Here is a 57,671-nt window from a genome sequence, read left to right as displayed (position 1 = left end):
AAAAATTTAAACAAAAATAAAATGACACCATTTCTCGGACAAATCATAATGGTAGCCTTCAATTTTGCCCCGCGAGGATGGGCATTATGCAATGGTTCAATCCTATCAATTTCATCGAATACTGCTTTATTTGCATTGCTTGGCACCACCTATGGGGGAGATGGTCGCACAACCTTTGCGCTGCCCGATCTTAGGGGACGTTTGCTAATCCATCCGGGTCAGGGACCGGGTTTGCCCAATTATAGTCAGGGTGAAAGAGCGGGGACACCTACAACCTTTTTATCCGTAAATAACCTTCCTCCCCATAACCATCCTATTCTTGCTTCATCAGCAGCAGGTACCCAATCAAATCCTAGCAATGCCTTTCCTGCCATAGCCAATTTGATACCTGAGCGGGGTGCAGATCCCATTGGCGTCAACACCTATGCTTCAGGTGCAAATGCGGCAATGGCGCCAAGCACGGTCGGGAATACAGGCGGGGGACAACCCTTTAATAATATGCCTCCCTATTTGGCAGTAAATTATATTATTGCACTCCAAGGTATTTTCCCTTCGAGGCCGTAAGGCGTGAAATTGTATTAATTTTTATTTCTTCATTTTAACCTGACTACCATGAAACTTTCGTACCAAAGACAAATATTTTTATTCATCTCCATATGGTTTGCTTGGTCCCAGCAAGGTTTCGGACAACAAACCACTGTAAACTTTGACAGCTACATCGAAAACCAAGGGCTTTCTAATCCGCATGTGGAGGGAGAATTGAGGTTTGAGGCAATCAAAGGTGCTTCGGCTACTTGCACAGTCTGCGTAGGAATAGATATAAATGAAGGGAAAAACGGTGGTCCGGGATTAGATGACAGTAACCAGGAAATAGGAGGCATAATTGGTTGGAAAATATCCCGGGCAGACGATGCCTCTTTTCAGTTTTTGAGTATTTGGCTTCAGGATCGGGATATTTCAAATGCTTTGGGAACATCTGATTCGGGAACAATCAAAGCATTTAAGGGGGGTGCACAGGTAGGAGGTACAAAAACTATCAATTTTGATAGTGGGACTTCAGGTCTTAAATCTTTTGCCACTGACCCTGATTTTTTTGATGTGGACTATGTTTTAATAGAAGGGGTAGATCTTTTTTTGATTTTAGATGAAGTCACCTACAATGATCCATTTGTTGATGGTGACAATACTGCTCCGGCAGTTTTGGCGATTAACCTGATCGGTGCTCCCCTTAGTACAGCCACATCCGTTACTTACAATGTTGAATTTTCGAAAATCGCACAAAATGTAAGCTTAGACGATTTTGAGTTGACCAAGACAGGCTCTGCAAATGGAACAATAGCTTCGGTTACAGGATCAAATGCCACTTATTCGGTTCTTGTTACGGGATTATCTGGAGAAGGTACCATCAGGTTAGATATCAAGGCAGGTACCGACATCGCCAATGAAAACAATGTAAGCGGCACAGCTGCCTTCACTGCTGGGCAACTACATAACATTAGCCCATGTCTGGTCGAGGACTTTGAAGATGAGACGGATGGCAGTAAGACCTTTTCCTATGGGGGTAATGATTTTTCTATTACGGGAAATTTGGAGGTCCATACACAAACACCTTCAATTGGAATCAATGGCTCTCGGTATGTATTGCTCAATACGGGATCCGGACCATATATTATCAATTCTCTAACCAAAGATATCGGTTTAAAGAAATTTGCGGTTTTCCTTTCATCAGACGATGCCGGTAATTTCCCTACGAATGATGGTAGTATAACTGTTGTTGGCAAGAAGGATGGTTCCCAGGTTTATTCCATCACAAAAACATCCGGATTCCCGACAGACTTTAGTGCAAATAGCGGATATTACATTTTTGATTTAAGCACAGAAGGAGGAGCAGATAATTCCAAAATCCTCATCGATCAATTGGAGATTTCTTTGGGATCAGCCTTCCAATATATAAACATTGATAATTTCGAATTCTGTATAGATTTAGATGTCATAAACCCGGTCATCGAAAACTGTCCGACAGACATCATTGTATCCAACGATGCGGGTCAATGCGGTGCCGCAGTCAGTTGGACTCCTCCGACAGCGACAGACAACAGCGGTGCAGTAAACTTTGTTAGCAACTTTGAATCGGGTGCGGTATTCCCTGTGGGCACAACAGAAGTAACCTACACCGCTACCGATGAAGCAGGCAATCAGGCTACCTGTAGCTTTACAGTAAAAGTAAATGACACTACCCCGCCTGTGCCACCTATTTCACCTGAAGATTTGAATCTTCAGTGTGCCGGTGATGTCCCTGCTCCTTATGAGTTGACAGCCATAGACAATTGTAGCGGTGAGATTAAGGTAATGCCAACAGTTACCGAGCAATCAACAGGACCAACAAGTGTTGCCATTAAATACGAATGGGCATTTATTGATGCTTCAGGAAACTCAGTATTTGTGGTTCAAATAATAAATGTAAAAGATGATACCGCTCCGGTACCACCAATTGCACCTGAAGATTTGAATCTGAAATGTGGAAGTAATATCCCCGGATCTATTGAGTTAACTGCGATAGACAATTGTGATGGAGAGATAACAGTAAGCCCATCAATACAAGTGAAACCTGGTGCTTCACCAAATGATTTTGAATTAATCTATACCTGGACTTTTACCGATGCTTCAGGAAATTCAAGCAGCATAAGCCAGACAATCATAGTAAAAGATGATATTGCTCCTGTCCCACCTGTAGCCCCTGCGGACTTGAATCTGCAATGTGGAAGTGAAGTTCCGCCAGTGGTGGATCTCACTGCAATTGATAACTGTTCAGGACCGATTACAGTAAGCCCTACAGTAACAATAACCCCGGGAGCTTCCCCAAGTGATTTTGTAGAGGTTAGGACATGGACTTTTGTTGATGAGGATGGAAATTCAAGCAGTGTGAGTCAAAGGATCGTTGTGAGAGACAATATTCCGCCGTCCTTTGAGTTCTGTTCCGGCGACATCAACGAGACAGTTGCTTTTGGTGAAACGGGGAAAATAATCAATTTCCTACCGGCTGTAGCTTCCGATAACTGTTCAGTGCCTGCCATAGTATTGACATCTGGTTTGGCCAGTGGTTCGGTATTCCCATTGGGTACTACAACTGTTACCTATGTAGCAACAGATGAGGCAGGCAATTCAGCGGAATGCAGTTTTGACGTAACCGTCACCGCTGATCCTGACATTGAGGATCCTGTGATCAGCAACTGTCCTCCGGATTACTTTGTGTCAAACGATGAAGGTGAGTGCGGTGCTATATTCAGATTGACTGAACCGACGGCTACGGACAACAGCGGTTTTGTAGACTTCGTCAGCAACTTTGAGCCGGGTGATTTCTTCCCTGTGGGAACTACCCGAGTTACTTATACCGCCACAGACGCAGCAGGCAATCAGGCCACATGTAGTTTTGATGTGACAGTGGTCGACAACGAATTGCCGGAGTTTGGGTCAGTTTCTGATATCAACGTAACCGTTCCATCAGGTCAGACAGTCACGAGTGTTTCTGTTTCCGAGCCTCCGGTATCTGATAACTGTTCTGCCACCGTCACGGGAGAAAGGAATGACGGCATGCAGTTGACAGATCCATATCCTTTGGGCGAGACCATCATCACATGGTCAGCGAAGGATGAAGCAGGAAATGAAGCAGTGGAGATCCAACAAAAAGTAATTGTTGTGGAGGATAAGCAAAAGGTGACCCGATTTGTATTGGTGAACTCACAGACCGACGAAGATCTCTTTGAGATCACGGAAGGCATGGAGATAGATTCAGACCTCGTAAAGGGGATGCAGCTCAACATCCGTGCGGAAACCAATCCATCAGTGGTGGGCAGTGTATTCATGAGGATAACAGGACCTGTGGGTTCCACAAAGACTGAAAACTTGGCACCATATGCGCTCTTCGGTGACAGCAACGGGAATTACAGCGGCAGGTCACTTCCCAACGGGAATTATACCATGTCAGCCGTTCCATATACCCTTAGCGGAAGGAGTGGCGAAGAAGGCGATGCACTGACAGTCAATTTCAGTATAGTCCGTCCGTCAGTTCCAGTCAGCGGGATCAGTGTAGACCCTGCCACAGCAGAAATAGCGACAGGTTCGACAGTCCAGCTGACAGCCACCATACAGCCTTCCAATGCAAGCAACAAGGCAGTAACCTGGGGATCTTCCGATTCCGGCATTGCATCCGTCGATTCAGACGGATTGGTGACAGGAAATACTCCAGGTCAGGCGTTCATCACCGCGACTTCTTTAGATGGTGGACTGACGGCCTCCGCAACCATCACGGTCGTGGCTGTTCCCAACCTCAGCATTGTATCTTTCACATTGATCAATTCCGACACAGATGTTGATATGTTTGAGCTGAGCAATGGCATGGTGATCAACCAGAGCCAGATCAACGGCCTGAAGCTTAACGTGCGTGCAAATACCAATCCATCGATAGTGGGCAGTGTGTATATCAAACTTTCAGGACCTGTGAGCCGAACTACTACTGAGAATGTGGCACCCTATGCGCTCTTTGGCGACAAAAATGGCAACTATTCAGGTAAGTCATTATTACCGGGAAGCTATACCCTGACAGCAATGGCATATTCCGAGAGTGGAAGAAAAGGAACAGCAGGACCTGAGAAGACGATTACCTTTACCATAGTCAGCAATGCCTTCAGGACTGAAACCGAAACCGACAAACCTGAAAACGGTGTCATGGAAGATGAAAAACCTGCAATTGAAATCCAGGGTGCCTATACGCTGAAAGCCTTCCCTAATCCGGTACAGGACGGAAGGGTGAGTATCATGGACAGCAGGTTCAGGGAAGGAAAAGTGAAGTACATCCTATTCAGCATCACCGGCTCGAAACTGTCCGAAGGGGAAGCCGAGATAGGGGAAGGTAAAGCAATCCGATTGGACTTCTCAGGCAACGTCACACAGGCAGGGATGTATATCCTGATCCTAGATTATGACAAATACCCGTCTCTGCAACGTGTACAGCTGATATTTGAGTGAAATTGAGCTACGGTAAAAGCCGGTGAAGTTAAAAATAGATTGAACAAAAAACCCGGGTAAATCTGACCATTGAAATAAGGTTGGGTTTGCCCGGGTTTATATTTTTTTGGTAAAATGCTTTGGAGTAAACAAGGCAATTACGACAGCGCCTAACAGATAATCAAAAAAATCCAAGAGGCAGGAACAAGGGAAAATTTGAATTTAGAATGATAAATTAATAATGAGAGTCAAGTGGCAAGAAGCAAGAAACGCGACAAAAGAAATTTGGAATTTCTAAGTGAAGCGAAGTGTCTCACCAATCAAAGAGATTCCTTACCGTCACAAGCTCCGGTTCAGAATAACGGATTCCTCAGCCCGACAACCTGACAACCTACCTACCGTAGGCAGGCGCGCAGCAGACAACAACTAAAACAAATACAACCATTACAACAATTAAAACTCTTTAAAAAGAGACCCTTCGTTCCTCAGGGTTACGAAACCTGACAACAATAACAACTAGACAAAGCGAAGCAAACAACAACTACAACCACTAGAACAATTACAACCAGTTAACCAAATAACCAATTAACCAGATAACCCCTTAACCTGAAAACCTCATTCTTTCTCAAAAACCAAAAAGTGCTGTATTTTCATAAACTGACCGTTTTGGACTAGAGTGAAACCATTTGCTGATAGTTCTTTGGTGACTTGTTCAACGGTCATTTTGTGAAGTCTTTTAATGGCGACTTTGGGATCTTCTCCACGGTATTCTATCAGGAGGAGTTTGCCCTCCGGTTTGAGGGATTTTTTGATGTTCTGCAGTACCTCATGTGGATACTCCAACTCATGGTACACGTCTACCATAATGGCAAGGTCAATGGAATTTTCTGGAAGCATGGGTGATTTCTCTGTTCCTTTGATCGTCACCACATTGTCGAAGCCGAGTTCTTTGCTGCGATCCTCCAAGTATTTGATCGCAGGATCCTGGATTTCGACGGCATACACTTTGCCTTCTGGTACTTTCTTGGCAATCCGGAATGTGTAATATCCCGATCCTGCTCCGATATCTGCTACCACGCTCTTTTTATCTATGGGAAGGTTTTTGATCGCCAATTCGGTGTTTTCTTCCTGCGGACGGGTAGATCGTTCCAACCAACTCATTCCCATAAAGTTCATCACCTGGGAGATCTCCCTTCCCATGTATACTTTACCTGTCCCGTCCCGGTCAGGAGTTTTATAGGTGTAGATTTCATCAGTCTTGGTTTGGCTTTGGCCAAAAAGGAAAGACATTGAAAACAGAAAAATGAAGGAAAGGAATAGCTTTTTCATAATAGACTTGAACAGGTAAACTTTGGAAGCCAAAACAATATACCAAAAAAACTACCTTCTGAAACAATTGTTTTGACCGCTATTGGACGAATACTGTTCACATTTAATGTGGAGGGAAATCAAAAACAGCCTCCAAAGCCAAATTTACCCACTATTGGTGTTTGGCATGTTTTTAGGACATTACCTTTAAGCCAACTATTAAAACACTTATTGTTTTTTGATGAAAGCTAAACCAACTATTCATTCTTGGCCTTTTAAAAAGCCATCATCCGAACCAAGGTTTCCTGCCTCATAAACCACGACGTTCTTTCCATAGAGGTATTTTAGTTTATTGATACAAAGCAAGGTTAGGATCCTGTCCTAGCCTTGCTTTTTTTTTTGACCGTAGGCGAACATTAATGTCCGTGATTTGATGGATTTTTACCTTCAATCTGTGATTTTTCAATGTTTTGGCTGTTTTTGCATTGGCATGGAAGTGGGAAGGATGTTAGGAGGTTAAGAGGGATGGAAGTAGGGAAATATGGAGTACGATTTACGAAGTACGATTTACGAGGCAAATCAATGATTGAATGTTATGGCAACCATTCAGCGTTTTTTCTAGATGATAAGACAAAGTCTTGCTTCTCAGCTCTCGCTTCTTGTTTCTCGCTTCTTGGTTCTCGGTTCTCGGTTCTTGTATCTTACGTCTCAAATCTCACATCTCACGTCTAAATAATATGTGGAAAAACTACTTTAAAGTCTCCTTCAGAAACCTGTCCAAGCGGAAGCTTTACACCGGTATCAATATCCTTGGTCTGACCATTGCCATCGTCAGTTTTTTGGCGATCTCGCTATACATATACCATGAATTGAGCTATGACAGGATGTACACCGATGCGGACAGGATTTACCAATTCAATCAGGAGTTTGTTTCCGGTGGTGAAAGACAACTTGTCTCTTCCACTCCTTCGATGCTAGTTCCCACCTTGATGGCCGAAGTTCCGGAAGTAGAAATCGGTACTTTGGTTTTTGACCTCAGTATTTTCTCTTCCGTCGTCGTAGATGCAGGTAAGGGAAATCAGGAGGAATCGCGTTTTGCATTTGCAGATGAGAACTTCTTCAAAGTATTTGATTTTGAGGTTTTGGAAGGAAATCCCGACTTGGTCCTTTCCGAACCCAATCAGATTGTTTTGACAGAAAGCACTGCCAAAAGGTATTTTGGAAAAGTGAATGCTGCTACCGGAAAACCACTCAAAATAGATGGAGGAGAATACATTGTCTCAGGAGTGATGCAGGATTTTCCTTCCAACAGCCACCTTGATTTTGATTTCATAGCATCTTTCAAAACCCACCGTCACGGGACCAAACCCGAATGGTCTCCTTCCAATTATTATTCTTATGCCAAGCTGATTCCGAATGCGGATATGGCTGCTTTTTCTTCCAAGCTGGATCAGATGGTCGAAAAATACATGGGAGAGGACATGAACAATTACGGGTTTAGGACTTCCTTTCAGGTACAACCTGTCACCTCCATCCACTTGGGAGAAAATCAACTCCAAAGTATCAAACCCACTTCCGACATCAAGTACCTCTACATTTTTGGAATTGTGGCAGTGCTTTTGATATTTATCGGAATCATCAATTATGTCAACCTTGCCACTGCCGAAGCCACAGAGCGGAACAAGGAAGTGGGTTTGCGTAAAGTCATGGGAGCAGGCAGGATGCAGCTTTTTGGACAGTTTATCTCCGAATCATTTATCCTGACTTTTTCCGCCCTTGTATTCAGTCTATTGGCCCTTTATTTTATGGTGGATGCATTCGGAGATATATCCGGAGTACCCTTGCAGTTGGGATTGCTGCTGACACCTTCTGGCCTTGCCGTGATTTTGGGCTTGTTGCTGTTGATCGCTTTTCTTTCGGGAGTATATCCTGCCTTAATTCTGTCAGGCATGGAACCTTTGAAAGCTTTGGGCAAAAACGTCAAAATAGGAGGGGGAGCTTGGCTTCGCAAAGGTCTGGTCGTATTTCAGTTTTTTGTTTCTATAGGTTTGTTGGTAGCGACTCTGATCGTACAACGTCAGCTGGAATATATGCAATCCGTCAACCTCGGCTATGACAGGGAAGAAGTAGTCGCCCTAAGCTATCATTACAACATGAGAAAATCCGTAGGAAGTCTTAAGAATGAGCTCCTGCGGACGGGTGCTGCCCAATCGGTCACTTTGGCTGCAGACATGCCGATTTATATCAAAGCCGGCTACAAGATTTTCCCGGGATTGGATACGGACAAAGAAATGATGATCACCGGCTATTCGGTAGATCCGGATCTGGTCAAGACTTTGGGGTTGAAAATAGTCGCTGGAGAGGATTTTGCTGCTGAAGAAATCACGAGAACGGTTGCCTATAAGCAAGAAATCGAACATGCAGTCATGCTCAATGAAGCTGCTGTGAAAGAATTGGGTTGGACCAATGAAGAAGCTGTAGGCAAAAAGCTGAACTTCGGTTCGCCGACTTATGTCAAAGCTGTTGTGGGAGACTTTTACTTCAATTCACTGCATCATCAGGTTGGTCCGTTGGCTATCATGGTTGACCCTGAGCAGGCCAATGTCATTCTGGCAAAACTGCCGAAAGGAAATCCGGCAGAGCACTTAGCCAAAATGGAAGGAATTTGGAAAAGCCTTGCCCCTGACAGGCCTTTCAATTACAAATTTGTCGACCAGGAATATGCCCGCATGTACCAAACAGAAGAGAAAATAGGTTCTGTATTCAGCCTTTTTGCAGGGATCGCGATCTTCATCGCCTGCATGGGTTTGTTTGGGTTGGTTTCTTATGTGGCCTTAAGAAGAACCCGGGAAATCAGCATCCGCAAAGTCCTCGGAGCCACACAGGTCGATGTCCTGAAAGTGCTTTCCGCTGATTTCTTTGTGTTATTGGGAATATCGGCTGTGTTGGCGACAGCATTCGGAATCTGGTTTTCGAAGCAATGGCTCGAAGGATTTGCCTACAAAACCACTGTCTCCCCGATGGTGTATGTGGTTGCGATCCTGATAGTGGCTGCGATTTCTCTTTTGACTATCGGGTACCGCACTGTCAAAGTCAACAGACAAAATCCGGCAACGACGCTTAAGGACGAGTAGGGAATTTTGAATGATAAATTCTGAATGAAGAATGGTTTGGTTCTGCTGAATGGTACAAAATACACAAGGCAGAATACACATCGTCCTGTCATTTCGAACGTAGAGAGAAATCAAAAAAAAATAAATCTCGCAAAGACGCTAAAGCGCAAAAAAGGAAGAGAATAAAATTTAAAAATTCTGAATTTTATTATGAAGTATGAATGGGCTGAAGGGGAATTCAATCCTCCTCTTCATCCCTTTGCTTATAATCTCCTTCAAATTCATCCGCTATCCAATCATCTTGACACAACCAATATTCTGATGTCAGGACTTTGAAGTTTTTTCCGTCTGTAGTCTGCATGTCCCACAGAATTGATTCGGCTTCAGGAAAAGGAGCATTTCCTGTCATTTTATCTCCAAAGAGTCTTTTGATCAAGTTGCTGTCTGAAAGGCCTGCATCCAATAACTTGAGCATGCCTTCTTTGGTCATTTCCATCTTCGTAGTTTTGTCAAGCGGGGTCAGGGTACATTCATACTGACTGGCTTTGGTGTTGGGGAATCTGCCGTTGAAGGCCTTGTGGAGGAGTTGGTTGACATGGAAAAGGGTGGCATGCAGACTGATTTCGGGATATTCCTCAGCGATCTTGTCTAAGAGCATGTCGTTGGATATCTGTTCGATTTGACCTTTGGACAAGTCCCCGCTTAATTTGTAGGTCAGGACTATGGCTGCAGCTTCATTGGGTTCATAATCAGTAATGGCCATCATTAACAATTCCCTGAGAGAATCTTCTTCTGCACTTTCGGCATCAGGGAAACCGAAAAGATCTAAAAGTTGGATATAATCTGCTGCGGAATAATAATCCTTGACCTGATCCAATGTTTTGAAGGATGTAATTTTAATCTGAAATTTCATGATTTTTGACTTTGGTATAAGTTAGGTGGTATTGTTGGAGATGTAAGGGAATATCTCATAAATCGTTTTTTTAACCGCAATGGCCACAAAGGTTTCGTAAAGGGCGCAGTTGAAAGATATTTACCACTGAGCTCACAGTGAGCACAGAGAGGGATTGATTACTTTACCAATGAGATCACAGAGGGAACGGTGAAAATATTTATCTAACCGCAATGGGCACTAAGGTTTCCCAAAGGGCGCAAAGGCTGATATCCTTTGTTTTCATTGTTTCTTTAGTGTTTTAATATTCCCTCCCTTATATCCCTGGTTGAGGGAGAAGACACCTTATCGTCCGTCAGCGAACAAAAATGTTCGATCCTTCAAACCGAATTTCTTCAAAAAACGCCCTTATTCGAACAATAATGGGCTTTTTTTATGGCATAGGATTGGGATAAGTGGAAATGTTCAAAGTTTGGAGCAAATTCCATTCATTACAACCAATTCAGTCTTGTGTCTCACATCTTATGTCCAAATAATGATTCAGCTTAACCAAATTGACAAATTCATCGAATCGCGGTTTCAGCGGGTATTTATATTGAAAGGAATTGACCTCACCATCGAGCAAGGAGAATTTCTCACCCTGATGGGACCTTCCGGAGTCGGAAAATCGACTTTGCTCAATATTATAGGATTGTTGGATGAGGATTATGAAGGCAAATACTCCTTTGATGGAAGGTCGATCAATGACATGAAATCCAAGGAAAGGTCTTCACTACATAAATCTGAGTTTGGGTATATTTTTCAGGCATATCACCTCATAGACGAACTCACGGTGTATGAAAACATCGAAACCCCTTTGCTTTACCGGAATGTTTCTGGAAGTGAAAGGAAAAGCATCATTGCCAACCTTTTGGACAGGTTCAATATGGTGGCCAAAAAAGACCTTTTCCCGGAACAGCTTTCAGGCGGACAGCAGCAGTTGGTCGGAATAGCAAGGGCGATAGCAGGAAGACCAAGGGTATTGTTGGCAGATGAACCGACAGGAAACCTCCATTCTGCACAGGCAAAGGAAATCATGGAAGTATTTAAAGAACTCAACAAAGAAGGAACTACGATCATCCAAGCTACCCACGCCCGTGAAAATGCGGATTATGGGACAAGGTTGATTGAGATGTTGGATGGAAAAATTGACAAAGACATTGCCATATAATTATGAATAAGATACTTATCACCGCTTTGATTTTGATGGCTTTCATTTCAAAATTGAACGCCCAGGATACCTTGAGACTTAATTTCCGTGAGGCTGTGGAAATTGGTCTACAACAAAACCTCAATTACAGACAGCTCGAAAACCAGCAGGAGGTTTTGAAAAGGGAAAAGCAGGCGGCACAATTGGCCCATTTGCCCAACCTGAACATCAATAACAGTGGATTTAGGCAAAGTGGCCAACAATACCAACAGGTGGAAGACCAATTGATTGTGACCAATATTTCCAATAACATCATCACTTCTAATTTGAATACCGCCATGCCGGTTTACAATGGCGGGCGAAGGATTAATAACACACAGGCTACGAGGTTTTTTGAGGAAGCCGGGGAAAACAGCCTGCAAAGAGCGGCACAGGAAGTCATGTTCAATATCGGCCGGCAATACTTGCAAGTGTTGCTAGATAAGGAACTTTATAGGATTGCTTTGGAAAACCTTGAAAACCAAAAGAAACAGTTGGAGCAGATTGAAGGATTTGTGGAGGCAGGATTGAGGACACTTTCTGACCAATACAACCAGCAATCCGAGGTGGCAAGGTTGGAAACGGTGGCATTGAATGCCAAGGTCCAATGGGAAACAGATGCCTGGACTTTGGCTGAAACCTTGCAGTTGGAACCCAATGTCATTCCTGAACTCGAGGCTGTCAGTCTAAATCCCGGAAAAAGTGAGTATTTGTCCATGTCCGTGGATGAATTGTATAAAATAGCTTTGGAAAACCGCAAGGACTTCAAGCAGCAGCAATTGTTGGAATCAGGCAACAAAAAACTACTTGCCGTTTCCAGATCATTCATGTATCCCCAAATCAATGCTTTCTTCAATTACAGTACTTTTTTTACTTCTCTTGATGAAAGAACCATTTCTGAACAGCTCTGGCAGGTGTACCCACAGCAGACCATAGGTGTATCCCTGAACATTCCCATCTTCAATAATTTCAACAACAAGCTCACCGTAACCCGAGGAAAGGTGCAGTACCACAACCAACAGTTGGAGAAAACAGCCTTGGAAAGAAGAATATCCCAAGAGATCAAACTGGCTTATGAAAATTACAAAGCGAGTATCAAAAGGGAGGAAGCTACAAAATTGCAACTTGCTGCTGCTGTGGAAGCACAGACTGCAATTTCCGAGAGGTTTAGGCTTGGTGTCAGCAACTTTGTAGACCTTGCTACTGCTAATCAACAGCTAGTGACTGGGCAATCTGACTATGCCCAAGCTTTGTACACGTTATACTTTCAGGAAGTGATATTAAACTACCAATTGGGAGTTTTGGCATTGGATTAGCATCTTTTTTGAAATTGGGACAAAATGGACATATATACCGTCTAACAATTAGAACTCAACTTCAAAAATTTAATGCAACGCAATTTCTTAATACTCATTTTGGGATTATTTCTCACTTTCAGTTGTGATGAAAAATTCAATTGTGAAGACTTTACCTTGGGAACCCCTTTCGTTGTAAAAGCAGGAGAAATAAATCAGGATTGTCCCGGTCAGCTTTCCATCACTTTGGTGCGGGTGGAAAATGATTCAAGGTGTCCTTCCAACGCCAACTGTGTATGGGCTGGGAATGCAGAAGTGGTGTTTATTTTTAGAAATGGTGATGAGGAAACGGAGTTCACTTTGGACACAAATGCATCTATGCAAGGAAGTGAAAATGAAAAAGAGGTATTGGGATATTCCATAAAACTCAACAGATTGACTCCCTATCCTGAGATTTCCATGCAAATCAAAGAAAAAGATTACCGCGCTGACATCACCATAACCAAAGTTATTTGAGCGTAAATAGTGTGGTGATTTTGTAAAAAACGGATGAAGGGTAGATTGGAAACTGGAAATGCAATTGATTTGATCTGGTTTTGATTCTATTGCCTTTATTCTTGTTTGATTTGGTCCTTACTTTTTTTTTTTAAAAATCTCCCGATATCAATGCAACTTTTTCTAACCCGATTTCATCTAATCTGAAAATGCTCTTATAGGAATGCAGATGACAGATCAAAATCAAAAGGTTTTACTTATTGATGCGATGGCATAAATGGAGTTTGAGAATTTTCTTTCTGCCGATTCAAAGGAGTCAGGATAATTCTGTCAGTTTAGCCTTTTTTAGATCTGTACAATCCAAAATCTGTTTTGCAAAAGACATTTACCCAAACTAAGCCAAGCTAAACCACTATAAATATGAAAAAGAATCTTTTTTTGATGTTTTTTCTTTTCGGTTACGTCGGACTTCTTTTTGGTCAGACATTACAACCTGCCCAGATGAAATCGGACGTCGAAATTTTTAAAAAAGCTTTGGAAGCCAAACATCCGGAGATGTACCGCTACACCTCAGCAGAAGAATTTGAGTCCTTGTTTGAGCAGGTCAAATCCGACTTGGACCGGGATATGTCGGTCAGGGAATTTTACCTGAAAATGACTCCAATTATCGCTGCGCTTCACTGCGGGCATACCAAATGGATTGTGGCTGGTCAGGATATGTATTATCCATTCTTTGATGATGACCTTTTTCCCTTACAATTACATTTTGAAAATGACAAGGCCTTCGTAATTAGCCATTTTGATGGAAATGAGGTTCCGGTTACGGCAGAAGTCATCAGTATCAATGGGGAAAAAATGGGGGAAATCATCAAAAGTCTTCTGCCTAAGTTGAGCTTTGGTGATGGATTTTCGCAAGCCGGAAAGTATTACCAACTCAATCATGCCTTTCCCGGGATCTTTTCAACCCATTTTGGAACAAAACCAACTTATGATGTTGAGGTATTGCGGGATGGCAAAACCCTGAATTTGACTTTTGAAGGAGTCTCGCACCATCAGATTAAAGCCTACCAATCATCTAAATTTAAAGAACATGGAGTTCCTTTCAGGTTGGAAATCTTGGAGGCAAATACAGCTTGGTTGGATATTGATAGGTTTTATGCTTATCCAATTGAACCGGATTTCAAAAAGTTCTTGAAAGCGAGTTTTGAACAGATCAAGGAAAACAACATCAGCGATCTGGTCATAGACCTCAGAGGCAATGAAGGGGGGAATGAAAGTTGGGGAATAGAACTGTACAAATACCTCGCAGAATCACCCTTCAGCTATTATGATCGCATTTCGGTGAAGAAGAAAGAGAAATTGGATTTTGAGACAAATACCTCCTTTTTGTTCAAAATGGCTTCTCTGTTTAATAAAAACGGTGAGTATGGTCGTGAATTCACTCTCCAAAAGGGATTGAAAAAACAAAAACCTAATAAAAATGCCTTCCAGGGAAATGTGTATCTTTTATTGGACGGGCAGAGTTTTTCTGTGACCACCGAATTTGCATCGAGGTTCAAATCCGAAAAAAGAGGTGCAATTATTGGCACAGAAACAGCAGGGGGCTATGCGATGAATACAAGCGGATTTTTCAGCATTGTGACCTTACCTCATTCCAAGATCAATTTGGGTATTCCTTTGCTTGGCTTCCATATGGCCGGTTTGGCAGAAAACAATCCGAAGGATAGGGGAATCCTCCCTGATTATACCATCGAAACCCATGCGGAAAATTTCAAAAACGGGGTAGATCTTGTTCGGGATTTTTCTCTGGAATTGATCAGAAAGTCAAAAGCCACAAGCGAAACTGTCAAACCTTAGGCTTCAGAACCAAATTAATCCTTGGACAGGTTTATCTTCGACATTCAAAATCGATGTATTTGTTGAATATCAAATGATTCTACGAATACCTCAATTTTTTTTAACCTGATTAATCCGGTAAAGTCAGAAATTAATCGTGAATTTATGGAAAAATACTCCTGACCCCCTGCAACTTTTTTCGAAGAAATTGAATCTAGTCTTTAGAAAACATCCAGCTAATTTTTCAATACTGATGAAAAAAATTTTAATACTCGGAGCAACCGGCCGCACTGGCAAAGAATTACTACAGCAAGCATTAGACCGGGGATACCATGCCAATGTCTTGGTGAGGGATGGTAAGAAAATCACCCTTGAACATGAAAGACTCCGGGTTTTTGAAGGAGATACCAGGATACCAAAGGACCTGGACTTTGCCATTGAAAACTGTCAGGCAGTAATCAGTTGTCTGAATATTTCAAGGAACTCGGATTTTCCATGGGCTTCATTAAGGACACCTGAAGATTTCCTTTCGATGACGATGAAAAGCCTTATCAATGTATGTCAGGACCATAAACTCAGCAGGCTGATTTTTACTTCAGCATGGGGAGTAGGTGACAGCAGGCCATTTATTCCTTCTTGGTTTGCCTGGCTGATAGACAACAGCAAGCTGTCTGTAGCTTACCTTGAACACGAACGGCAGGAAGCCTTGGTCAAAAATTCAGGTTTGGACTGGACCATAGTCAGACCGGTCGGACTGACCAACAGTCAGATTCCCAAGCCCGTCAAAGTGATTTTTGGCAATGAACAAAAACCCTCATTGACCATTTCCCGAAAGGATACTGCCGGTTTTTTGATTGATATTTTGGAGCATTCGGATTACTTCCAAAAAGTCCCTACCATATATTCATAGGTGATGAAAAAGATTAATTTCCTATTTATTGGATTTGCATTGGCCCTGTTGGCTACAAAGTTTTATGGCTTGGAAATGGAAGACGGTGAGCGCTTCATCCGGGTGGTCGGATGGATGGATTTCCTTTGGCTTGCCATCGGTTGGGTGTTGGCAAATTTCCAAAAGGAAGCGGGATTGCCTGATATTTTTGGAAAAGCCGGAGATATGAAAAAATGGTTTATCCCTTTTTTGGTAGGAATCTGTTTTGCATTGTTGGACGTCTTGGTGATCGAATTCATTTTAAGAAACGAACCACATCAAACACTGCCTCCCTATACCCAACCTTTTCCTTATTCTGTTTTTCTGTACTTCGCAGGAGGTTTGTATATGGAATTGTTCTATAAACTCATTCCTCTGACCGTTTTCCTTTTGATTTTTGAGAAATATCTCCGAGGAAATCTGAAAAAGTACATGACTTTCCTGATGATTTTTTTGCTTTCGATCTGGGAACCGATTTCACAATTGCCATCTGATCCTTTATGGTTTGTGGTGTATGCCTTTGTTTCAGGATTTGCGTTCAATTTCCTCCAAATTTATTTTTTCAGGAAAATGGGATGGTTATATTCTTTACTATGTCGTATGGGATTGTACCTGATTTGGCATGTAATGCTCGGGATTTGGATTGAGTTTTTTGTGATTCAATAGATTGGTAATTGAATTCCAATAAATCGAGCTATCTCATCAAAATCCTAAAAGACAATTATTCTAAATGCCAAAAATTTATTTCAAGCTATCTAACAAACAAAAAGCTTCTTTTGATCCTATTGGGCAACTTTAAGCCTTCCTTTTTCTGCGAAATAAATAACGTCCACCATATTATGGGCCTGAAAGTTTACAGTGACATTATTTTCTTTTGGTGATGAATAAAAAAGACTCCAAATAGGGGATGGTAAATGTGGTCCCACAAAAAATCCCATCATACCTCCCCATATGGTTCCCACGATAATAGCAGAATTAATGGTAAAAAGCGAAATACCATCTTCAAAATCTCCATTGATGAGAAAGTATAATCCAACTGAAACAGCAGAGAGAACAAAACCAATAATTAACCCAATTTTAAGGCTTTTGATTGCTTCTTTCATGAATTCATCTCCTGATGGATGGTGATTTGAAGTGGGGGTTGGTATGATATATCCCATATCAGGAGGATTGACTTCGATTTCATCAAGTTCATAACCCCGATCCAGAATCAAAGAAATGGTTTCTTTTGAATCTTTATGGTTTTTGAACACGCCATATACCGATCCTGAGGGGATGGGATTTTGGGGGGGATTTTCAGTTTGAGTTTCCATATTTATATGCATTTAGGCTTACTTACTTTTCAGGGATAGTAAATTTTGCAATAAAATGATGGAATATTTTATACCAATCTACCTTTGAATTATGAAATTCACAGATATTTTCTTAATTGTTTAGGTGATTAATTTGAGTGTTGAAAATCTAAATCACTCATTAAATCAGCTTATAATCAAGCCAAATGGTTTAATCAAAATAATTCTTATATAAATATTTAAAGTTCAATTTTGGACTTAAATAGTATAAATACACATACCTTTTTGGTCTGGTCATGCTCTCAAAGACATTCATAGCAAGCAACACCATTTAAACCCAATTTCAATCCGATTATATGGGGATGATGAGCCGCCGAAAGGAAGTATTTAGCAATTAAATGGAAGGTGAAGAAAAATCTATTCTTGAATTTGTTACAGAGATTTTAAAAACCGATGAAACAGAGCCTGAACTTGTAGCAAAGGAATATTTAAAGTAAATGAAAGTTGGTTCGTTTGAAATTGGGGATACTGAAATTGAACTTTCACCTTTAGGTAAGTTAACTGCCAATGTGGAAAATGGTCAAATCAATCGTACTGGAAAATTTTAAATGCTTCCACCGTATTGAAACTGTAAACCCCCGTTTTGGATGCTGAATCTTTTTCTTTCAAAATCAAAAAAATGGCTGACGATAAATTTCGATTGTGTATGGATTGGTAATTAATTATTCAAGGGAATAAGCGGGAAAATATCAGGTAGGTCCGGAAATAATTCCCGTCAAATAACTTCTAATTGAATCTTGAAATTGATTGGATGAAATGGTAAATTTAAAATTACCAACAGGATGGTATTGTTGCTCCATTTCATAACTTTTTTCAAATTTTAAACTATTATCTATTGGGTTATTCTGTATTAATTAAATATCCGATTAACGCGTGTGTGCCAAAATCAAATAGAATTTAACCGTCTGCCTTCAAGAAATTATGACAATCGCAAATTCGGTAAAAAGGAATTATGCCTTGACAGTTATCGGTCTGTTTTGCAGTCTATATTCCTGCCAAAAACCAAATATCAAGGCTGATTCTGAGCCTGATTTATTTCAACAGGCAATGAGTCTTTGTTTTATTCCTGCAGGCCTAAAATGGGATTTTTCGGAAGGAAAAGCACCTCTTTTGGAGGGAATGGATGTGTTGGATTTTCCTGTTTCAACCGACAATCCTGAGGCAAGAAAGTATTTTAATCAGGGGCTTCTATTGGCTTATGGATTTAACCATGCCGAAGCGGAGCGGTCATTTCAGTATGCAGCAACTTTAGATCCTGATTTTGCTATGGCATATTGGGGACAGGCATATGTTATAGGTCCCAATTACAATGCGGGTATGGAACCTGAACATTATCAATTGGCATTCGAAGCAATTCAGAAAGCCAAAAGCCTTTTGACCAAAGTTTCAGCTAAGGAAGCGGCATTTATCATGGCAATGGACAAAAGGTATGTCGCAGAATCCTTGGAAGACAGGACCAAATTGGATGAAGCCTATGCACAGGCAATGGCTAATGTGTGGGGAAAATACCCGGATGATGCAGAAGCAGGCACACTCTATGCTGAGGCCTTGATGGACCTTCAGCCTTGGGACCTTTGGACCAAAGAGGGAGATCCAAAAGGTAATACTACCGTGATTTTGGAAGTATTGGAAGAAGTTATAAAAAAGCATCCCGATCATCCTGGTGCACACCATTTGTATATCCATGCTGTAGAAGGATCAAATAATCCTGATAAAGGATTGAATTCAGCTAGAAAGTTTGATAAGGGATTGATACCTATGGCAGGTCATTTGGTTCATATGCCTTCCCATATTTATATCCGTACAGGCCATTATCACGAAGGTACACTTTCCAATCTCCGTGCAGCCAAGGTAGATAGCCTTTACATTGAGACCTGTAAGGCACAAGGGACTTATCCCTTGGCTTATTTCCCCCACAATTATCATTTCATGGCAGGCACAGCAATATTGGAAGGCAGCAGTAAATGGGCTGTTTTTGCAGCAGACCGGCTTTTTGACCATTTGGATCAAAGTCTGATGGAAGAGGAAGGATTGGAAGTAATCCAACACTTTTCGACCATTCCCTATTTTGTAAGGGTCAAGTTCGGAATGTGGGATAATATTTTGAACCTTTCCTTATGGGAAAAAGGGACTGATTACCAGGAAGGAATCAGACATTATGCTTTAGGTATGGCCTATTTGGGAAAAGGAAAGTTGGAACATGCAGAAAAAGAGCTTCAGGCTATACAGCAAATCATTGCTAAAGAAAGTCTTGAAGACTTGACCATATGGGGTATAAATTCCTTTGAGTCAATCGTCAATATCGCTGGGTTGGTCTTGGAAGGAGAAATATTGGCAAGCAAAAAAAAATACGAAGAAGCCATCAAAATCCTTACACAGGCAACTGATCTGGAGGACCAATTGCTTTATAACGAACCACCTGATTGGTTTTTATCAACCCGACACCATTTAGGGGCTGTCCTTTTGGAGGCTGAGAAATACAAAGAAGCTGAATCTGTTTTCAGAAAAGATCTGGAAGAATTTCCCAATAACGGTTGGGCTAAATACGGACTGATGTTGGCATTGGAGAAATCAGGAAATGAGATTGAAGCAAAAAAGGCAAAAGAAGAATTTGACCTCTCTTGGAAAAATGCTGATGTCACCTTGAGTTCTTCAAGGATTAAATGATAAACAGGCTCTTTTTGAGAACAATTTCCTAGGAATTGGAGGCTATCAAAGGCTTCACTTTAGTTCCGATGATCTCAATGGCTTTCAGCAATTGGGCATGGCTCAGGTTGGCATTGTCCATTTGGAAAGAAACCCTGGCTAGACCGCCCAAAGACTCACTGTGTCTTAGGATTTTTTCTGCTACTTCCTCCGGATCTCCTACGAGGTAGGCACCTCTTGGGCCACGCTGTGCCTCAAACCTTGAAAAAGTTACCGGAGGCCAACCCCGTTCTTTTCCTATTCTAGTAAAGGTCTCAGCATAGCCTGGGTAATATTCAGCGACAGCTTTTTCTGTGGTATCTGAGACATAACCCAACGAATGGAGACCGACTTTAAGTTTTTCCGGTCCATGTCCCGCTCTTCGTCCAGCTTCTCTATACAAGTCAACCAGTGGACTGAACCGGTGCGTTTCCCCACCAATCACAGCGACCATCAAAGGCAAGCCCAAAGTTCCGGCCCTGACAAATGATTCCGGTGTACCTCCAACACCCAACCAAATAGGAAATGGATCCTGCAATGGTCTTGGATAAATAGCTTGCTGATGCAAAGCAGGTCTGAATTTTCCTGACCAAGTCACAAATTCATTGTCTCTGATTTTGAGAAGGAGGTCAAGTTTTTCTGAAAAGAGCGCATCATAATCTTTAAGATTCAGTCCAAAAAGAGGGAATGCTTCGGTGAATGACCCTCTTCCGACGACCATTTCTGCCCTTCCTTTAGAAATAAGATCGAGGGTAGCAAAGTTTTGAAATACCCGAACCGGATCTGCAGCACTGAGTACCGTGACGGCACTGGTAAGTTTGATGTTTTTTGTTTGGGCAGCAGCGGCAGCGAGGATAATGGTAGGGGCGGAGTCCAAAAATTCCTTTCTATGGTGTTCACCGATACCAAATACATCTAATCCGACTTGGTCCGCAAGTTGAATTCTCTCAAGCAGTTGGGACAAAGCCTGTGCGCTGTTTTTTGACTGATCGATTCCATCGCCGATTGCAGCTGCTGCAAAACTATCAATGCCTATTTCCATAAAATTGGTTTCCTTTTGGTTGATGACCACGGATTACCACTCCATGATCAATGCTGTCAGGTAAACTACATATAGACCCAAAAGAATTCCACCTTCCCATCTTTCGAGCTTTCTTCCCTTTCCTGTAAAAAGAAAAAGGAAAAGTAATAAGCCCGCAAGGATATTCATGTAAATGTCGATGAAGTTTGGTTCTGAGATCGATACAGGGTTGACTATGGAAGAAATCCCCAATACAAAAAAGATGTTGAAAATATTTGATCCGACTACATTTCCTATGGCGATGTCCACTTTTTTCTTTTTTACGGCAGCTATCGATGTGGCGAGTTCAGGTAGAGAAGTTCCAATGGAGACGATTGTCAATCCAATCAATCTTTGAGACAATCCAAATTCAACCGCAAGGGACACTGCATTGTCTACAATCAGTTTTCCACCCAAAACAAGGCCTGCCAATCCAATGATTATCCATAGCACAGCACTTCCTGTGGTGAATTTGCTTATTTCCAAAGAGTCAGAAATGCCACCCGGCTGCTTGGAAACCATGATGTTATAGACCAAGAAAATGCTGAAAAACAAAAGGAGGATGATCCCATCTCCAAATGAGATCAGGTTGTTAGCTCCATCATTAAATAAGAAATCATTAGCAACAATCAAAACAACCAAGGCAGCTAAAAAGCTTAGTGGAATCTCAATCCAAGTAGTGTTGGATTTTACAGTCAACGGATAGACAATGGCCGAGATTCCCAATATCCCAAGGACGTTAAAAATATTACTTCCGAGTACGTTGCCCATGACCATTTCGGAAGAACCGCTTGCTGCTGCAAAAACGTTGACAACCAATTCCGGTGCGGAGGTACCAAAAGCCACCACAGTCAACCCGATGACTATATTGGGAATCCCAAAATTTGCGGCAAGGCCTGAAGCGGCATCCACTAATTTGTCAGCTCCATAAATCAGGATTACAAATCCGATCAATAACAATACAATAGATAAGATCATAGGGATGAATTTTCAGAAAGATATGCTGTATTTGCTGTAAGTTTATTTTCGGGAAAGATTTATTTTTTATTACAAAAATTAAACAGGTTATTTGTTGCGTCAAAAGCAAAATTCTTCCACTTGCTGTAATTCATGGGATTTATGAAAATCCGGATTAAGGAATTCATTGCACAATTTTTGATTATCCTAATCGGTCTTACCGGTATCGGGAGTACGTATTTTTTTGAATCCGGGATAGAAAATAGAAGACAGGAAACCCAAATCATTTCTTACCATAATTTGATCCCCGAATTTGATCAGGGGCTTGAATTTTCCTCCGCTAATATCAATGTTCCATGTTTCAAAGTATTGGAAACTGTTTTTGACCTTTTCAATGGGACATTCGGCGATTTTTTAAGCATTTCAGGAACCAATGGTTTGAAAGTCAATTGGTTTGAAAGTTTTAACCGATTTTTTAACTACCGTATACTACTTTATCCTTTCCATTATTTCTGGTAATTTTTTTCCATTATAAAATTCAACCTCTGCAGAATTGAATTCTACTCTCAGTGATAGCCTGATGGGTGTTTGACACCATTCGGACTTGTCATTATTCTTCTATTTCAAAAAAACCAAAAAAACACAACAACATGTTTGACATTGAACCTATATCCTTGGTCATATCCATGGTTATTATGCTGTTATTTTCAACTCCTTTTGTGATTTTCAAAAGGAAACAATCCCAAAAAATCAAAGCCCAAAAGCTGTTTTTGGACCAATTGCAAAACAAAGCCGGTCTTAAGTTTGACCAATCCGATGACTGGAGGGACCGGTATTTCATCGGACTTGATTCAGAGAGAAAAGTTTTGGTTTATGTAATATTTGATGCAGAAAATACTGTTCATCAAATTGACCTTTCCAAAGCCTCAGACGTGAAGGTCTTAAAAATGGAAAGAGAAGTTAAAGTTGAGGGCAAAACCACTAAAGTGATTGACAGCCTTAGCCTAAAGATTGATTTGATAGGTGAGAAAGAGGCGGCTAAAATATTGGAGTTTTATGACTCAGACTTATTCTCAGATAATTTGGGAGAATTGCCATTGATCCAAAAGTGGCAAGAAAAACTTAAAGCCATTTTGAAAAACAACCATATTTCGAGCAAGAAAAGTATCCTGAAATAGCACCCATATTTCTTATAAAATGCCAACTGCCTGAATCAAGGTTGTTGGCATTTTTTATTAATTTGATTTTGTCAGAATTTATCCTTGGTACCCTTTGTCAATAAGAAGATGGTGATCAGAATGAAAAGTGTTCCCAGCCAATCCATGGCCCCAAAAGAAACATTCAGCCATACCACGGCAACAGCTGCCGCTGAAAGAGGTTCTACCGAGCAAAGCAAACTTGCAGTCTGCGCACCGATAATGGTCACAGAGGTCAGAAAAAAATAAAAAGCAATCACACTTCCAAATAACACGATGTATGCAAAAGCGGACCAAGTTCCCAAATCCCAAGTCCCATGAAAATCCCAAGGCTTGCTGATAAAAGAGAACGCGATCCCACCAATCAGCATTCCCCATCCTGTTACTGTGGCAGCAGAATATTTTCTCAGCAAGCGGACAGGTTGGATGGTGTAAAAAGCAAGTGAGAATGCTGAAAGGATTCCCCAAAATAGTGCTTTCTCCGAAATGACAAGCTGTTTGAAACTCCCATGTGTGACAAGCAGAAATGTACCTGTAAGGGCAAATACCAAGGAAGCGTATTCCACCAAAATGGGCCAACGCCGATGATGAATGGCATAAAAAGCCACCACAATCAATGGTCCGATATATTGTAAGACTGTTGCTGTGGCAGCGTTGGATAAGTTGATGCTATAGAAATAGGTGTATTGGACAGCGACCATACCAAAGATGCTGAAGAACAATAATTGAAGTGCATCTTTTGGGGTTTTCCAGATTTTGAAAGCATCTGAATTTTTTCTGCTAACTGTATATGCCATCAAAATTATCCCAGCCAATAATAACCTCCAACAGACCAACCAAGCCGGATTGATTCCTTTTTGTTCAAACAGAAACTGCGCACAGGTGCCCGAGACACCCCAAAAAACAGCAGCGGCCAAAGCCATTGAAAAACCTTTGATTGATTTTTTGGAAGTAATACCTGCAGGCAGAGTGGCTGAGATCATAGGGTTGGATGAATTTCAAATTTACTGAATGAAAAAGTGATTTGGTAAGTAAAAGGAAAAGAAAATATTATAAAAAACCGAAAGGATATAAAAACAAAAAAACCGCTTAGATTTCTAAGCGGTCTGTGGGCCCACTTGGAATCGAACCAAGCACCTACTGATTATGAGTCAGTTGCTCTAACCGAATGAGCTATAGGCCCGGTATCTGCATGCGTTTTTTGAAAACTACCTTGCAAATGGGAGTGCAATGTTACATATTTGGTTTTAATTTTACAACCTGAGTGCAAATGAAAAAACTTGAGAATATCGATTTTTTGATCTTCGATTTAGGCAATGTAATCATTGATATTGATTATAGTTTCAGTATCAATGAGTTGAAAAAAATCCTTCCTGAAGCCAAACATTCATTGACAGACAAATTTTTCCCCTCCACTTTTCACAAAGATTATGAGAAAGGTTTGATCAGTTCATCCCAATTCAGAGAGGAAGTTAGAAACCTATACAGAGAAGATTGGACTGATGCACAGATTGACCATGTCTGGAACAGTCTTTTAAAAGATATACCATTGGAAAGGATTGAGCTGTTAAAAAAACTAAGGATGGATTTTGGTACGGCTGTTCTCAGTAATACCAATGAAATACATATCGAGAAGTTTGATGAACTTCTTATAGACCAAACAGGTGAAAAATCAATTTATGACCTATGTGACAGGATATTTTTAAGCCACCAAATGGGTCTTTCCAAACCTGATGAGGCTATTTATAAAGCAGTAATGAACGAAATCAAAATTGATCCCGAAAGAGTCCTGTTTTTTGATGATTTAAGCGCAAACCTAGATGGTGCAAAAAGAGTTGGGCTACAAACATACCACATCACCCACCCAAAAGCATTAATCCAATTCTTTGAGAATGTATACTAAAAAAGAATACCTGATCCACATTTCACTTTTTATCCTAACACTTATTGCCACCACTTTGGCCGGTGCGGAATGGTTATATGGGAAATCAATTTTGGCAGATGGAGAATATTTTTTGACTTGGGAATATTTCATTAAATCACTTCATTTTTCAGTTCCGTTTCTTGGTATTTTGCTAATACACGAATTGGGTCATTTGTTCACCTCATTACACTATAAAGTAAAAACCTCCATGCCGTTTTTTATTCCCGGATGGTTGGGTTTTTTGGGAGCCCCTTCAATCGGTACTTTCGGGGCCATTATTAAATTGAAAAGTTATATCAACAGCCGCAAAAAGTATTTCGACATTGGCGTTGCTGGGCCGCTTGCAGGATTTATAATCGCTTTCGGGGTGCTTTGGTATGGTTTTACACATCTTCCTGAGGCAAATTATATCTATCAGATTCATCCCGAATACCTTGATCCGGAATTCAAAGGACACAGTGCCGAAGAAGGCTACCTCAATATTGAAATGGGTTACAATCTATTGTTTTATGGGATGGAAAAAGTTCTTGCAGAACCTGAGAAAATGCCCAATATGTCAGAAATCATCCATTTCCCTTACATATTTGCCGGGTACTTAGCCTTGTTTTTTACAGCATTGAACCTTCTCCCTATAGGACAATTGGATGGAGGCCATGTGGTTTTCGGACTATCTCCGAAGTATCACAAGCAGATTTCATTGGTTTTTTACATTGCCTTTGTATTCTATGCAGGCTTAGGATCGATCAATCCTTATCATAGTATTGACAGGCTAATCTTCAGTATCCCTTTATATATCGGTTTTCTATATTTCTGCTTTAGCCGTTCCAGAATAATGGACAAACAGACAAAATGGATGGTGATTTTGGTGATCGCTTCGGTTCAATATGCATTGGTTTATGCTTTCCCGACTTTACAGGGATATAGTGGATGGTTGCTTTTTGCTTTCCTTTTAGGCAGGGTGATGGGTCTCGAGCATCCGGAAGTTTCCGGTTTTAAACATTTGGATAGGAAAAGAAAAATCCTAGGTTGGATCAGCATCATTATTTTCTTGCTTTGCTTCACTCCACAGCCATTGCAGATCAGTTAATTACCCTGTAATCAAAAATCTGTTTTTTGCTGCGAATAATCTCCGCTTTGATTTCCTGAAAGCAGGTTAAAATATCACCCCCGACCCAATACTTTCATTCCCATCATACCAAGCGACAAACTGCCCTGAGGCAACGCCTCTTTGTGCTTCGTCAAATAGGATATACAACCCATTTTCCTTCATCAGATAGGTTGCCCATGACAGCGGTTGACGATACCTAATTCGAGAAAGGTATCTTCTGGATTCGCCAACTTCTAATTTAAGGTCTTCACGGATCCAATGGATGTCGTTTTTTGGTACAAAAAGTCCATATCTATTCAGTCCGGGGTGTTCTTCGCCAAGGCCAGTATAGATTACATTTGACTTGGTATCCGTCGCTATCACAAAAAGAGGTTTGCCTGTTCCGCCTACATGAAGTCCTTTTCTTTGTCCCACGGTAAAGTAATGTGCACCGTTATGGTCGCCGATTTTTTTGCCGTCAGTTTCATTGTATTTGATGGGAAGACAAATGGAATCCCAAGTTTCAATATCAAAATCCTCTAGACTGATACCTGCTGGTATTCTTTTATTACTGTAAATGGGAAGATCCTCCGGAATCACTACAATGGCTCCTTTTTTTGGTTGGAGCTGCTGTTGCAAAAAGTCGGGAAGCCGCACTTTTCCTATAAAGCAGAGTCCCTGACTGTCTTTTTTGTCTGCAGTGATTAGGTCTTGTTCTTTGGCAATTTTCCTGACTTCGGATTTTTGAAGATGGCCGATCGGAAACAATGCTTTTGAAAGCTGTTCCTGATTGAGTTGGCAGAGGAAGTAACTTTGGTCTTTGCCATTGTCAGCACCTGCAAGCAAGCGGTAAACCGGTTTTCCCTTTACACTAATTTCATCTTTTTGACAATAATGTCCAGTCGCCACAAAATCTGCTTTGAGCTTTTGGGCGGCTTTTAGAAAAATGTCGAATTTGATTTCTCTGTTGCAAAGGATGTCGGGATTCGGAGTTCTGCCTGCTTCATATTCGGCAAACATATAATCCACAATCCGGTCTTTGTATTCTTCGCTTAGGTCAATGGCTTGAAAAGGAATGTCCAACTTTTGGGCCACAAGCATGGCGTCTGTGCTGTCTTCCATCCAAGGACATTCGTTGGAAATAGTGACAGATTCATCGTGCCAGTTTTTCATAAACATGCCGATGACTTCGTAGCCTTGTTTTTTGAGGAGGTATGCGGCGACGGATGAGTCTACGCCACCTGATAGTCCGACGACTACCCTTTTTTTGTTTTCCATTGTTTTGAAATTATTCATGGGTTCAAGGTCCATGAGGTTTCACATAAAATCCCAACATCATTCTGTTGGATTTTGGTTCGCAAATTTAACCTATCAGGACTTATTTCTTACATAAATCAGCTTTGTCTTTCCTTTGATGTTTTCACGGTGGTCGATTTCAAAGGCAGGAATGGATTTGATCAGTGGAGTGAGTTTCTGGAATCCATAGTTTCTTGCGTCAAAGTTAGGCTGTTTTTTCTGCAGCAAATTTCCCACATCGCCCAAAAACGCCCAACCTTCATCATCCGCCAAATCCGAGATAGTGGCTGCTATCAGTCTGATGATTTTTGCATTGATCTTGTCTACCTGAGGTGCTTGGGTTGTTTTGTCTTTTTGATCAATGGGTTCTTCTGTTTGTTTTTGGAGGATTTCCAAATAAATAAATTTGTCACAGGCAACAATAAAAGGATCGGGCGTTTTCTTTTCTCCCATCCCGATGACCATCATTCCGGCTTCTCTCAGTCTTGTAGCCAATTTGGTAAAGTCACTGTCACTCGATACGATACAAAATCCATTGACTTTTTCTGAATACAGGATATCCATGGCATCGATGATCATCGCCGAATCTGTGGCATTTTTACCAGAGGTATAGCCATATTGTTGCATGGGATTGATGGCATTTTCTAACAGGACGTTTTTCCATTTTCCCAATTGTGGTTTGGTCCAGTCACCATAGATCCGCTTGATGGTAGGGTTGCCGTATTTGGCTATTTCCTCCATCATTTCCTTGACCTGTCCTGCAGGAACATTGTCTGCATCGATGAGAACGGCTATTTTGATATCGGTTTGCATAAAGCTAGGTAAGTTTTAAAATAAAAATATTGGTTTAATAAATGTATAAAAAAACTGCCGGGTTTGGCAGCATTCTTTTTCCTGCGAAAAGAATTACTTAATCTGTATCCCTGAATTGAAAAGGTAATTTCGTAAGTTGCATCTGACTTATTAAGCATTTTAATGTAATATGAAAAAACTTTTAATAGCAACCGGAGGGGGAGATTGCCCCGGGTTGAATGCAGTGATCAGAGGGATCTGCAAAAGAGCCAAAAAAGAAAAAGATTGGGAAGTATATGGAAGCAGGGAGGCTTTTAACGGGGTTTATTCTGATCCTCCTGAAATTATAAAACTTACAAAGAAGAAAATTGCAGGCATCCATGTGAAGGGGGGCACCATTCTGAAAACCACCAATAAAGCTGATCCTTTGCATTTTCCTGTCAAAGATGAAAACGGTAATGTCAAATTTGTGGACAGGACCAATGTTTTGGCTGACAGGATCAAAGAACTTGGTTTTGATGCTGTCATCAATATCGGGGGAGATGGTTCACAAAAGATTTCCCAAGCGCTTTTCAAACATGGGTTGAACATCGTAGGAGTTCCCAAAACCATCGATAATGACCTTTCTGCCACAGACATGACCTTTGGTTTTCAGACAGCCGTGCAGATTGCTTCAGACAGTTTGGATAAGTTGGTGACGACAGCGGAAAGCCATCACCGGGTGATGATCATGGAAGTCATGGGAAGAGATGCGGGTTGGATTGCTTTGCATACTGCGATTTCAGGTGGAGCAGAGATTTGTCTGATTCCGGAGATTCCGTATGATATCAAGAAATTGGTGGAGAAAATCCAATCCCGATATGATAAAGGAAGAGGATTTGTTATCATAGTAATTGCCGAAGGGGCCAAAGCAAAAGAAGGAACAATAGTATCTCATGCAGGAGATGAAGGTTCCCGACATGTGAGATTGGGAGGAGTAGCCTATCAATTGACCCAACAGCTCAAAGATGCCGGTATCACTGCCGAAATCAGGGAAACAGTTTTGGGGCATGTCCAAAGGGGAGGAACACCTTCAGCATTTGACCGGGTTTTGGCTTCCTTGTTTGGGGTCAAAGCTTTTGAGATGGTCGCCAATGGTGAATTTGGAAAAATGGTTTCGTTCAAAAATAACGATTTCATAGCTGTCCCTTTAGAGGAAGCAACAAAGGATTATAATTTTGTAAAAAAAGACAGTTTTATTGTAAAAGGAGCAAAAGACCTCGGTATTACATTTGGAGATTAGACTATGAAAGATGTATTAATTCAATTGTTTGAAAGGGATTTGAAGAAACTCATATCCGAATTGGAGGCCTACAAGGATGAGAAAAATATATGGGAGGTATCAGGGATTATCACCAATTCCGCAGGGACCTTGGCGCTTCACCTAGTCGGTAATCTCAATCATTTTATTGGTGCTGTGATGGGAAATACCGGATATATCAGAAACAGAGAGGCGGAATTTTCCTTGAGAAATATTCCGAGAGCCCAATTAATTGTGCAGGTTTTGGAGACTATCGAGGTCATCAATGAAACAATGTCAGGTTTTGGGGAAAACAACTTTTCTTCCAACTATCCACTTGAAGTTTTTGGTAAACCTATGACCTACGAATATTTCATGATGCACTTACAAGGTCATTTGAATTACCACTTGGGTCAGGTCAATTACCACAGAAGGTTATTGGACAATTGATTAAGTAATGGGTTCATAAGTAATTTATTTTCAGTGTTTTAAAGTATTTTTGATGAAAAAGATTGTAATTATTTCTGGGAGTCCAAGGAATGGTTCTATTTCCAATAGAATTGCCGTAAACCTATTTAAAAAGTTGGAAAAGGAAGAAAATCTCCAAATCGACTTGATCGACATGAAAGAATCATTCATGCTACCTATCCAAAAAGTCTGGCAATCAAAGGATGATGTCCCTGCTGAATATTTGGATTTGTTTACAAAAATGGATGAGGCAGATGGATTTATAATCGTTTCACCGGAATACAATGGGGGTTATTCTTCTGTGATGAAAAATTTTCTTGACCATTTTTCCAAACCTATTTTCAGGCAAAAAGCCTTTGGCATTGTCACAGGATCAACAGGACTGATGGGAGGGATGCGTGCAGCACAGCAGCTTGTCCAATTGTCGGTTGCACTATTTGGGATTGTTTCCCCGACATTGTTGGTCACTCCACAGATGGATAAAAAGTTTGATGAGAACGGAGTGCTGTTGGATGGCTCATTTGAGAAACCAATAGAAAGGTTTCTTGAAGATTATTTTTGGTTGGTGGAAAGATTAGGCAAATAGTTCACGGTCTTAGGGAAATTTATGAATAACATCATTTCAATTCAAAGGCTGATTTTAACCATAGTTTTTATCCTCAAGATTGGTTTTCCGACCATATTATCGGGTGCTGATTTGGATCCAAAAACAGATGAAAAAAAACCCAATGTGGTTTTGATCTTCATCGATGACTTGGGTTATGGTGACTTGGGAACATATGGCTCTCCTGATATTGCCACATCAAATCTTGATCAAATGGCCAAAGAAGGGGTGAAGTTTACCAATTTTTACGTGGCTCAGGCAGTTTGCTCAGCCTCAAGAGCAGCATTGTTGACTGGGACATATTCCAATCGGATTGGCATACATGGGGCTTTAGACCATATGGCAAAGCATGGTTTGAATCCTGAGGAAACCACCATCGCCGAGATGTTGAAACCTTTGGGATATCAGACAGGGATGTTTGGGAAGTGGCATTTGGGACATCATTCTGAGTTTTTGCCTACCAGTCAGGGCTTTGATGAATATTATGGAATTCCCTATTCGAATGACATGTGGCCCAATCATCCACAGTCAAAAAATTACTATCCTCCGCTTCCTTTGTACCAAAATAACAAAGTAGTGGATACGCTTTTTTCAGACCAAAGTATGTTGACGACTACGTTTACTGAGAAAGCTGTTGACTTTATTGGCCGAAATAAGGAGAATCCTTTTTTCCTTTACCTGGCGCATCCGATGCCGCATGTACCGCTTTTTGTGTCTGATAAGTTCAAGGGAAAATCTCAAAAAGGGCTTTATGGTGATGTGGTGATGGAGATTGACTGGTCAGTAGGTGAAGTCTTGAGAGCACTGAAGGTTAATGGATTGGAGGAAACCACCTTAGTCATCTTTCTTTCAGACAATGGTCCTTGGCTTTCCTATTCGGGACATTCCGGTTCGGCAGGTCCGCTCAAAGAAGGGAAGGGAACTTCTTGGGACGGTGGTGTTAAAGTTCCTGCCATCATGAAGTGGAAAGGGCAGATTCCGGCCGGTTTGGTACAGAAAAATCCCGCTATGAGTATTGATATCTTACCGACCATAGCCCGGATTACCGGAGCGGATTTACCCATGTTACCTATTGATGGAAAAAGCATTTTCCCCATGCTTACCAATGCAAATACGACCTCACAGCAAGAGGCTTATTTTATTTACTATAACAGAAATGAACTTCAGGCTGTAGTCATGGGAGATTGGAAACTCTATTTCCCCCACAAATACAGAAGCATTTCTCCGGGTCAAGCTTTTAGAAATGATGGTAATCCGATTGATTATTACATGATCGAGATGAAAGAAATGGAACTTTACCATATTCCAAGTGATCCTTCAGAATCCAAGAATGTGGTTGCCCAAAATCCTGAAGTCGTAACCAAAATGAAAGTGTTGGCCGAAAAAGCAAGGGAAGATATGGGGGATGCGCTACAAAACCGACAAGGCAAAAATACCAGGGAACCAGGTAATGTCAATTGAATCCAAGATTTCAGGAAAGTTTATTTTTCTTTTGCGAGCCTCCAGCAAAAAATAGCCAAAATCAAGGTCAACGGGGTTGCAAAGAATTTTTCAAAGTCATTGTCTGCGAAAATATTCCCCAAAGTATTGAGTCCAAAAACAAGTGAGAGAATATAAAAAAATACGCTAAGTAATTTGTGCTTGACATCCCAATTCAAATATCCAATCCTAATCGCTACCGCAATGATTACCAAAATGGTAATCAAAATGGAAATTGATTCAAAAACAATCATCTGCTCTCTATTTTCCAACCTTCCACCCCAGGTATTCTCAAAAGGAATTATTCCAAAGAGAATTAAAAAATGGAACACCAATGTAGCTGAGGTAATCAGCAGGATTCCATTTGCGGCGAAGTTTGGAGTAAGAAATTTTTTCATTGGCGATTAATTTCACTAGGATATGGTCTCAAATAATCAGGTAATTGAGCATCAATTTCATAATCTGAATTTTAAGATTTCCGCAATGGTGGCATAGTATTCAAATTCTGTTTGAAGGTAATTGTTGTATGCCATGTAATAGTAATTGCTTTCCAAAAAATATTCGATGGTTGAAATATGTCCCACAGCCAAAGCTTTGTCCAGGTATTCTTTGCTATTGAGAGCCGAAAGAACTGTTTTGTATTCATTTAAAGTGAGGGAAAGCTTCTCATATTTTTCAAAAAGTTGCCTTGAGGACGCGTATTTGTCATTTTGATATTGGAGAACTTTAAGACTCGAAGTTGAAAGTTCAGCTTCACTTTGTCTCACTTTATATTTATTTTCCCAAAGTGGAATGGAAGTTCCAAGGTGGAAGCCATTGAAGCGCTGGCCCAGAATAGCTTGGTGCCGATATCCCGCTTCGAGTTTTGGCAGTGCCATCGCTTTGGAAAGTTCTACCTGTTTTTGAGCTGAAGAAATATCCATTTCGATGAACTTCAGAGTAGGATCTTTGGATTGAATTTCTGCATAAAGTTCCTCAAAATCCCCAATGGAATCGATTGTTGGATATTGGGTGGACAGGAAAATGATGTCATTTCCTCCATTTAAGCCGGTTAATTTTTGGGTAAGCTGGTTGATCTGTGAAAGATTGAGCTGGTAGTCTTTATTGATTTCAATGAGTTGGAGTTTGGCCTTATTGACATCAAGAATATTGCCTTCACCTGTATTCAGTTTTTTTTCAAAGCTTTCCAACAAACCTTCAGTATACGCTTTTCTTTCCTGAAGCTGAATCTGGAGTTTATTTCTATAAACAAGTTCAAGACAAGTTTGCTGTGCTTCTAAAAGCACTTCTTGCCTGCCTGCATTGTATTGAAGGTCGGATTGTGAAATCCTTCCTTCTGCTAGTTGTTTTCTTTTACTGTATGAAGTAGGAAAATCAAAAGCCTGATTGACCAAAAAGTCCGTCTGATTCCCGGCATTCAAGGGAAAGCCATACATGAAATCGTATTCCATATTGGGATTATAGAGTGGATTGCTTGACTTAAAGGCCAGTTTTTGGGCCTCTGTATTTTGGGCATTTGCCTGCAGGGTTTTGTTGTTCTTTTCAATTTCCAACAAGATATTTTCTATGCTCACTTGGGCAAATGCCTGAAAGGAAAGTACGGATGTCAGCAGGAATGAATAAATCAATTTTTTCATTTTATCTCAGGTTTTGAATTGGATAAATAGTACACCATCGGCACGATGATAAGGTTCAAAAGCGTTGAAGTTGTCAAACCGCCCAAAATGACCTTTGCCATCGGGCTTTGGATTTCATTTCCCGGGAGGTCGCTTGCAAGCGCCAATGGTATCAATGCAAGACCTGCAGTGATGGCCGTCATCAAAATAGGACTCAATCTGTCTTTGGAACCTTGGATGACTGTCTGGTAAAGGTCCATTCCTTCTTCTCTCAAAGTTTCGTAGTGAGATACAAGCAAAATCCCATTTCGGGTAGCAATACCAAACAAAGTGATGAACCCGATGATGGCGGGAATACTTAGAATTCCATTTGTAAAATAAATGCTCAAAATGCCACCTATCAGCGCCAAGGGAAGGTTGATGAGGATGATAGCAGCTATTTTTCCGTTTTTGAATTCCTGAAAAAGGATCAGAAATATGACCAAAATGGAAAAAAGCGACGCTATCAATAAGGTAGAAGAAGCCTCTTCCTCCGCTTCAAACTGACCCCCAAGTTCGACATGATATCCTTCCGGCAAATTGATGTTATCACTTATCCTTTGACGTACTTCATCGACAACTGATTTTTGGTCTCTGCCGGCCACGTTTGCAGATACAACGGTTTTCCTTTGGACATTTTCCCTATTGATGGTATTTGGCCCACTGGTGGAAATGACTTCAGCGACATAATGAAGCGGGATTTTTTCTCCAGAATGGGTGTCAATCTGAGTATTGAGAATGTCTTCCATTTTTTCTCTATTTTGTGGGTCAAACCTCACAATAAGGTCAAAAGAGCGGTTTTCCTCATATATATCAGACACTTTTTCACCCGATAATCCCGCATCCACATATTCATTGAACTGCCCGATGGTAATCCCGTAATGGCTCAGGAGTTCTCTTTTAGCTTTGATCTGGATTTGGGGTATTTCGATTTGGGGTTCCACGCTGAGGTCCACCAATCCTTCGATATCCTGTATTTCATTCTTGATCTGATTGCCTAGGGAATTCATCCTGTTGAGATCCGAGCCGAATATTTTGATGGCAATGTTTGCTCTTGTGCCCGAAAGCATATGGTCAATCCTATGCGAAATCGGTTGACCAATGGAAATATTGGCTTCTTTGACTACGGAAAGCTTTTCTCTCACATCCGCCAAAAACTCCGCTCTTGTTCTTTCTCCAAGTTCAAAAGGAACTTCGATTTCAGAGGAATTGACTCCCTGTGCATGTTCATCAAGTTCAGACCGGCCTGTCCTTCTTGTGGTCGAGATGACCTCAGGAACAGTCAACAAAGCTTCCTCAACTCTTTTACCGATTTTATTGCTTTCTTCAAGAGAAAGTCCCGGGAGAGATACAGCCGCAATAGTCAAAGCTCCCTCATTGAATTCAGGCAAAAAGCTTCTCCCCAATTGTGTAAATGCCAAAACCGCTACCACCAACATCGCCAACGCGGAACCGATGAAAGCTTTTTTCCACTTCATCGCAAATTCCAAGAAGGAGACATAATAATTTTGAAGCCTTGTCACAAGCCAACTTTCTTTTTCCTGTTTTTCGAGTCTAGCTTCATTTGTCAGCATGTAACTGCACAGGACAGGCGTCAGAGTGATAGCAATGATCAAAGAAGCAAAAAGAGCCACAATAAAGGCAATGCCCAAAGGAGCCAAAAGTTTTCCTTCCATTCCTGAAAGAAAAAACAAAGGGAGAAAAGCCACAATGATGATGAAAGTCGCATTGATGATTGACTGACGGATTTCAAAAGAAGCATTGAAAATCACTTCAAGCTGATTTATCCTTTCCTTGAGAGGTTTTTTGGCATTTTCCTTCAGCCTTTTCAAAACGTTCTCTACATCGATGATGGCATCGTCAACCAAATCACCGATTGCGATCGCCATTCCTCCCAAACTCATGGTATTTATCGTAAATCCAAGCCATTTCAGTGTCAGGATCGCGACCAATAAAGATATCGGAATTGCCAAAAGGGAAATCACTGTTGCCCGCCAATTCATCAAAAACAAAAAAAGAATGATCACTACAAAGGCACTTCCCTCCATCAGGGTTCTTTGAATATTGCTGATGGAGGCATTGATGAAATCGGCCTGCCTGAAAGCCTTGGTGTTAAAATTGATGTCTTCGGGAAGTGATTTTTGTAAATCAATGACTGCCTCGTCGATCTTGTTTGTCAAAACCAAGGTATTGACGTTTGGTTGTTTGGAAACTGCCAAAACAATCGAAGGCTTTCCATTGCTTGAGGCATCTCCGATTTTTGGCGCAGCTCCGATTTTGATCTCTGCGATGTCTTCAATTCGGATGACTTGTCCTTTTGATTTTTTGATGACGGATCTTCCGATTTCGTTTATATCATTTGTCCGGCCGATTCCTTTGATGATGTATTCATTTCCATATTCATTTAAAAACCCACCTGAAGAGTTGCCGTTGGATTCTTTGGCAGCTTTTATGAGTTCTGAAAGTGAAACTTGATGGAAATTCATCCTTTGGGGATTGGCCTGGATTTGGTATTGTTTGAAGTCTCCGCCATAGACGATAACCTGTGCTACCCCTCCTGTGGCCAAAAGCCGTGGTCTAATTATCCAATCTGCCATTGTCCTCAGTTCCATCATAGAAGTGCTGTCGGCTGTTAAAGCGACAAACATAATTTCTCCCATTATGGAAGATTGTGGGGCCATGGTAGGGGTCCCAACACCCACAGGAAGTTTATCTGCGATTGTAGCCAGTTTTTCATTGACTACCTGCCTTGCAAGATAAATATCTGTGTTCCATTCAAATTCCACCCAAACGACTGAAAACCCACCAGAGGAAGCACTGCGGACACGCCTGACATTGCTTGCCCCATTGACTGAAGTTTCTATGGGAAAAGTGACTAGCCGCTCGACTTCTTCAGGAGCCATTCCATGTGCTTCAGTCAAAACCACCACTGTAGGGGCTGTCAGGTCAGGAAATACATCCACTTCCATATTGAAAGCGATGTATGTCCCAAAAAGTGACAAAAGTCCAAAGCCCACAATAACCAAAAGGCGGTTGTTCAATGAGAATTTTAAGATTCTGTTGAGCATTCTTTTATTTTTTTATCATACTGAAAAACAGCAAATTATATTTTATTATCTACAGTGATTTCCAAGGTTAATGTGAGTGTCCATGTTCAGGAATAGCACCGGATGCACTTGCTAACTTGATAGCATAGGCGCCCTTGGTGACTACCCTTTCTCCCTCTTTCAGCCCTGAATGTACCTGTACGTGCCTCCCGTCATTCCCACCCAATTTTATTTCCCTCTTTTCAAAAGTTTCTCCACCTGTTTGTACAAACACAAAAAAATTGCCCTGCTCTTCCATCAGAGCCGAAATAGGAATAACCAAAGCATCCGGAATTGTGTTGGATTTTAGAAAGACCTCAGCTACTGAACCTGGAATAATGTTTCCAATATTGTCTATCTCAAAAGTGATGGGAATGTATGAGGCGTTTTCAGAGGTGCTTTTTCCGTAGGAGATGACTTTTCCGTTCATTTCCTCTGTATTGAAAACCGACTCATCGCTTACAATTTTGAAATTTGCTGCACTAATTAAGGCTAACTTTTGGAAGTATTTTTGGGAAACATTAGCCTGTAGCAGCGCTTTCTTGTTTTTGCTGATGATTGCCAATGGAGTACCTGGTTCGACATATTGCCCTTCGGACACCAATAGGTTTTTAAGAAAACCTGTTGAATTCGAAGTTACCTTTTGGCCGGAGGCTGAATAATTTTTGGATACAGCTTGAAAGCTAGCCTGCATGTTTTCAAATTCAAGCTTGGATTGAAGGTAATCTTTTTGCGAAATAATCTTGTCTTTGACCAATATCTCGGCCCTTTCAAATTCAACTTTTGCTAATTCGTATTTGGCTTTGGTTTCTTTATAATAAACTTCTGGGTTTTGCTGCGCCAGGTTTCCTCCCGAAATGGTGAATAAGTGATCTCCAACATTCAGGGTTGAGCCGATGATGGTTTTATTGCTGGCAAAAAGTATAGCTCCGCTTGAATTGGCTGTGATTACAGTTTCATCACCGGGTGCGGCAAGGACTTGACCGCTCGATTTGAGGATTTCCCTGAAGTTGGTCTTGCGGACTGGTTCATTTGCAAAATCAATATTCCAGGCCTGAGGCTTCAAATAAGAGATTTCATTTGCGGCTGTTGCTTCTTTCTGGTTTCTGACTACAGCTACCAAGTCACTGAATACTTCAATATCTTCAAAAACAAATTTCTCTGAAACTTCAGCGCTTTGGATATCAAAAATAAGTTTTCCAGTACCAGCGATTTCAGGGATTATCTCCACCTCATAGATTCCGGGATTCGATTGACTTTCAGTTTTGATTGAATTTGTTTTTCCTTCAATATTGAGGTTTACCGTAATTTTTCCATTTTGGATGGGTTGGAATTTCTCTCCAAGTCGGGTAAGGTGAACCATCAATGTTGTTGGCTTGCCTGCAATCAGATAAGGAAAATCAACAAAAAGTTCAGTTTTATCTGAATAAGAAGTAAACGCTACAGGAGGGATAGCCTCCTCTTCATCGTGGCTGTGGTCATGTGGTTGATTACAGCTGAAAGCTATAATCAGTAACCAAGCCAAAAGGGTAAAAACCTTTTTCATGGAATTGCAATTAAAGTTTTGAATTAGGAAATAAGGGTAATTCATCAAATCTGAGTGGATTTGATGTCAGAGAAAAATCAGGAGAAAAAAGGCGGTGCCCTCAATCCCACCGGTGGGAAATACCTTGTAATGAGTAAAGCATCAGGATAGTCAAAAAAGAATTGTTGAATGTCGGTTATCCGATAATTAAATTGAATTTGGACTGGAATTATGGCGTTAAAATCAAAATATTGTTTGTTGAAGGTCTCGTCCATATTTGGACAAGAGATACATTCCACTCCTTTTTGTCCGTGAGGAACAAATGAAAAGACATTATCCAAAATGCTATGATGATCTGCTGTATTTAATCCTATTATTTCGACTTTGTCTGAATGGTGATTGTGGTGAGATTTATCTAGACTTCCGTGATGTTGATGAGGAATAATGCTGTGTCCCAACATCATCAATGTAGAGAGGGCAAGAAAAAATAAGGAGAAGTACCTTTTTATCATTTAACTCAAATATATGTAACGGGCGAAAGGAATCTCAACAATTTCCTGATTTTCTGCTCTAAATATAAAGACTCTAAATAAACCACTTTATGACCAAAGTCACTTAATAGGATATTTTTCCTGGATAAAATGGATGGATTCTTTGGCCAAAGCCTTGATGATTTCTTCCTTCACATCTGAAAGCTTGTTGATATACACACAGGATTTACCGTTTTTGAATTTACCTAATTGGGCAAGTAGAGAACCGTGTTGACCTTCTACATCGCAGGAAAAGTAAAGGGAAATAGCAGCTTTTCTTGGTGAAAATCCTGTTAAAGGCGCATCATCCTCCCGGCCGCTGTCATATTTGTAGTGGTATGACCCAAAGCCAATAATACTGGAGCCCCACATCTTTGGATCAAAACCGGAGGCTTCCCTGAAAATCCGGATCAGTTCAAAGCTGTCTTTTCTTTTTTGTTCGTCTTCTATCGCATTGATAAAATCCGCCACGGAGCCTTCAGTTTCCTGTGTTTTGTTCTTTGCCATGGTTTTATTTGTATTTGTCGTTAAGGCCGATTCCCTGAATTATCAATGGTTTGATTTTTTCAAGTCTCGTCAATTGTGTTGCTTCCCTTTTGGCTTCCAGAATATAAGCCGAGTATTCTTTTTGCTTGTAGGGGCTGAGTTTTTCAAAACAGAAATTGAGTTCCTCATTCGAACACAATGCTTCACTGAGTATGGTGGAGATTTCTATTTCTTTAGATTTTTGGGCTTCAGGTTTGGGTCCTTTTTTCGCATTTTCAATAGCTTCATTGATATAGGCGACGATTAATTCAGGATTGAGTTCTTCTATATCATGGAATCTCCATTGTCTTTGTGACTTGGTTTTACCCTCCTGTGCATTGACCAAAACCTGCAATGGATCTGACAAAGAAACCCCATCGTAAAACCAAATCCCGACATAGGATTTGAATGCCGCGATGCCCAAAACATTTTGACCCTGATAGGTATAGACATCAATTCCCCATTTGACAGTTCTCACAAGTTCCGTTTGTGAAATAACGGATTTCAGTTTTTCCAATATTTCCTTTGGGTTTTTGATCATTTTGGGAAGGATTTGAATCAGAATCTAATTTAATTCTGATTCAGATAAAATACCAGCCTTAGGCTTGGACAAAAAATAATGAAATAGCACTAAAGGCATAAAAGTCGGCCTTTTATGCCTATTGGTCATAACTTACATAATATCAAAGTTTTGAAGGATCACCCAGTTTTCCCATAAATAGAATCGCACCACTGTGTTTTTCCTGAATAAAGAAAATGAAAGGTTTGTCCAAAGTAACTACTGAAGGTAAGGAAGGTCCGGCTGAAGTTTTTTCTATGACTTCCACAATGGTAGCTGCTGCCGCCTCGCTGCCTTTTTCATCTACTTCAATCATTGCATCATGAATGACTCTGGAGATTTTCAGATCATCAGTGGGATTAGAAAACAATTTGGTGAAGTTATCGGGATGGAAATAGAAAGGCCTGACCAAACCCATTTGAATGAGGTCATTTTTCATGTTTGCCATTTTGTACTTCATCTTGAATTTGGGCATTTTAAGAATGAAGTTTTGCTCTGATGCGTTTTTTCTCCACAATTCAATGTTACTCAAATTCAAATATTGGCTTACCTGATCAAGATCTCCTTGCGGATTGTACAGAATTCCCATGGAATATTGGCCTGTGGAATAGGGTATTTCAAAGTAGTGGTATCCATCTCCAAAATAACTTCTAAATGCGGAAGGTTTATCCAAGTCCATCATATCTACCTGAACAGGATTCCCAGGAATAGGATAAAAATTTTCCTTCTTGGTTTTGGAAGCTACAAATTGATACTTCCAATCAGCTTTGTAATAAATGGCATTGACCAAATACATGACGGCATCGGAGGGGATTTCATCCAGCATATCCTTTATCAGGTCGTTTGTCTTTTGAGCAATCCAGTTGTTGATGATGTTGACTGAATTGGGATTGAGCATGTCAAGTCCGGCGATTTCAGCATTATAGTATTCCCTAGCGGAATTTTTGAAAGGCACTTGTACTTGATACTCCTGCTTGTACCAAATGGCATTGGCAATGGCCAATTTAACTTTCGGATCAACTTGGAGCAAAAATTCGGTCAATTCTTTGGAGCCACGGTTGGTATCATCCAAACTCATTCCTTCATACCTCAGAAGATCTACAAATTCCTGGAGAACTTCACCCTCATTTCCGTTCATAGTCATCGACAGCGCCTGATGAATGCTATAAGGACTATAAAACTGATTGACTTCTTCAGGGTCATTCAACTGCGCAAAAAGATCCAGCGCGAATTTTGTACTTGAATTGGCCAGTTCTTTCTCATATGTGGCCAATGTTCTCAAATTTGCTTCTACTGGTTTTATTTCTTCGGAAGGCACACAGGCAAAGAATAGTGCACCAAATGAAAAGAGGGGAAGGAGAAGTTTTTTCATAGTTTGAGCATTTGATTGACTAAACGGAGAATAGTGGCAAAACGCTACAAAGAAAATTACTTAGATTTCTCCAATGCCCTTTCTACATCCTGAATAATATCTTCATAATGTTCCAAACCGACTGAAAGTCTTACCAATCCGTCCGATATCCCGACTTTAGCCCTTTCCTCCACCGAGAGTTTGCTATGCGTGGTAGATGCAGGATGGGTGATGATGCTGCGGCTGTCTCCGAGGTTTGGGGTGATGGATACCATCTCAAGGGAATCTATGAATTTTTGTGACCTTGCCAATCCTCCTTTCAAGGTCATGGTAATGATGCCTCCTCCTTGTTTCATTTGTTTTTTGGCAAGTTCATATTGTGGATGGGAGGGAAGGAAAGGATATTTGACAAAGTCAATTTCTGTATTCCCCTCAAAATAAGAGGCCACTTTCAAAGCATTTTCACAATGCCTGTCCATTCTGACAGCCAATGTTTCCATGCTTTTTGACAAAATCCAGGCATTGAAAGGGGAGATCGATGGGCCTGTTTGTCTTGTGAAAAATTCCACTTCTTTGATCAGTTCTTTTTTGCCCAAGATCAATCCTCCCAAAACCCTGCCCTGTCCATCAATGTATTTGGTGGCGGAATGTGTGACGATGTGCGCTCCCCATTTTGCAGGTTGCTGCAGGTAAGGTGTGGCAAAGCAATTGTCCACCACCAAGATCAGGTTGTGCGCAGCCGCAAATTTTCCTGCCCACTCCAGATCAATGATTTCTAATCCCGGATTGGATGGTGTCTCGATGAACAGCATCTTGGTGTTGGGTTGGATGAGTTTGTCCCAATGTTGAAAATCCGAAATATCTCCGTAAGTGGAAGTGATTCCCCATTTTGGAAATATGCGTGTAAGCAACTGATGAGTAGAACCGAAAAGTGAGCGAGAAGCCAATATATGGTCTCCTTGCTGCAAAAGGGATGCAATACTTCCAAACATGGCCGCCATACCGGACGAGGTCGCAATTCCGGATTCTGTTCCTTCTGCTGCACATACTTTTTGGATCAGATCAGAGGAATTGGGATTCGAATACCTTGAATAAATATTTCCTTCAATTTCTTCTGCAAACATCTGCCTTGCTTCCTCCGCTGAATCAAAAGTAAAACTTGAAGTCAGGTAAATCGGCGAGGAATGCTCTCTTTGGATTGATTTGCTTGCATTGATGCGGATGGCATCTGTTTCAAAACGGGACATAGAAATGGTATTTAGCTATTGGTTAATAGGTTAGAAGTGTATTGAAATAAGGAAATGCGTGATTGGAATTTGGTAGAATAAAAAAATCAGTGCCAATATAAATTTATGGCAAGGAAACAGATTATTTAAGATAGTTGAAAAATTAGAAATATGCGCTTCATCATTCTTCGTACTTCGTACTTCGTACATCGTACTTCGTACATCGTACTTATCAAACTTGAAAACACCCAATAAATGAAAATAAAATCGCATAATGTCTAATTTATAGTTCCCTTTAGTTCGGGCAGGTATTGGCACCTTTCCCGAAGTGTCGGGGTGGTTGCCAGAGGGTCAGCGAGCCTGTTCTCTTGCCTCTTCTTTATAAATCAGTTGCCTGAAGTGTTCACAAATTAAGTTTCGAAAAAGTTGATTTCAAAAGATTATTCCATAATACTTTTTCATTGAAGGCAAATAGTATTGAAATAAGGTTGAAATACGCTGGAAATAAGGTTGAAATACTATAGAAACATGATAGAAATAAGGTTGAAATAAATTGTGAATAGGGTAAAAATGGATATTTATAGATATTGGTTATTAATGGATATTGGATTCGGTTAGGATTTGGGGTTTGTGTCTCATGTCTCACATCTCATATCTCAAATCTCAAATCTCAAATCTTCATTTAATCATTAAATTGTGTCATCGTCATATTGATTCCGACCGTGCAGAAGCTCAGCACCATATCTATGGCTTTATCCATAAAAATCGGAAGTTCATCGATTTCTTTTTGAGTCCATCTGCCGAGAACATATTCTATTTGCCTTCCCTTGGGAAAATCATCTCCAATACCAAATCTCAATCTGGGATATTCTTGACCACCTGTAAGTTCTTCGATGTTTTTCAATCCATTGTGACCGGCTGAAGATCCTTTTCCCCTCATTCTCAATTTACCAAAAGGCAATGCGACATCATCCACGATGACCATGATGTTCTCTTTGGGAATACCCAATTCTTTCATCCAATAATTCACAGCCCTACCGCTGAGGTTCATGTAGGTGGTAGGTTTGATCAAATAAATCTGTCTGCTTTTGTATTTGAAATTGGTGCTGAATGCAAGCCGGTCACTTTTCCAAGTAACGCCTTGCTTGTCTGCTAATCTGTCTACCGTCAAAAATCCAACATTGTGTCGGGTCAGTTCATATTCAGGACCGATATTTCCAAGTCCAACAATCAAATATTTCATCAATTCAAATTTCAAATGTAAAGCAAAAATAAAAAATCCTGCTTATGGACTAAGCAGGATTTGATTTATTGGTTAAAGAAGTGAAATTATTCACCTTTTTTACCTCTCAACGCTCTTGGGATACCAATAGAGATGATCGATACATTTGGACTTGTCAGGATATCAAAGCCTTCAGCTTTAACTTCGCCTACTCTGAATGATTTCCCAAGATCCAAGTTTGACACGTCAACTCTGATTTTATCCGGAAGATTTGCTGCCAATCCTTTTACAGCGATTTTTCTTGTTTTGAATTCCAACTTACCACCTTTTTGAACACCTGGAGCAGTTCCTACGATTTCTACAGGAATTTCAAATTTGATAGGTCTATCAGGACTGAATGCCAAGAAATCTGCATGCAACAATACGTCACTTACAGGGTGAAACTGGCAATCTTTCAATACAGCTTTCATTTTGGTGCCTTCAATGTTCAAGTCAACCATGTGCACATCTGGTGTGTAAACAAGGTCTCTGAAAAGAATGGCAGGAGAATAAAAGTGGATTTGTTCTTTGATCGCAGGACCGTAAACTACGCAAGGTACACTACCTTCTTCACGGATCTGCTTCAACTCTCCACTCTCGAGATTTGCTCTTTTAAACCCTATAATCTCTAATGATTTCATAAATTTTTTAATTTGTTTGTATATAATTGATTAAGTAATCCTAAATAAATAATGCACTGATGGAGGTGTTTCCTGTCACAGCATGGATTGCCTTGGCAAACAAATCCGCAACAGAGAGGACTCTGATTTTGGAGGATGACTGACTCATCGGAATGGTATCTGTAATCACCAACTCTTTTAAAACAGAATTTTCTAAATTTTGGTAAGCATTACCTGATAAAACCCCATGTGTGGCAATTGCCCTTACAGAAGTAGCACCTTTTTCCATCAGGATTTGTGCGGCTTTGCAAAGTGTTCCTGCAGTATCGACCAAGTCATCTACCAAAATTACATCCTTACCTTCCACATCTCCTATAACCTGCATAGAGGCTATCTCATTGGCTCTTTTTCTGTGCTTATCACAGACGACCATTTCTACTTCGAAATGCTTGGCGTAGGCTCTTGCCCTTGCAACACCTCCCACATCGGGGGCAGCAAAAATCATATTGTCCAAAGCCAGCCTTTCCAAATAGGGCACAAAAATAGCTGATCCATTTAAATGATCCAAAGGAATATCAAAAAAACCCTGAATTTGTCCTGCATGTAAATCACAAGTCATGATCCTGTCAGCACCTGCGGAGGTCAACATATTGGCAATGAGTTTCGCTGCTATTGAAACGCGAGGCCTGTCTTTCCTGTCTTGTCTTGCATACCCATAGTAAGGAATCACTGCACATACTTTGTAAGCACTTGCTCTTTTGGCAGCATCAATCATCAGGCAAAGTTCTAAAAGATTATCGGCGGTGGGATTGGTGGTCTGAATCAAGAATACCGTACAGCCCCTTATTGATTCATTGTAGCTTGGAGACATTTCCCCATCACTGAATTTGGAGAGTGTCAGGTCCCCGAGACGTTTTCCGTAATGTTTGGCAATTTTTTCTGCAAGTTGGATGCTATTTGTTCCGGAGAATAGTTTAACCTCAGACATGTTGGTAGGCTTGGTTTTCAGAATAAAGGAAGGGATTTTTAATGATTCAAAGGTATGTAAATTTGATCGCTTTCAGAATTTAAGCAACGATAATTGGAATAATATTTGAGATTATTGGGAATTTTGATTGATCCCAATCAAAACCTCTCCTGAAAGCAAGCCTACTATCTGATATATATCCAAAGTCAGGCAAAAATCAATATCTTCCTCAATGTTGTGGTTTTGTAACCTTTTTGCATGTGAAGCTTGTCCTAAAAATATCTGAAGGCGGTGTGAATTGCTTTCATAAAGACTTTTCAAAGCAATTGCCGAGTCACATTCTGTTTGGAAATGTGGATGTAAACTACTGACCAAAGCTCCCGCATATAAAGAATCCTCCAAATTGAATTTTCCTTTCCACCCTGCGCATAGGATCAGAATATCTTGTGGCTGTCCAATAAGATATTTTGCTGTGGCTTTTAGGTTGACAAATGCTCCAATCAGAACCTGATTTGCCTCTGCTTTTGTTTTTTCTATGGCCAAAGTACCGTTGGTTGTCGTCATGGCTATCTTCTTGCCTGCATAGGCTTGGTTGAGATAGGCCAAAGGGGAATTTCCCAATTCAAATCCCTCCGCTGCAAGACCGTTTCTTTCTCCGGCTATGACATAACCTTTGGAAGCAAATCCACGGCAAGTCTCTAGGTCCATGATGGGTGTGATTGATTCAACACCATTAGCTAAAGCTGCCATCATCGTAGAAGTCGCCCTAAAAATATCCACGATGACCACATTTTTTCCTTTGGTATCATACAGGTGAATCAATTCAGGACTCACGCAGACTTCAATATTTCTCATGCTTGATTTAATAAAAAAACCCGCAAAGGAATACCTTCTGCGGGTGTTAATGTTTAATTTGAGTTTATTTTTTGTACAAAGGGAATTTTTCAACCTTGGCCAAAAGATTCTTGTTTCTGACAGTTATGGCGATTTCTGTACCGGGAGTGGCGTATTCGGATTTGACATATCCCATCCCAATACCGACTCCCATAGAAGGTGTCATTGTTCCTGAAGTGACCTCGCCGATAGTTTTTCCTTCAAGATTGACAATAGGGTAGTGGCCCCTAGGAATGCCCTTTTCCTGCAATATGAAACCAATCAATTTTTTTGAAACGCCTTCTTCTTTCTGTTTTTTGAGATTTTCACTGTTGATAAAATCCTTGGTGAATTTGGTAATCCAACCCAATCCCGCTTCAATCGGCGATGTTTCATCATTAATATCATTGCCGTAAAGACAATAGCCCATTTCTAATCTCAAAGTATCTCTTGCACCAAGCCCGATAGGTTTGATATCAAATGGTTTTCCGGCTTCAAAGACCGCATTCCAAACCTTTTCAGCGTCTTCATTTTTGACATATACCTCAAATCCTCCGGCACCGGTATAGCCTGTTCCTGAAATGATGACATCCTGAACTCCGGCAAAATCCCCGACTTTAAAATGGTAAAATTTGATATCAGAGAGGTTCACACTTGTCAGGGATTGGACGGCTTCGATGGCTTTTGGTCCTTGGATGGCAAAAAGGGAAATGTTGTCAGAGATATTTTCTAACGTGGCACCCATGTCGTTGTGCTTGTTGATCCAATTCCAATCCTTTTCGATATTGGAGGCATTGACGACCAACATGTATTCTTCCTCTCCGAATTTGTATACGATCAGGTCGTCCACAATTCCGCCTGTTTCATTTGGGAAGCAGGAATATTGGGCTTGGCCAATGACAAGTTTGGAAGCATCATTGGAAGTGACTTTTTGGATCAGATCAAGAGCCTTTGGACCTGTAACTTTGAATTCACCCATATGTGAAACATCAAACACACCCACTCCCTGTCTGACGGTATGGTGCTCTTCGGTATCTGAAGAATACCTTACTGGCATATTGAATCCTGCAAATGGAACCATTTTGCCTCCCAGAGCAACATGGAGGTCATTGAGCTGTATTTTTTTGATGTTTTCTGACATATCAGGGGTTTATTTTCTTGTGGGCAAAGGTAACAATTGAGACAAAAGATTTTTTACCACAAACAAAAAATGCTGATAAAACTTATCAGCATTCCTTTTTAAATTTTGAAGTTGTGATTTATACCGAGAAACTTTCTCCGCATCCGCAGGTTCTTGATGCATTTGGATTGACAAATTGGAAACCTTTGCCATTCAAACCATCCGTAAATTCAAGAACGGTTCCTGCTAGGTACAGAAGACTTTTTCTGTCCACCAAAATCTTGATGCCTTTGTCTTCAAAGACATGGTCAGTCTCCACCAAACTGGCATCAAATCCAAGATCATACATCAATCCTGAACATCCGCCTCCTTTGACAGAAACCCTGATGTTTTCATTTTCGGTTCTTCCTTCCTCTTTTCTCAATGAAAGGATTCTTTCCTTTGCCTTTTCCGAAACAGTTATCATATCTTTAAGTATTAAATTCAGTTGTATAAAGCATGAAGTTAACATGCTTTAAGTTGAATAAATTCAATAGCAAAGATAAAAAATTATTGAAATGAGAAAAATAGAGCATTTGGGGATTGCGGTAAAGGATCTCGAACAATCCAATCAACTGTTTGCAAAATTATTGGGAAAGGATAATTATAAAGAAGAAGTGGTGGAAGGGGAAGGGGTAAAGACCTCGTTTTTTATGATTGGAGAGACAAAAATTGAATTGTTGGAAGCGACTAGACCTGATAGCCCTATTGCAAAGTTCCTGGATAAAAAATCGGAAGGGATCCACCATATCGCTTTTGATGTGGAAAATATTTTTGCTGAAATGGACAGGTTGAAAAGTGAGGGTTTTGAAATCCTGAATGAAATTCCCAAAGAAGGGGCAGACAACAAAATAGTTGTATTTTTGCATCCCCGATCGACCAATGGGGTGTTGGTGGAATTGTGCCAAGAGAAAAAAGGTTGAGAGAATTTAAAGATTGGAAAATTGAAAAATTGAAAGATTTGAAAATTACCTTCGAAAAATTCTTCATTGTTTAAAACGTAATTGGAGAAATCTCCATTTAAAAAGAACATAATGTCAGATAAAAGAACAGAAATAGGTGAGATAGGCGAGTTTGGCTTGATAGACCATCTTAGTGAAAAAATCATTATAAAACATAATTCTACTTTGAGAGGAATCGGTGATGATGCAGCCGTTATCGAAGCAGGCGACCATGTCAAAGTAGTGACAACGGATTTGTTGTTGGAAGGTGTACATTTTGACCTTTCTTATGCGCCGTTGCCACATTTGGGATTTAAGGCTGTTGCGGTGAATGTATCCGATATTGCAGCCATGAATGCCATCCCCAAACAAATAACAGTCAGTATTGCCTTATCCAACAGGTTTTCGGTGGAAGCCGTAGATGCGCTTTATTCAGGAATCAACGCCGCAGCCGAACATTACGGAGTAGATGTAATTGGCGGAGATACCACGGCCTCAAGGTCAGGTTTGGTCATATCCATTACAGCCATCGGAGACGCAAAAAAAGAACAACTTAGCTTCAGATCAGGTGCCAAAGTCAATGACATCGTTTGTGTGACCGGAGATCTGGGTGGTGCTTTGGTCGGATTGCAGATATTGGAAAGGGAAAAGCAAGTCTATCTTGCTAATCCTGAAATGACTCCTGAACTTGACGGCTTCCAATATGTAACAGGACGACAACTCCGTCCCGAAGCGAGAATGGACATCATTCACGAATTGCGGGAAATGGAAGTAGTGCCTACAAGCATGATCGATGTTTCTGATGGTTTGGCTTCGGAGCTTTTTCATATCTGCAAAGCTTCAGGGGTAGGGGTCACGATCTATGAGGACAAGTTACCTATAGACAAACAAACTTTTGATACTGCGGTAGAACTGAATCTTGATCCGATTACCTGTGTGTTAAATGGGGGAGAGGATTATGAATTGCTCTTTACGATCGACCAAAAGGATTTCTCAAAACTCGAAAAACACCCCGATATTCATTTCATCGGCCATGTGACCAAAGCTGAGGATGGCAAACTTATGGTAACCAAAAGTGGGACGGTGGTTTCCTTAAAGGCTCAGGGTTGGAAGCATTTTTAAGCAGTGACCTAACTTAGAACAAAAATTAAAGCTCTCTCAGATTATTATTCTGAGAGAGCTTTCTAGTATTAGTTTAATAGGTTTTTCTAATCCTTCGGCGGTTTTCTATGCCAATAAGATGCCAATATTGATCCGGTGATATTCATAAAAGGGCCAAAGACTGCCGAGGCCAGACCCACGGTAGCAATTTTTCCCATTTCTTTGGCAATACCTGATGCCAATCCGGCATTTTGCATCCCGACTTCCAATGCCAATGTTCTACAATCCCGCTCATCCATCCTGAATAGCTTGGCCGCCCAATAGCCCAAAGTGTAGCCTGCCATGTTATGGAACACTACGAGTAAAATTAAAATTGGGCCGATATTCAATAAGCTGTCCCTTCCGGCTGCGGTAATGATGGTGATGATCAAAGCAATCCCGATCATGGAAACCAAAGGCATCGCAGCATCAAGCCATTTCACTTTACCACTAAGGAATTTATTGAAAAGCAAGCCTGCTCCAATAGGTATAATGACAATTTTGATGATGTCCCAAACCATTTTCCAGACATCCACTTCTACGAATTCTCCTGCCAACCAACCCATCAATACCGGGGTTACAAATGGAGCCAGCATCGTGGTGAATGCTGTAATGGTAATCGATAGCGCAAGGTTTGCTTTTGCAAGGAAGCTCATCACATTGGAAGCCATGCCACTCGGCGAGCAACCGATCAAGATAATCCCGGCTGCGATTTCAGGAGGAAAACCGCTCAGTTTGGCCAAAGTATATCCAATAAAAGGCATAATGGTAAATTGAAGCATAATCCCAATGATGACTCCTTTTGGCATTTTAACCACGCCTGCAAAGTCCCCTAAGCTCATGGAAGTCCCCATTCCAAACATGATGATTTGGAGGAGTGGAACAATCAATCCGCTCAATTTATAATCCCCAACCTGTACGAATGTGATTGGATAAAACATTGCTGCTGTGACGCAGGCGAAAATCATTACTGTGTACGTAAATCCCTTGAGCTTCTCAAATCCTCTAAACATGATTCCAAGGGCAATCAAAAATAGGATCCAATAAGGTCCTGAATTACTTAATCCTTGAAAAAGGGTGATTCCTAAGGATAATAGCAAAAAAATGACTGATAGAATGGTGGCGATTTTGATAACTGGATTTTTCAAAATAGGTTGGGCTTAATGGAAATACTATAATAGTAAAAATATCCGAAAACCAGGATTGCTCCCGGCTTTCGGATGGCACTATCACTACAATCAATCTACTTAGCTCCAAGTTCTGTCATGGGATCTTTTTTCATCCCAATCAGTGGTCGGTGCGAAGTAGGTTGTATCTGATTTATGAAGATGTTGCTTGATGACCTCATCGTTCAATTCAATTCCCAAACCAGGAGCAGTAAGGGAAACCGGAGCATATCCTTTAACGATCATTTTTCCGCCATCAGTGGTCCTGACCATGTCCTCCCACCAAGGAAGGTCCACAGAGTGGTGTTCCAATGAAAGGAAATTCTGTGTTGCAGCTGCGCAATGAACATTGGCCATAAAGGAAACAGGCGTTCCTGCTTGGTGCATTGCCATAGCTATACCAAATTCTTCTGCATAATCACCAAGTCTTTTGGTTTCAAGAAGACCACCTGAAGAAGCAAGGTCCGGATGCACAATATCCACTGCATGGTTATGGATCAGGTCTTTGAAGTTTTCGAGTAAGTAGATGTCCTCACCGGTTGTTGTTGGGGTTTCAAGAGCATCTGTAATTGTTTTGTGCTGTTCGGTCCATTGCCAAGGCACCATATCTTCCAACCAAGCCAAGTTGTATTTTTCGAGTGCTTTACCCAATTTGATACAATTGTTGACATCTATATGCCCATAGTGATCAGTTGAAATCGGAATTTCGTAACCAACCATTTCTCTGACATTATGGACAATTTTGGCTAGTTCATCCAAACCTTTTTCAGTGATCTGAACTCCGGTAAATGCATGTTTGGTATTCGCATACGACATGTATCCTCCTTGCCACTGACTTGAATTTTGATTCATTATCGAAGTGTTGTTCAGCGTGCCGGGAATGTTTTTTACCTGATTGATGGATACATCCATTTTGAGCCAAGAATATCCTTGCACTTCTGTTCTGTACTTGATTTTTTCCTTTTGATCTTCAGGATTTTCACCGGTAGGTGTATCTGCATAAAGTCTGACAGAATCTCTGTATCGGCCTCCGAGCAATTGCCATGCAGGGACATTATAAGCTTTGCCACAAAGGTCCCATAATGCCATTTCTACTGCGCATACACCGCCTGCCTGACGGGCTTGGCCCCCAAACTGCTTAATAATTTTAAAAATCTTCTCTACATTACATGGATTCTCTCCCAAAATCCTGCTTTTAAGCATCAAGGCATAGCGCGGATCTGCGCCATCTCTTACTTCGCCAAGTCCATAAATTCCCTGGTTGGTATCAATCCTGATGATGGCTGTCCGTCCCAATACTGTGGTAACACAATATCTCAGGTCAGTGATTTTGAGATCAGAAGGAGCTGAAGCCTTTTGAACTTTGGATGTTGTCTGGGCCATTGAGTCTTCAAAACTCAATCCCATCAGAGCCGTCAGGGACATACCACCCAATGCGGTTTTTTTCAAGAAATCCCTTCTATTGGCTTTGGTGTCAATGTGGTCGATTTCAGCTTGTCTTTGAATTGCATACTGCCGCTCCTTCTCTTTTTGATCCGAAATAATGCTTTTTAAAGTGTTTTTCATTTTGTCTATGGGTTATTGTTGAAATTTTTATTCAAAGTGTTCCAGTGATTAAGACAATCAATAATTTCGTTCCTTGAGGTAATTATCCAATTCTTGTTTTGTCATCGGCAGCTTTCCCGGATATTTGTTCAACCAGTCCAAGAAATCTTTTTTGATAGCTTCAGTCCATTCACTGTCTATCTCTCCGGCAAGATATTTTCCTTCTCTTAGTCTTTGGTGACCGAATTCATCCCTTAAGCCTGTCACCTCTGAGGTGATCACCAGATCTTCCACCAAATGCGCCGGAATGAAGATTACTCCGTATTTTTTAGCTAAAACGACATCTCCGGGAAGCACAGTTGCTCTTCCAACCCTGATGGGAGCATTGATGGATGTCAGCATCATTTGATTGATAAATGAAGGGTCTTGGCCTTTATGCCAGGCATTGAATCCTTTGATTTCGGAAAGGCCTTCTTGGTCTCTTACCGAACCATAAAAAATCACCCCACGTTTTGATTTTGCATAAATGGAATTACCAAGATTATCACCGATCAATGTGCCATCAGCAATTTTGCCATAACCATCAGCGACATAAACATCACCGTTGGTCAGGATATCAATAGGCCAAGAATTGGTGCCTCCCTTAGGTGATCTTCCTTCTTTGTTGACTCCCTGATCTTTTATCTGATTTTGCAAGTCAGGTCTCAAAGGCATGTATTGGGCAGTAACAACCCGTCCTGTCATGGCCTCATCTTCAAGCATTATCTGCCAATTCCCTTCATATTGATTTTGGTATCCTTTGTTTCTGAGTACTCCCCAAGCTTCTTCGATGGAGATGTTTTTCAACCTTTCCAGAATTTGGTCAGAGACTTTAGGCCTACCGTCTGAAAACCTTTCACCCTTCCATTCTGAAGTTAGTGCTTTGATATATTCAGGAGAGGAGCCCACATTTTGGCCTTCTACTATTCCTGTAGCGAGGATAAGGAAAGCTCCTAGGATCAATTGGGTTAATTTGATATTTTTTTTCATGGTTACTTGGTTAATGGGTTATTATTCAAAAAACGGAATGTCTTTTACCGCATATTTTTTCATTCCTTCTTCGTTGATTTCAACACCGATTCCAGGTTTTTCAGAAAGTGTAATGAAACCATTCTCTGTTCTTGGACCATCGTAAGTAACAATATCTTTCCAAAGCTGATCGGTATCCATGTAGATTTGCCATTCCATGATCATGAAATTGGGCACCGAGGCGCAGACATGACAGCTGGCCATTGCTCCAAGGAAAGAAGCCACCATGTGGGGTGCAAAAGGCACATAGTATAGATTTGCAAGGTTTGCGATCCTCTGGGCCTCACCTAATCCACCGGCTTTTTGAATATCCGGCATGATAATGTCTATGGCTGATTCTGAGAGCAATCTTGTAAATCCATATGCCAGATAGATGTTTTCACCTGTACAGATAGGAGTTGAAGTTTGAGTGGTAATCGATTTGTAAACTTCCGGATTATCAGCTGGTATCGGTTCTTCCAAAAACATAAGATTCAAATCTTCATACATTTTGGCCATTTTCAATCCTGTCACTGCATCATACCTTCCATGCATGTCCACACAGATGTCTATGTTTGGACCTACTTCTTGACGAACTGCGGCGATTGCATTATACATTCTTTCGATTTCCATAGGATTGGCGGTCCAGTTGAACCGATCATATTTATTCGGATCTCTTGCATCATCGACATCAAACTTCACTGCATTATAGCCCTTGTCTACAGCGCCTCTTGCCGCTTTGGCATAATCTTGTGGGGTAGGGTTGGTAGAAGTATATAACGCCGTATCACAATAAACTCTGATTTTATCTCTGAATTTACCGCCCAACAACTGATAGACCGGAACGCCAAATACTTTGCCTGTCAAATCCCAAAGTGCGGTTTCTATAGCTGTCATAACAGCCACAAAAACTCCCGACTGGGCACCCCCAAAAAATGCTCCCTTTCTCAACTGCTCTGCAATCCGGTTAGGATTGAGCGGGCTTTGGCCTTTTATCATGTTGCCCATTCTTTTTACCAAATGGTAAGTGCCATGTATCGCATCCACTGCTTCTCCGCAGCCCCATACATCTTGGTTGGTATATATTTTAACGTAAAGTGCCCCACGTACATAGCCGCATTTTACATCTGTGATTTTCAGATCTGATGGGTTGGAAAAGGGAGATTGTCTATCCACAGCGGCATTTAATCCCTGTCCAAATGTTGATAATAGTGCTCCACCTGTCAGACCTGCCACCAATCCTTTTTGGATAAATGATCTTCTACTGTCTTTACTGTTTTTCATATCGTTACTTTAATTCTTATTTTGAAATCATTTTAGTTTTCTTTTTTCCTAAAAGAAAGGGGCATCAGCTACAGCATATTTTCTTATCGCTTCTTCATTTGGTGTGACTCCCACACCAGGTCTTTCAGTTAGATGGATATAACCTTCTTTGATCAATGGTGCTTCTAAGATGAGTTCATCCCACTGTTTCCATTTGGAGAACCAATGCCATTCTAAACAAAGAAAATTGGAAATGGAAGCACAACAATGACAAGCGGCCATAGCACCAAAAGGTGAGGCAACCATATGGGGTGCAACAGGAACATAATATAGATTTGCCAAGTTGGCGATCCGCTGTCCTTCTCCGATTCCGCCACATTTATGGAGGTCAGGCATGATGATATCCGCTGCTTTTTTCTCAAGGATTTTTCGGAAATCATGTGCCAGATATTGGTTTTCTCCAGTACAGATTGGGGTAGTGGTCTGACTTGTGATTTCCCTGAGGCTGTCAAGGTTTTCGGCTGGAATAGGTTCTTCTAAAAACATGAGTTTGAATTGCTCCATTTCCTTGGCAATTTGGATTCCAGAAGGCAAATCATATCTGCCGTGTGCGTCGAGACAAAGGTCCATGTTCATACCGATAGCTTCTCGCACCGCAGTAATCTGTTTTACCATCCTGTCAATTTCCCCGTTAGAAGCTGTCCGGTTAAACTCATCCTGTTTAGAGGGATCACCCGCCCAATCCAAGTCAAATTTTATGGCAGAAAATCCTGCATTTTTCACTTCAATAGCTCCTGCGGCCATGTCTTCCGGGCTTTCGGAGCTGCTGGCACTGTCACAATACAGGCGGATTTTATCCCGGAACTTACCGCCCATCAACCGATAGACAGGTTGGTTCATTGCCTTTCCCGCCAAGTCCCAAAGAGCGATTTCAATTCCAGTAAGAACAGCCACATACATGCCGCCCTGTGCCCCGCTAAAGTGGCCTCTCCTTAAAATCTGTTCTACAATTTTATTGATGTCCAAAGGGTTTTGCCCAATCAAAAACTGGGTCATATTGTCCCAACCTTCAGTTCCGGTCGCTACACCATAAGTACCCCTCACAGCATCCATCGCCTCGCCATAGCCTGTAATCCCCTGATTGGTGGTCAATTTGACAAACATATGTGTGCCATGGCCTTTCATAAAAGCTGTTTTGACACCTGTGATTTTTAGGTCGGAGGGATTAGAATATTTTGGTCCTCGGTCTACCGCTGCTATCAATTCAGAACCAAAACTTGGAATCAAAGCTGAAGTGGCCAATCCAGCCATTAAACTTTTTTGGATAAATGAACGCCTATTGTTGTCTGTCTTCATGGGCTTGGATTTTTATGGAAGTGACTACCATGTTCTTTTCTTCAGGATTTCCTGGATTTGCTCTCTTGGAATAGGAAGTTCATCTATATGTTCATTGAGCCATTTAGAAAAATCTCTTTCAATGTCATCTGACCAACGGGTGTCAATTTGACCTGCAGTATATACACCGGCTCTTAATCTTTCATGGCCAAACATGTCTCTCAGCCGGACGACTTCAGAAGTAACAACTACCTGTTCAACCAAATGTGCAGGTATAAATGAAACTCCACCGTCCCTACCTAACACTACATCTCCTGCCATCACTGTTACTTGACGGATTCTTGTAGGTTGGTTTATTCCTGTAAGCATGGTATTTAGATTACCTTGCTGGTTATGGTGGGAGGGGTGGTAGCTTGTATAATAGGAGGTAAAACCACCGATTTCTTTCAATCCGGTAACATCTCTGATGGCACCGTCATAAACGATACCATTTCCTGTTTTTGCATAAATGGCATTTCCTACATTGTCACCAATAGTTGGTCCATCTACATGTAGCCCAAACTGGTCAGCCACATACACATCACCTTTAACTAATAAATCAACAGGCCATGAATTTTGTCCCCGCTTACCCTCTTTTTTTCCTCTGTCATCTATTGCATTATGGATGTCTGGACGGCCTGGAAGGAATGTAGCAGTAACTGCCCTACCTATAAGTATGCTATCTGGGTTGATTATTTGCCAACCGTCAGCATATTGATATTTGTAACCTGCGTTTCTCATCACCGCCCAAGCCTCATCATGTGTGACAAGCCGCATGCGCTTTAATAGATCATCTGAAACTTTTGGACGTCCATCCTCAAATCTTTCTCCTTTCCATTCTCTGGTGAGGTAGATCAGCTCCTCTTTTGAAATTTGCTGTGCTTTGATACTTCCAATTATTAGAAAACAGCAAAGCATAACAGGGATTATTTTCCTAGTCATTTTGATTGGATAATTTGTGAAATTGTTGATTGAAGAGAAGATGAAGGCCCGGAATTCGCCGGACCTTCATTTCTAATTTATTTGTCCCACCAAACCTTAGTCTCAAGGTCATCAGCACCTTGGGCTGTGATGGCAGCGCCTACATTTTCAGAGTTTACAGAAATCTCTGAGTTAGGATATGTCAATCTGTTAATAAACAATACCTCTCTGCCTGGGAATGGATTTGCTGTAAGTACAGGGAAACCACTTCTTCGGAAGTTGGCAAAAGCTTCAGGTCCATTCATCAAAGAGGAAATCCAATATTGAGAATTGATCTGCTGGAGTGCTGTGGCGTCAACCAATGGATTGGCCGCAATGTATGCATCAATATCCGCTGCAGGAATTGTGGATGCTTGATCATGAAGTGCCATTTGAATCATATGCGCTCTAACACCTGCTTCAAAATATTCAGCTGCAGTTCCAGAAGTTATCCATCCTCTTTGTCTTGCTTCAGCTAGCAAAAGGTTGGTTTGAGATGCAGTAACCATAAATCCCGGAGCTGTAATTTTTGCAACCCTCCTCCTGTCGACTTGACTGAAGTCATAAAAACTTGCCAATCCCAGATCAGCAGCTATCTGAACGGCACCTGCATTATCATT

50 protein-coding genes, 1 tRNA gene and 1 riboswitch (1 of these 52 only partly in view) are annotated in these 57,671 nt (G+C 41.0%); of the genes, 20 read left to right on the top strand and 31 right to left on the bottom strand.

Annotated elements, in window-relative coordinates:
• Positions 1 to 21: 21 nt before the first annotated feature.
• Both NU887_RS09755 and NU887_RS09750 read left to right on the top strand, forming a co-directional pair.
• Positions 22 to 564 carry a phage tail protein gene (locus tag NU887_RS09755; protein ID WP_258423175.1) on the top strand — a complete coding sequence of 181 codons (543 nt, stop codon included), beginning with the start codon at positions 22 to 24 and terminating at the stop codon, positions 562 to 564.
• A 48-nt stretch (positions 565 to 612) separates the two neighbouring features.
• Positions 613 to 5,025, top strand: coding sequence for an HYR domain-containing protein (locus tag NU887_RS09750; RefSeq protein ID WP_258423174.1), 4,413 nt, complete (start codon positions 613 to 615; stop codon positions 5,023 to 5,025).
• Between the two features lie 594 nt (positions 5,026 to 5,619).
• Here NU887_RS09750 and NU887_RS09745 read toward each other — a convergent pair.
• A complete protein-coding gene (locus NU887_RS09745; protein ID WP_258423173.1) occupies positions 5,620 to 6,333 on the bottom strand; it encodes a class I SAM-dependent methyltransferase in 714 nt (237 codons plus the stop codon).
• Positions 6,334 to 7,049: 716 nt separating this feature from the next.
• On the opposite strand from NU887_RS09745, the gene NU887_RS09740 reads away from it, so the two are divergent.
• On the top strand, positions 7,050 to 9,446 hold the full coding sequence (locus NU887_RS09740) for an ABC transporter permease (protein WP_258423172.1): 2,397 nt from the start codon (positions 7,050 to 7,052) through the stop codon (positions 9,444 to 9,446).
• 217 nt (positions 9,447 to 9,663) lie between these two features.
• On the opposite strand, the gene NU887_RS09735 is transcribed toward NU887_RS09740, so the two are convergent.
• Positions 9,664 to 10,338 carry a hypothetical protein gene (locus NU887_RS09735; RefSeq protein ID WP_258423171.1) on the bottom strand — a complete coding sequence of 225 codons (675 nt, stop codon included), beginning with the start codon at positions 10,336 to 10,338 and terminating at the stop codon, positions 9,664 to 9,666.
• 514 nt (positions 10,339 to 10,852) lie between these two features.
• On the opposite strand from NU887_RS09735, the gene NU887_RS09730 reads away from it, so the two are divergent.
• The 6 genes from NU887_RS09730 to NU887_RS09705 all read left to right on the top strand — a co-directional run bounded on the left by NU887_RS09730 (position 10,853) and on the right by NU887_RS09705 (position 16,765).
• Positions 10,853 to 11,527 carry an ABC transporter ATP-binding protein gene (locus tag NU887_RS09730; RefSeq protein ID WP_258423170.1) on the top strand — a complete coding sequence of 225 codons (675 nt, stop codon included), beginning with the start codon at positions 10,853 to 10,855 and terminating at the stop codon, positions 11,525 to 11,527.
• Between the two features lie 2 nt (positions 11,528 to 11,529).
• A complete protein-coding gene (locus NU887_RS09725; RefSeq protein ID WP_258423169.1) occupies positions 11,530 to 12,861 on the top strand; it encodes a TolC family protein in 1,332 nt (443 codons plus the stop codon).
• A gap of 72 nt (positions 12,862 to 12,933) precedes the next feature.
• Positions 12,934 to 13,356: a hypothetical protein gene (locus NU887_RS09720; protein ID WP_258423168.1), complete on the top strand. Its 423-nt coding sequence runs from the start codon at positions 12,934 to 12,936 to the stop codon at positions 13,354 to 13,356.
• 399 nt (positions 13,357 to 13,755) lie between these two features.
• The gene (locus NU887_RS09715; protein WP_258423167.1) at positions 13,756 to 15,192 is read left to right on the top strand and encodes a S41 family peptidase; all 1,437 of its coding nucleotides are present in this window, start codon (positions 13,756 to 13,758) and stop codon (positions 15,190 to 15,192) included.
• Positions 15,193 to 15,424: 232 nt separating this feature from the next.
• The gene (locus NU887_RS09710; protein ID WP_258423166.1) at positions 15,425 to 16,081 is read left to right on the top strand and encodes an NAD(P)-dependent oxidoreductase; all 657 of its coding nucleotides are present in this window, start codon (positions 15,425 to 15,427) and stop codon (positions 16,079 to 16,081) included.
• A 3-nt stretch (positions 16,082 to 16,084) separates the two neighbouring features.
• Positions 16,085 to 16,765 (top strand): hypothetical protein, encoded by a 681-nt coding sequence (locus NU887_RS09705; protein WP_258423165.1) that lies wholly within the window; start codon positions 16,085 to 16,087, stop codon positions 16,763 to 16,765.
• 116 nt (positions 16,766 to 16,881) lie between these two features.
• On the opposite strand, the gene NU887_RS09700 is transcribed toward NU887_RS09705, so the two are convergent.
• Positions 16,882 to 17,412 (bottom strand): hypothetical protein, encoded by a 531-nt coding sequence (locus NU887_RS09700; protein ID WP_258423164.1) that lies wholly within the window; start codon positions 17,410 to 17,412, stop codon positions 16,882 to 16,884.
• Positions 17,413 to 18,372: 960 nt separating this feature from the next.
• Between NU887_RS09700 and NU887_RS09695 the strand changes: the two genes are divergently transcribed.
• Complete coding sequence (locus tag NU887_RS09695; protein ID WP_258423163.1) at positions 18,373 to 20,118, top strand: tetratricopeptide repeat protein; 1,746 nt, start codon at positions 18,373 to 18,375, stop codon at positions 20,116 to 20,118.
• A 28-nt stretch (positions 20,119 to 20,146) separates the two neighbouring features.
• On the opposite strand, the gene NU887_RS09690 is transcribed toward NU887_RS09695, so the two are convergent.
• Together NU887_RS09690 and NU887_RS09685 are read right to left on the bottom strand one after the other, a co-directional pair.
• The gene (locus NU887_RS09690; protein WP_258423162.1) at positions 20,147 to 21,178 is read right to left on the bottom strand and encodes an LLM class flavin-dependent oxidoreductase; all 1,032 of its coding nucleotides are present in this window, start codon (positions 21,176 to 21,178) and stop codon (positions 20,147 to 20,149) included.
• A 33-nt stretch (positions 21,179 to 21,211) separates the two neighbouring features.
• Positions 21,212 to 22,174 carry a calcium/sodium antiporter gene (locus tag NU887_RS09685; RefSeq protein ID WP_258423161.1) on the bottom strand — a complete coding sequence of 321 codons (963 nt, stop codon included), beginning with the start codon at positions 22,172 to 22,174 and terminating at the stop codon, positions 21,212 to 21,214.
• Positions 22,175 to 22,315: 141 nt separating this feature from the next.
• Here NU887_RS09685 and NU887_RS09680 point away from each other — a divergent pair, with 141 nt between their 5' ends.
• Entirely contained in the window at positions 22,316 to 22,672 is a 357-nt protein-coding gene (locus tag NU887_RS09680) for a hypothetical protein (RefSeq protein ID WP_258423160.1), read from the top strand.
• A gap of 131 nt (positions 22,673 to 22,803) precedes the next feature.
• Positions 22,804 to 23,331, top strand: a complete 528-nt coding sequence (locus NU887_RS09675; protein WP_258423159.1) for a hypothetical protein — start codon at positions 22,804 to 22,806, stop codon at positions 23,329 to 23,331.
• A gap of 71 nt (positions 23,332 to 23,402) precedes the next feature.
• Here the strand turns inward: NU887_RS09675 and NU887_RS09670 are convergent, their stop codons facing one another.
• Both NU887_RS09670 and NU887_RS09665 read right to left on the bottom strand, forming a co-directional pair.
• Complete coding sequence (locus NU887_RS09670) at positions 23,403 to 24,332, bottom strand: DMT family transporter (RefSeq protein ID WP_258423158.1); 930 nt, start codon at positions 24,330 to 24,332, stop codon at positions 23,403 to 23,405.
• Positions 24,333 to 24,458: 126 nt separating this feature from the next.
• Positions 24,459 to 24,532: transfer RNA gene (locus NU887_RS09665), tRNA-Ile, on the bottom strand.
• 87 nt (positions 24,533 to 24,619) lie between these two features.
• Here NU887_RS09665 and NU887_RS09660 point away from each other — a divergent pair.
• Together NU887_RS09660 and NU887_RS09655 are read left to right on the top strand one after the other, a co-directional pair.
• Positions 24,620 to 25,252 (top strand): HAD family hydrolase, encoded by a 633-nt coding sequence (locus NU887_RS09660; protein WP_258423157.1) that lies wholly within the window; start codon positions 24,620 to 24,622, stop codon positions 25,250 to 25,252.
• The gene (locus tag NU887_RS09655; protein WP_258423156.1) at positions 25,242 to 26,360 is read left to right on the top strand and encodes a site-2 protease family protein; all 1,119 of its coding nucleotides are present in this window, start codon (positions 25,242 to 25,244) and stop codon (positions 26,358 to 26,360) included. The genes NU887_RS09660 and NU887_RS09655 overlap by 11 nt, the downstream gene beginning before the upstream one ends.
• 66 nt (positions 26,361 to 26,426) lie before the next feature.
• Here NU887_RS09655 and mnmA read toward each other — a convergent pair whose 3' ends face one another.
• Together mnmA and NU887_RS09645 are read right to left on the bottom strand one after the other, a co-directional pair.
• Positions 26,427 to 27,638 (bottom strand): tRNA 2-thiouridine(34) synthase MnmA, encoded by a 1,212-nt coding sequence (gene mnmA, locus NU887_RS09650; RefSeq protein ID WP_258423155.1) that lies wholly within the window; start codon positions 27,636 to 27,638, stop codon positions 26,427 to 26,429.
• A gap of 93 nt (positions 27,639 to 27,731) precedes the next feature.
• Positions 27,732 to 28,469, bottom strand: a complete 738-nt coding sequence (locus NU887_RS09645) for an NYN domain-containing protein (RefSeq protein ID WP_258423154.1) — start codon at positions 28,467 to 28,469, stop codon at positions 27,732 to 27,734.
• A gap of 169 nt (positions 28,470 to 28,638) precedes the next feature.
• Between NU887_RS09645 and NU887_RS09640 the strand changes: the two genes are divergently transcribed.
• Genes NU887_RS09640 through NU887_RS09625 form a run of 4 tightly spaced genes read left to right on the top strand, consistent with a single transcriptional unit; the run spans position 28,639 to position 32,260 of the window.
• Complete coding sequence (locus NU887_RS09640; RefSeq protein WP_258423153.1) at positions 28,639 to 29,730, top strand: 6-phosphofructokinase; 1,092 nt, start codon at positions 28,639 to 28,641, stop codon at positions 29,728 to 29,730.
• A 3-nt stretch (positions 29,731 to 29,733) separates the two neighbouring features.
• Complete coding sequence (locus tag NU887_RS09635) at positions 29,734 to 30,177, top strand: DUF1572 family protein (RefSeq protein ID WP_258423152.1); 444 nt, start codon at positions 29,734 to 29,736, stop codon at positions 30,175 to 30,177.
• 52 nt (positions 30,178 to 30,229) lie between these two features.
• A complete protein-coding gene (locus NU887_RS09630; protein WP_258423151.1) occupies positions 30,230 to 30,781 on the top strand; it encodes an NADPH-dependent FMN reductase in 552 nt (183 codons plus the stop codon).
• A gap of 21 nt (positions 30,782 to 30,802) precedes the next feature.
• On the top strand, positions 30,803 to 32,260 hold the full coding sequence (locus NU887_RS09625) for a sulfatase family protein (protein WP_258423150.1): 1,458 nt from the start codon (positions 30,803 to 30,805) through the stop codon (positions 32,258 to 32,260).
• 20 nt (positions 32,261 to 32,280) lie between these two features.
• Here NU887_RS09625 and NU887_RS09620 read toward each other — a convergent pair whose 3' ends face one another.
• The 15 genes from NU887_RS09620 to NU887_RS09550 all read right to left on the bottom strand — a co-directional run bounded on the left by NU887_RS09620 (position 32,281) and on the right by NU887_RS09550 (position 48,042).
• A complete protein-coding gene (locus NU887_RS09620) occupies positions 32,281 to 32,676 on the bottom strand; it encodes a hypothetical protein (RefSeq protein WP_258423149.1) in 396 nt (131 codons plus the stop codon).
• A gap of 57 nt (positions 32,677 to 32,733) precedes the next feature.
• The gene (locus NU887_RS09615; protein ID WP_258423148.1) at positions 32,734 to 33,915 is read right to left on the bottom strand and encodes a TolC family protein; all 1,182 of its coding nucleotides are present in this window, start codon (positions 33,913 to 33,915) and stop codon (positions 32,734 to 32,736) included.
• The gene (locus tag NU887_RS09610) at positions 33,912 to 37,001 is read right to left on the bottom strand and encodes an efflux RND transporter permease subunit (protein ID WP_258423147.1); all 3,090 of its coding nucleotides are present in this window, start codon (positions 36,999 to 37,001) and stop codon (positions 33,912 to 33,914) included. Before NU887_RS09610 ends, NU887_RS09615 begins: the two co-directional genes overlap by 4 nt.
• 67 nt (positions 37,002 to 37,068) lie before the next feature.
• Positions 37,069 to 38,565, bottom strand: coding sequence for an efflux RND transporter periplasmic adaptor subunit (locus NU887_RS09605; RefSeq protein ID WP_258423146.1), 1,497 nt, complete (start codon positions 38,563 to 38,565; stop codon positions 37,069 to 37,071).
• A gap of 77 nt (positions 38,566 to 38,642) precedes the next feature.
• On the bottom strand, positions 38,643 to 39,056 hold the full coding sequence (locus tag NU887_RS09600; RefSeq protein WP_258423145.1) for a hypothetical protein: 414 nt from the start codon (positions 39,054 to 39,056) through the stop codon (positions 38,643 to 38,645).
• 99 nt (positions 39,057 to 39,155) lie between these two features.
• On the bottom strand, positions 39,156 to 39,581 hold the full coding sequence (locus tag NU887_RS09595; protein ID WP_258423144.1) for a DUF1801 domain-containing protein: 426 nt from the start codon (positions 39,579 to 39,581) through the stop codon (positions 39,156 to 39,158).
• A gap of 4 nt (positions 39,582 to 39,585) precedes the next feature.
• The gene (locus NU887_RS09590; RefSeq protein ID WP_258423143.1) at positions 39,586 to 40,140 is read right to left on the bottom strand and encodes a YdeI/OmpD-associated family protein; all 555 of its coding nucleotides are present in this window, start codon (positions 40,138 to 40,140) and stop codon (positions 39,586 to 39,588) included.
• A gap of 142 nt (positions 40,141 to 40,282) precedes the next feature.
• Positions 40,283 to 41,530, bottom strand: a complete 1,248-nt coding sequence (locus NU887_RS09585) for a serpin family protein (RefSeq protein WP_258423142.1) — start codon at positions 41,528 to 41,530, stop codon at positions 40,283 to 40,285.
• A 56-nt stretch (positions 41,531 to 41,586) separates the two neighbouring features.
• Positions 41,587 to 42,756: a trans-sulfuration enzyme family protein gene (locus NU887_RS09580; RefSeq protein ID WP_258423141.1), complete on the bottom strand. Its 1,170-nt coding sequence runs from the start codon at positions 42,754 to 42,756 to the stop codon at positions 41,587 to 41,589.
• A 259-nt stretch (positions 42,757 to 43,015) separates the two neighbouring features.
• A riboswitch (SAM riboswitch) is annotated at positions 43,016 to 43,123 on the bottom strand.
• Between the two features lie 294 nt (positions 43,124 to 43,417).
• On the bottom strand, positions 43,418 to 43,978 hold the full coding sequence (gene pth / locus NU887_RS09575) for an aminoacyl-tRNA hydrolase (RefSeq protein ID WP_258423140.1): 561 nt from the start codon (positions 43,976 to 43,978) through the stop codon (positions 43,418 to 43,420).
• Positions 43,979 to 44,064: 86 nt separating this feature from the next.
• Positions 44,065 to 44,637, bottom strand: a complete 573-nt coding sequence (locus NU887_RS09570; protein WP_258423139.1) for a 50S ribosomal protein L25/general stress protein Ctc — start codon at positions 44,635 to 44,637, stop codon at positions 44,065 to 44,067.
• Positions 44,638 to 44,677: 40 nt separating this feature from the next.
• Positions 44,678 to 45,604: a ribose-phosphate pyrophosphokinase gene (locus NU887_RS09565; RefSeq protein ID WP_258423138.1), complete on the bottom strand. Its 927-nt coding sequence runs from the start codon at positions 45,602 to 45,604 to the stop codon at positions 44,678 to 44,680.
• Positions 45,605 to 45,715: 111 nt separating this feature from the next.
• Positions 45,716 to 46,438 (bottom strand): 2-phosphosulfolactate phosphatase, encoded by a 723-nt coding sequence (locus NU887_RS09560; protein WP_258423137.1) that lies wholly within the window; start codon positions 46,436 to 46,438, stop codon positions 45,716 to 45,718.
• Between the two features lie 64 nt (positions 46,439 to 46,502).
• Positions 46,503 to 47,597, bottom strand: coding sequence for a glycine cleavage system aminomethyltransferase GcvT (gene gcvT / locus NU887_RS09555; protein WP_258423136.1), 1,095 nt, complete (start codon positions 47,595 to 47,597; stop codon positions 46,503 to 46,505).
• Positions 47,598 to 47,715: 118 nt separating this feature from the next.
• A complete protein-coding gene (locus NU887_RS09550; RefSeq protein ID WP_113924754.1) occupies positions 47,716 to 48,042 on the bottom strand; it encodes a HesB/IscA family protein in 327 nt (108 codons plus the stop codon).
• A gap of 91 nt (positions 48,043 to 48,133) precedes the next feature.
• Here NU887_RS09550 and mce point away from each other — a divergent pair, with 91 nt between their 5' ends.
• On the top strand, positions 48,134 to 48,538 hold the full coding sequence (mce, locus tag NU887_RS09545; RefSeq protein ID WP_258423135.1) for a methylmalonyl-CoA epimerase: 405 nt from the start codon (positions 48,134 to 48,136) through the stop codon (positions 48,536 to 48,538).
• 111 nt (positions 48,539 to 48,649) lie between these two features.
• Positions 48,650 to 49,678, top strand: a complete 1,029-nt coding sequence (thiL, locus tag NU887_RS09540) for a thiamine-phosphate kinase (RefSeq protein WP_258423134.1) — start codon at positions 48,650 to 48,652, stop codon at positions 49,676 to 49,678.
• Between the two features lie 86 nt (positions 49,679 to 49,764).
• On the opposite strand, the gene NU887_RS09535 is transcribed toward thiL, so the two are convergent.
• From NU887_RS09535 to NU887_RS09505, 7 genes are all read right to left on the bottom strand, one after another.
• Entirely contained in the window at positions 49,765 to 50,844 is a 1,080-nt protein-coding gene (locus NU887_RS09535) for a bile acid:sodium symporter family protein (protein ID WP_258423133.1), read from the bottom strand.
• A 99-nt stretch (positions 50,845 to 50,943) separates the two neighbouring features.
• Positions 50,944 to 52,428 carry a mandelate racemase/muconate lactonizing enzyme family protein gene (locus tag NU887_RS09530; protein WP_258423132.1) on the bottom strand — a complete coding sequence of 495 codons (1,485 nt, stop codon included), beginning with the start codon at positions 52,426 to 52,428 and terminating at the stop codon, positions 50,944 to 50,946.
• Positions 52,429 to 52,485: 57 nt separating this feature from the next.
• Positions 52,486 to 53,436 (bottom strand): RraA family protein, encoded by a 951-nt coding sequence (locus NU887_RS09525; RefSeq protein WP_258423131.1) that lies wholly within the window; start codon positions 53,434 to 53,436, stop codon positions 52,486 to 52,488.
• A gap of 21 nt (positions 53,437 to 53,457) precedes the next feature.
• Positions 53,458 to 54,738, bottom strand: a complete 1,281-nt coding sequence (locus NU887_RS09520; RefSeq protein ID WP_258423130.1) for a mandelate racemase/muconate lactonizing enzyme family protein — start codon at positions 54,736 to 54,738, stop codon at positions 53,458 to 53,460.
• 48 nt (positions 54,739 to 54,786) lie between these two features.
• A complete protein-coding gene (locus NU887_RS09515) occupies positions 54,787 to 56,073 on the bottom strand; it encodes a mandelate racemase/muconate lactonizing enzyme family protein (protein ID WP_258423129.1) in 1,287 nt (428 codons plus the stop codon).
• Between the two features lie 24 nt (positions 56,074 to 56,097).
• Positions 56,098 to 57,033, bottom strand: a complete 936-nt coding sequence (locus tag NU887_RS09510) for an RraA family protein (RefSeq protein ID WP_258423128.1) — start codon at positions 57,031 to 57,033, stop codon at positions 56,098 to 56,100.
• 77 nt (positions 57,034 to 57,110) lie between these two features.
• On the bottom strand, positions 57,111 to 57,671 hold the final stretch of the coding sequence (locus tag NU887_RS09505) for a SusD/RagB family nutrient-binding outer membrane lipoprotein (protein WP_258423127.1). 960 nt of this gene lie beyond the right edge of the window; only the last 561 of its 1,521 coding nucleotides appear in the window; its start codon lies beyond the right edge, outside the window; its stop codon occupies positions 57,111 to 57,113.

Source organism: Aquiflexum gelatinilyticum, assembly GCF_024741135.1.
Classification (GTDB): Bacteria; Bacteroidota; Bacteroidia; order Cytophagales; family Cyclobacteriaceae; genus Cognataquiflexum; species Cognataquiflexum gelatinilyticum.
This window is presented reverse-complemented; position numbering and strand designations above follow the sequence as displayed.

What these genes read in the sequence shown, in the direction of transcription:
- NU887_RS09755 (WP_258423175.1), top strand. Translation starts at nt 22, where the DNA reads ATGACACCATTTCTCGGACAAATCATAATGGTAGCCTTCAATTTTGCC.
- NU887_RS09750 (WP_258423174.1), top strand. Translation starts at nt 613, where the DNA reads ATGAAACTTTCGTACCAAAGACAAATATTTTTATTCATCTCCATATGG.
- NU887_RS09745 (WP_258423173.1), bottom strand. Translation starts at nt 6,333, where the DNA reads ATGAAAAAGCTATTCCTTTCCTTCATTTTTCTGTTTTCAATGTCTTTC.
- NU887_RS09740 (WP_258423172.1), top strand. Translation starts at nt 7,050, where the DNA reads ATGTGGAAAAACTACTTTAAAGTCTCCTTCAGAAACCTGTCCAAGCGG.
- NU887_RS09735 (WP_258423171.1), bottom strand. Translation starts at nt 10,338, where the DNA reads ATGAAATTTCAGATTAAAATTACATCCTTCAAAACATTGGATCAGGTC.
- NU887_RS09730 (WP_258423170.1), top strand. Translation starts at nt 10,853, where the DNA reads ATGATTCAGCTTAACCAAATTGACAAATTCATCGAATCGCGGTTTCAG.
- NU887_RS09725 (WP_258423169.1), top strand. Translation starts at nt 11,530, where the DNA reads ATGAATAAGATACTTATCACCGCTTTGATTTTGATGGCTTTCATTTCA.
- NU887_RS09720 (WP_258423168.1), top strand. Translation starts at nt 12,934, where the DNA reads ATGCAACGCAATTTCTTAATACTCATTTTGGGATTATTTCTCACTTTC.
- NU887_RS09715 (WP_258423167.1), top strand. Translation starts at nt 13,756, where the DNA reads ATGAAAAAGAATCTTTTTTTGATGTTTTTTCTTTTCGGTTACGTCGGA.
- NU887_RS09710 (WP_258423166.1), top strand. Translation starts at nt 15,425, where the DNA reads ATGAAAAAAATTTTAATACTCGGAGCAACCGGCCGCACTGGCAAAGAA.
- NU887_RS09705 (WP_258423165.1), top strand. Translation starts at nt 16,085, where the DNA reads ATGAAAAAGATTAATTTCCTATTTATTGGATTTGCATTGGCCCTGTTG.
- NU887_RS09700 (WP_258423164.1), bottom strand. Translation starts at nt 17,412, where the DNA reads ATGGAAACTCAAACTGAAAATCCCCCCCAAAATCCCATCCCCTCAGGA.
- NU887_RS09695 (WP_258423163.1), top strand. Translation starts at nt 18,373, where the DNA reads ATGACAATCGCAAATTCGGTAAAAAGGAATTATGCCTTGACAGTTATC.
- NU887_RS09690 (WP_258423162.1), bottom strand. Translation starts at nt 21,178, where the DNA reads ATGGAAATAGGCATTGATAGTTTTGCAGCAGCTGCAATCGGCGATGGA.
- NU887_RS09685 (WP_258423161.1), bottom strand. Translation starts at nt 22,174, where the DNA reads ATGATCTTATCTATTGTATTGTTATTGATCGGATTTGTAATCCTGATT.
- NU887_RS09680 (WP_258423160.1), top strand. Translation starts at nt 22,316, where the DNA reads ATGAAAATCCGGATTAAGGAATTCATTGCACAATTTTTGATTATCCTA.
- NU887_RS09675 (WP_258423159.1), top strand. Translation starts at nt 22,804, where the DNA reads ATGTTTGACATTGAACCTATATCCTTGGTCATATCCATGGTTATTATG.
- NU887_RS09670 (WP_258423158.1), bottom strand. Translation starts at nt 24,332, where the DNA reads ATGATCTCAGCCACTCTGCCTGCAGGTATTACTTCCAAAAAATCAATC.
- NU887_RS09660 (WP_258423157.1), top strand. Translation starts at nt 24,620, where the DNA reads ATGAAAAAACTTGAGAATATCGATTTTTTGATCTTCGATTTAGGCAAT.
- NU887_RS09655 (WP_258423156.1), top strand. Translation starts at nt 25,242, where the DNA reads ATGTATACTAAAAAAGAATACCTGATCCACATTTCACTTTTTATCCTA.
- mnmA (WP_258423155.1), bottom strand. Translation starts at nt 27,638, where the DNA reads ATGGAAAACAAAAAAAGGGTAGTCGTCGGACTATCAGGTGGCGTAGAC.
- NU887_RS09645 (WP_258423154.1), bottom strand. Translation starts at nt 28,469, where the DNA reads ATGCAAACCGATATCAAAATAGCCGTTCTCATCGATGCAGACAATGTT.
- NU887_RS09640 (WP_258423153.1), top strand. Translation starts at nt 28,639, where the DNA reads ATGAAAAAACTTTTAATAGCAACCGGAGGGGGAGATTGCCCCGGGTTG.
- NU887_RS09635 (WP_258423152.1), top strand. Translation starts at nt 29,734, where the DNA reads ATGAAAGATGTATTAATTCAATTGTTTGAAAGGGATTTGAAGAAACTC.
- NU887_RS09630 (WP_258423151.1), top strand. Translation starts at nt 30,230, where the DNA reads ATGAAAAAGATTGTAATTATTTCTGGGAGTCCAAGGAATGGTTCTATT.
- NU887_RS09625 (WP_258423150.1), top strand. Translation starts at nt 30,803, where the DNA reads ATGAATAACATCATTTCAATTCAAAGGCTGATTTTAACCATAGTTTTT.
- NU887_RS09620 (WP_258423149.1), bottom strand. Translation starts at nt 32,676, where the DNA reads ATGAAAAAATTTCTTACTCCAAACTTCGCCGCAAATGGAATCCTGCTG.
- NU887_RS09615 (WP_258423148.1), bottom strand. Translation starts at nt 33,915, where the DNA reads ATGAAAAAATTGATTTATTCATTCCTGCTGACATCCGTACTTTCCTTT.
- NU887_RS09610 (WP_258423147.1), bottom strand. Translation starts at nt 37,001, where the DNA reads ATGCTCAACAGAATCTTAAAATTCTCATTGAACAACCGCCTTTTGGTT.
- NU887_RS09605 (WP_258423146.1), bottom strand. Translation starts at nt 38,565, where the DNA reads ATGAAAAAGGTTTTTACCCTTTTGGCTTGGTTACTGATTATAGCTTTC.
- NU887_RS09600 (WP_258423145.1), bottom strand. Translation starts at nt 39,056, where the DNA reads ATGATAAAAAGGTACTTCTCCTTATTTTTTCTTGCCCTCTCTACATTG.
- NU887_RS09595 (WP_258423144.1), bottom strand. Translation starts at nt 39,581, where the DNA reads ATGGCAAAGAACAAAACACAGGAAACTGAAGGCTCCGTGGCGGATTTT.
- NU887_RS09590 (WP_258423143.1), bottom strand. Translation starts at nt 40,140, where the DNA reads ATGATCAAAAACCCAAAGGAAATATTGGAAAAACTGAAATCCGTTATT.
- NU887_RS09585 (WP_258423142.1), bottom strand. Translation starts at nt 41,530, where the DNA reads ATGAAAAAACTTCTCCTTCCCCTCTTTTCATTTGGTGCACTATTCTTT.
- NU887_RS09580 (WP_258423141.1), bottom strand. Translation starts at nt 42,756, where the DNA reads ATGTCCCGTTTTGAAACAGATGCCATCCGCATCAATGCAAGCAAATCA.
- pth (WP_258423140.1), bottom strand. Translation starts at nt 43,978, where the DNA reads ATGAAATATTTGATTGTTGGACTTGGAAATATCGGTCCTGAATATGAA.
- NU887_RS09570 (WP_258423139.1), bottom strand. Translation starts at nt 44,637, where the DNA reads ATGAAATCATTAGAGATTATAGGGTTTAAAAGAGCAAATCTCGAGAGT.
- NU887_RS09565 (WP_258423138.1), bottom strand. Translation starts at nt 45,604, where the DNA reads ATGTCTGAGGTTAAACTATTCTCCGGAACAAATAGCATCCAACTTGCA.
- NU887_RS09560 (WP_258423137.1), bottom strand. Translation starts at nt 46,438, where the DNA reads ATGAGAAATATTGAAGTCTGCGTGAGTCCTGAATTGATTCACCTGTAT.
- gcvT (WP_258423136.1), bottom strand. Translation starts at nt 47,597, where the DNA reads ATGTCAGAAAACATCAAAAAAATACAGCTCAATGACCTCCATGTTGCT.
- NU887_RS09550 (WP_113924754.1), bottom strand. Translation starts at nt 48,042, where the DNA reads ATGATAACTGTTTCGGAAAAGGCAAAGGAAAGAATCCTTTCATTGAGA.
- mce (WP_258423135.1), top strand. Translation starts at nt 48,134, where the DNA reads ATGAGAAAAATAGAGCATTTGGGGATTGCGGTAAAGGATCTCGAACAA.
- thiL (WP_258423134.1), top strand. Translation starts at nt 48,650, where the DNA reads ATGTCAGATAAAAGAACAGAAATAGGTGAGATAGGCGAGTTTGGCTTG.
- NU887_RS09530 (WP_258423132.1), bottom strand. Translation starts at nt 52,428, where the DNA reads ATGAAAAACACTTTAAAAAGCATTATTTCGGATCAAAAAGAGAAGGAG.
- NU887_RS09525 (WP_258423131.1), bottom strand. Translation starts at nt 53,436, where the DNA reads ATGAAAAAAAATATCAAATTAACCCAATTGATCCTAGGAGCTTTCCTT.
- NU887_RS09520 (WP_258423130.1), bottom strand. Translation starts at nt 54,738, where the DNA reads ATGAAAAACAGTAAAGACAGTAGAAGATCATTTATCCAAAAAGGATTG.
- NU887_RS09515 (WP_258423129.1), bottom strand. Translation starts at nt 56,073, where the DNA reads ATGAAGACAGACAACAATAGGCGTTCATTTATCCAAAAAAGTTTAATG.
- NU887_RS09510 (WP_258423128.1), bottom strand. Translation starts at nt 57,033, where the DNA reads ATGACTAGGAAAATAATCCCTGTTATGCTTTGCTGTTTTCTAATAATT.